At 70.2% G+C, this 56,245-nt stretch carries 50 protein-coding genes (2 of these 50 only partly in view); 17 read left to right on the top strand and 33 right to left on the bottom strand.

Features of this window, described 5'->3' with window-relative positions; translation table 11 throughout:
• A protein-coding gene (locus BM345_RS20885; RefSeq protein WP_093383063.1) for a tannase/feruloyl esterase family alpha/beta hydrolase crosses the window boundary here: on the bottom strand, window positions 1-1,700 show its 5' portion. The gene continues 1,039 nt to the left of window position 1, outside the view; only the first 1,700 of its 2,739 coding nucleotides appear in the window; its start codon is at window positions 1,698-1,700; its stop codon lies off the left edge, out of view.
• A gap of 149 nt (window positions 1,701-1,849) precedes the next feature.
• Between BM345_RS20885 and BM345_RS20880 the strand changes: the two genes are divergently transcribed.
• Window positions 1,850-2,755, top strand: coding sequence for a LysR family transcriptional regulator (locus BM345_RS20880; RefSeq protein ID WP_093383060.1), 906 nt, complete (start codon window positions 1,850-1,852; stop codon window positions 2,753-2,755).
• A complete protein-coding gene (locus tag BM345_RS20875; protein ID WP_093383057.1) occupies window positions 2,752-3,738 on the top strand; it encodes a Bug family tripartite tricarboxylate transporter substrate binding protein in 987 nt (328 codons plus the stop codon). The genes BM345_RS20880 and BM345_RS20875 overlap by 4 nt, the downstream gene beginning before the upstream one ends.
• Before the next feature lie 15 nt (window positions 3,739-3,753).
• Here the strand turns inward: BM345_RS20875 and BM345_RS20870 are convergent, their stop codons facing one another.
• The 9 genes from BM345_RS20870 to BM345_RS20830 form a co-directional block, all read right to left on the bottom strand.
• Entirely contained in the window at window positions 3,754-4,992 is a 1,239-nt protein-coding gene (locus BM345_RS20870; protein WP_093383054.1) for an ABC transporter substrate-binding protein, read from the bottom strand.
• Between the two features lie 86 nt (window positions 4,993-5,078).
• Window positions 5,079-6,107, bottom strand: a complete 1,029-nt coding sequence (locus BM345_RS20865) for a branched-chain amino acid ABC transporter permease (protein ID WP_093383051.1) — start codon at window positions 6,105-6,107, stop codon at window positions 5,079-5,081.
• 4 nt (window positions 6,108-6,111) lie between these two features.
• Window positions 6,112-6,981 (bottom strand): branched-chain amino acid ABC transporter permease, encoded by an 870-nt coding sequence (locus BM345_RS20860; RefSeq protein ID WP_093383048.1) that lies wholly within the window; start codon window positions 6,979-6,981, stop codon window positions 6,112-6,114.
• A gap of 24 nt (window positions 6,982-7,005) precedes the next feature.
• Window positions 7,006-7,734: an ABC transporter ATP-binding protein gene (locus BM345_RS20855; protein ID WP_093383045.1), complete on the bottom strand. Its 729-nt coding sequence runs from the start codon at window positions 7,732-7,734 to the stop codon at window positions 7,006-7,008.
• A complete protein-coding gene (locus BM345_RS20850) occupies window positions 7,731-8,468 on the bottom strand; it encodes an ABC transporter ATP-binding protein (protein WP_254789857.1) in 738 nt (245 codons plus the stop codon). Before BM345_RS20850 ends, BM345_RS20855 begins: the two co-directional genes overlap by 4 nt.
• A 277-nt stretch (window positions 8,469-8,745) precedes the next feature.
• Window positions 8,746-10,005, bottom strand: coding sequence for an MFS transporter (locus BM345_RS20845; protein WP_093383039.1), 1,260 nt, complete (start codon window positions 10,003-10,005; stop codon window positions 8,746-8,748).
• Between the two features lie 41 nt (window positions 10,006-10,046).
• Entirely contained in the window at window positions 10,047-11,675 is a 1,629-nt protein-coding gene (locus BM345_RS20840) for a sulfatase-like hydrolase/transferase (protein WP_093383036.1), read from the bottom strand.
• Between the two features lie 4 nt (window positions 11,676-11,679).
• Window positions 11,680-12,282 (bottom strand): YceI family protein, encoded by a 603-nt coding sequence (locus tag BM345_RS20835; RefSeq protein WP_093383033.1) that lies wholly within the window; start codon window positions 12,280-12,282, stop codon window positions 11,680-11,682.
• The gene (locus tag BM345_RS20830) at window positions 12,279-13,064 is read right to left on the bottom strand and encodes a CDP-alcohol phosphatidyltransferase family protein (RefSeq protein WP_093383030.1); all 786 of its coding nucleotides are present in this window, start codon (window positions 13,062-13,064) and stop codon (window positions 12,279-12,281) included. Before BM345_RS20830 ends, BM345_RS20835 begins: the two co-directional genes overlap by 4 nt.
• 181 nt (window positions 13,065-13,245) lie before the next feature.
• Here BM345_RS20830 and BM345_RS30225 point away from each other — a divergent pair, with 181 nt between their 5' ends.
• The 8 genes from BM345_RS30225 (at window position 13,246) to BM345_RS20795 (ending at window position 19,914) form a co-directional block, all read left to right on the top strand.
• Entirely contained in the window at window positions 13,246-14,091 is an 846-nt protein-coding gene (locus BM345_RS30225) for a DUF6502 family protein (RefSeq protein ID WP_175545098.1), read from the top strand.
• Window positions 14,088-15,281, top strand: coding sequence for a DUF4382 domain-containing protein (locus BM345_RS30220; protein WP_175545097.1), 1,194 nt, complete (start codon window positions 14,088-14,090; stop codon window positions 15,279-15,281). Before BM345_RS30225 ends, BM345_RS30220 begins: the two co-directional genes overlap by 4 nt.
• Before the next feature lie 152 nt (window positions 15,282-15,433).
• Entirely contained in the window at window positions 15,434-16,426 is a 993-nt protein-coding gene (locus BM345_RS20820) for a zinc-dependent alcohol dehydrogenase (RefSeq protein WP_254789855.1), read from the top strand.
• 25 nt (window positions 16,427-16,451) lie between these two features.
• A complete protein-coding gene (locus BM345_RS20815) occupies window positions 16,452-16,850 on the top strand; it encodes a 6-pyruvoyl trahydropterin synthase family protein (protein ID WP_093383027.1) in 399 nt (132 codons plus the stop codon).
• 2 nt (window positions 16,851-16,852) lie between these two features.
• The gene (locus tag BM345_RS20810) at window positions 16,853-17,929 is read left to right on the top strand and encodes a glycosyltransferase family 4 protein (protein ID WP_217654012.1); all 1,077 of its coding nucleotides are present in this window, start codon (window positions 16,853-16,855) and stop codon (window positions 17,927-17,929) included.
• A 7-nt stretch (window positions 17,930-17,936) separates the two neighbouring features.
• The gene (locus BM345_RS20805; protein WP_093383023.1) at window positions 17,937-18,848 is read left to right on the top strand and encodes a class I SAM-dependent methyltransferase; all 912 of its coding nucleotides are present in this window, start codon (window positions 17,937-17,939) and stop codon (window positions 18,846-18,848) included.
• 205 nt (window positions 18,849-19,053) lie between these two features.
• Entirely contained in the window at window positions 19,054-19,497 is a 444-nt protein-coding gene (locus tag BM345_RS20800) for a hypothetical protein (RefSeq protein ID WP_093383020.1), read from the top strand.
• Between the two features lie 3 nt (window positions 19,498-19,500).
• Window positions 19,501-19,914 (top strand): hypothetical protein, encoded by a 414-nt coding sequence (locus tag BM345_RS20795; RefSeq protein ID WP_093383017.1) that lies wholly within the window; start codon window positions 19,501-19,503, stop codon window positions 19,912-19,914.
• Window positions 19,915-19,923: 9 nt separating this feature from the next.
• Here BM345_RS20795 and BM345_RS20790 read toward each other — a convergent pair whose 3' ends face one another.
• The 5 genes from BM345_RS20790 to BM345_RS20770 all read right to left on the bottom strand — a co-directional run bounded on the left by BM345_RS20790 (window position 19,924) and on the right by BM345_RS20770 (window position 28,538).
• Window positions 19,924-20,808: a RibD family protein gene (locus BM345_RS20790; RefSeq protein WP_093383014.1), complete on the bottom strand. Its 885-nt coding sequence runs from the start codon at window positions 20,806-20,808 to the stop codon at window positions 19,924-19,926.
• 39 nt (window positions 20,809-20,847) lie between these two features.
• Window positions 20,848-21,720: a hypothetical protein gene (locus BM345_RS20785; protein WP_093383011.1), complete on the bottom strand. Its 873-nt coding sequence runs from the start codon at window positions 21,718-21,720 to the stop codon at window positions 20,848-20,850.
• Window positions 21,721-21,830: 110 nt separating this feature from the next.
• On the bottom strand, window positions 21,831-22,574 hold the full coding sequence (locus BM345_RS20780) for a Crp/Fnr family transcriptional regulator (protein WP_093383008.1): 744 nt from the start codon (window positions 22,572-22,574) through the stop codon (window positions 21,831-21,833).
• Window positions 22,571-23,668 (bottom strand): AI-2E family transporter YdiK, encoded by a 1,098-nt coding sequence (gene ydiK, locus BM345_RS20775; RefSeq protein ID WP_093383005.1) that lies wholly within the window; start codon window positions 23,666-23,668, stop codon window positions 22,571-22,573. The genes BM345_RS20780 and ydiK overlap by 4 nt, the downstream gene beginning before the upstream one ends.
• A gap of 49 nt (window positions 23,669-23,717) precedes the next feature.
• A complete protein-coding gene (locus BM345_RS20770) occupies window positions 23,718-28,538 on the bottom strand; it encodes an NAD-glutamate dehydrogenase (RefSeq protein ID WP_093383002.1) in 4,821 nt (1,606 codons plus the stop codon).
• Window positions 28,539-28,706: 168 nt separating this feature from the next.
• Between BM345_RS20770 and BM345_RS20765 the strand changes: the two genes are divergently transcribed.
• Window positions 28,707-29,831 carry a 3-deoxy-7-phosphoheptulonate synthase gene (locus tag BM345_RS20765; RefSeq protein WP_093382999.1) on the top strand — a complete coding sequence of 375 codons (1,125 nt, stop codon included), beginning with the start codon at window positions 28,707-28,709 and terminating at the stop codon, window positions 29,829-29,831.
• 11 nt (window positions 29,832-29,842) lie between these two features.
• Here the strand turns inward: BM345_RS20765 and BM345_RS20760 are convergent, their stop codons facing one another.
• The 4 genes from BM345_RS20760 to BM345_RS20745 all read right to left on the bottom strand — a co-directional run bounded on the left by BM345_RS20760 (window position 29,843) and on the right by BM345_RS20745 (window position 34,040).
• Window positions 29,843-31,399 carry a CYTH and CHAD domain-containing protein gene (locus BM345_RS20760; RefSeq protein WP_093382996.1) on the bottom strand — a complete coding sequence of 519 codons (1,557 nt, stop codon included), beginning with the start codon at window positions 31,397-31,399 and terminating at the stop codon, window positions 29,843-29,845.
• Between the two features lie 90 nt (window positions 31,400-31,489).
• Entirely contained in the window at window positions 31,490-32,188 is a 699-nt protein-coding gene (locus BM345_RS20755; protein ID WP_093382993.1) for a hypothetical protein, read from the bottom strand.
• A 125-nt stretch (window positions 32,189-32,313) separates the two neighbouring features.
• Window positions 32,314-33,360, bottom strand: coding sequence for an FUSC family protein (locus tag BM345_RS30795; protein WP_093382990.1), 1,047 nt, complete (start codon window positions 33,358-33,360; stop codon window positions 32,314-32,316).
• The gene (locus tag BM345_RS20745; protein ID WP_175545096.1) at window positions 33,357-34,040 is read right to left on the bottom strand and encodes a TetR/AcrR family transcriptional regulator; all 684 of its coding nucleotides are present in this window, start codon (window positions 34,038-34,040) and stop codon (window positions 33,357-33,359) included. Before BM345_RS20745 ends, BM345_RS30795 begins: the two co-directional genes overlap by 4 nt.
• A gap of 108 nt (window positions 34,041-34,148) precedes the next feature.
• Between BM345_RS20745 and BM345_RS20740 the strand changes: the two genes are divergently transcribed.
• Together BM345_RS20740 and BM345_RS20735 are read left to right on the top strand one after the other, a co-directional pair.
• Entirely contained in the window at window positions 34,149-35,582 is a 1,434-nt protein-coding gene (locus BM345_RS20740) for a carotenoid oxygenase family protein (protein WP_093382984.1), read from the top strand.
• A 12-nt stretch (window positions 35,583-35,594) separates the two neighbouring features.
• Window positions 35,595-36,170, top strand: coding sequence for a hypothetical protein (locus BM345_RS20735; protein ID WP_093382981.1), 576 nt, complete (start codon window positions 35,595-35,597; stop codon window positions 36,168-36,170).
• A gap of 28 nt (window positions 36,171-36,198) precedes the next feature.
• On the opposite strand, the gene BM345_RS20730 is transcribed toward BM345_RS20735, so the two are convergent.
• From BM345_RS20730 to BM345_RS20720, 3 genes are all read right to left on the bottom strand, one after another.
• Entirely contained in the window at window positions 36,199-39,111 is a 2,913-nt protein-coding gene (locus BM345_RS20730) for a C1 family peptidase (protein WP_093383087.1), read from the bottom strand.
• Between the two features lie 127 nt (window positions 39,112-39,238).
• On the bottom strand, window positions 39,239-39,628 hold the full coding sequence (locus BM345_RS20725) for a DUF1801 domain-containing protein (RefSeq protein WP_093382979.1): 390 nt from the start codon (window positions 39,626-39,628) through the stop codon (window positions 39,239-39,241).
• A gap of 54 nt (window positions 39,629-39,682) precedes the next feature.
• A complete protein-coding gene (locus BM345_RS20720; protein WP_093382976.1) occupies window positions 39,683-40,141 on the bottom strand; it encodes a DUF1801 domain-containing protein in 459 nt (152 codons plus the stop codon).
• Window positions 40,142-40,310: 169 nt separating this feature from the next.
• On the opposite strand from BM345_RS20720, the gene BM345_RS20715 reads away from it, so the two are divergent.
• Entirely contained in the window at window positions 40,311-41,249 is a 939-nt protein-coding gene (locus BM345_RS20715) for a ParB N-terminal domain-containing protein (protein WP_254789853.1), read from the top strand.
• Window positions 41,250-41,306: 57 nt separating this feature from the next.
• On the opposite strand, the gene BM345_RS20710 is transcribed toward BM345_RS20715, so the two are convergent.
• From BM345_RS20710 to BM345_RS20685, 6 genes are all read right to left on the bottom strand, one after another.
• Window positions 41,307-41,870 carry a BPSL1445 family SYLF domain-containing lipoprotein gene (locus tag BM345_RS20710; protein WP_093382973.1) on the bottom strand — a complete coding sequence of 188 codons (564 nt, stop codon included), beginning with the start codon at window positions 41,868-41,870 and terminating at the stop codon, window positions 41,307-41,309.
• Window positions 41,871-41,990: 120 nt separating this feature from the next.
• A complete protein-coding gene (locus tag BM345_RS20705; RefSeq protein ID WP_093382971.1) occupies window positions 41,991-43,238 on the bottom strand; it encodes a methyltransferase domain-containing protein in 1,248 nt (415 codons plus the stop codon).
• A 27-nt stretch (window positions 43,239-43,265) separates the two neighbouring features.
• Window positions 43,266-45,716 (bottom strand): efflux RND transporter permease subunit, encoded by a 2,451-nt coding sequence (locus BM345_RS20700; RefSeq protein WP_254789851.1) that lies wholly within the window; start codon window positions 45,714-45,716, stop codon window positions 43,266-43,268.
• Window positions 45,716-46,687: a WD40/YVTN/BNR-like repeat-containing protein gene (locus BM345_RS20695; protein WP_093382965.1), complete on the bottom strand. Its 972-nt coding sequence runs from the start codon at window positions 46,685-46,687 to the stop codon at window positions 45,716-45,718. Before BM345_RS20695 ends, BM345_RS20700 begins: the two co-directional genes overlap by 1 nt.
• 113 nt (window positions 46,688-46,800) lie before the next feature.
• Complete coding sequence (locus tag BM345_RS20690) at window positions 46,801-48,162, bottom strand: DUF1329 domain-containing protein (protein ID WP_093382962.1); 1,362 nt, start codon at window positions 48,160-48,162, stop codon at window positions 46,801-46,803.
• Between the two features lie 29 nt (window positions 48,163-48,191).
• Window positions 48,192-49,862, bottom strand: coding sequence for a DUF1302 domain-containing protein (locus BM345_RS20685; protein ID WP_093382960.1), 1,671 nt, complete (start codon window positions 49,860-49,862; stop codon window positions 48,192-48,194).
• Between the two features lie 293 nt (window positions 49,863-50,155).
• Here BM345_RS20685 and BM345_RS20680 point away from each other — a divergent pair, with 293 nt between their 5' ends.
• The 3 genes from BM345_RS20680 to BM345_RS29780 all read left to right on the top strand — a co-directional run bounded on the left by BM345_RS20680 (window position 50,156) and on the right by BM345_RS29780 (window position 52,570).
• The gene (locus BM345_RS20680; protein WP_254789849.1) at window positions 50,156-51,787 is read left to right on the top strand and encodes a GMC family oxidoreductase; all 1,632 of its coding nucleotides are present in this window, start codon (window positions 50,156-50,158) and stop codon (window positions 51,785-51,787) included.
• 129 nt (window positions 51,788-51,916) lie between these two features.
• Entirely contained in the window at window positions 51,917-52,123 is a 207-nt protein-coding gene (locus BM345_RS20675; protein ID WP_093382957.1) for a hypothetical protein, read from the top strand.
• A gap of 90 nt (window positions 52,124-52,213) precedes the next feature.
• On the top strand, window positions 52,214-52,570 hold the full coding sequence (locus tag BM345_RS29780; RefSeq protein WP_139237572.1) for a copper-binding protein: 357 nt from the start codon (window positions 52,214-52,216) through the stop codon (window positions 52,568-52,570).
• An 11-nt stretch (window positions 52,571-52,581) separates the two neighbouring features.
• Here BM345_RS29780 and BM345_RS20665 read toward each other — a convergent pair whose 3' ends face one another.
• The 5 genes from BM345_RS20665 to BM345_RS20645 all read right to left on the bottom strand — a co-directional run.
• Window positions 52,582-52,911, bottom strand: coding sequence for an FHA domain-containing protein (locus tag BM345_RS20665; RefSeq protein ID WP_093382955.1), 330 nt, complete (start codon window positions 52,909-52,911; stop codon window positions 52,582-52,584).
• A 157-nt stretch (window positions 52,912-53,068) separates the two neighbouring features.
• Window positions 53,069-53,668: a hypothetical protein gene (locus BM345_RS20660; RefSeq protein ID WP_254789847.1), complete on the bottom strand. Its 600-nt coding sequence runs from the start codon at window positions 53,666-53,668 to the stop codon at window positions 53,069-53,071.
• Between the two features lie 102 nt (window positions 53,669-53,770).
• Window positions 53,771-54,628 (bottom strand): YihY family inner membrane protein, encoded by an 858-nt coding sequence (locus BM345_RS20655; RefSeq protein WP_093382950.1) that lies wholly within the window; start codon window positions 54,626-54,628, stop codon window positions 53,771-53,773.
• Window positions 54,629-54,711: 83 nt separating this feature from the next.
• Window positions 54,712-56,130, bottom strand: a complete 1,419-nt coding sequence (locus tag BM345_RS20650; protein ID WP_093382947.1) for an aldehyde dehydrogenase family protein — start codon at window positions 56,128-56,130, stop codon at window positions 54,712-54,714.
• Between the two features lie 19 nt (window positions 56,131-56,149).
• A protein-coding gene (locus tag BM345_RS20645) for an alpha/beta fold hydrolase (protein ID WP_093382944.1) crosses the window boundary here: on the bottom strand, window positions 56,150-56,245 show its end. Its footprint extends 957 nt past the window's final position; the window shows 96 of its 1,053 coding nt (coding positions 958-1,053); its start codon lies beyond the right edge, outside the window — the gene reads right to left on this strand; its stop codon occupies window positions 56,150-56,152.

The raw sequence follows: 56,245 nt of genomic DNA, 5'->3' as shown, positions 1-56,245 counted from the left end.
TGACACAGCGGCCGGGTGCGGCCGTAGGTGCCGGCCACCGCATCCACCGCCACGGCGGTGCCGGGCGCCAGGCCCTTCTCCACCCAGCCTTCGAGCGCGGCCAGCGAATCCCAGTTGGGAATGAACACGCCGGTGCCGTGGCCCATGCCGGGCACGGTGTAGAAGCGCACGCCGGCGTTCACCGCCGCCTGACCCACGCTGGTGATCAGGCGCTGGTAGTAGTCGATGGTGGAGTTCGGGCTGATGACCTCGTCCGCCAGGCCATGCAGCAGGATCAGCTTGCCGCCGTTGCCGAGGAAGGGCGCGAGGTTCGCGTCCAGGGCGTCGGTGATGGCCGAGACGGCCTGCACGCGGGGGGTCCAGCTGCCGGGGTTGGCCGGGTCGAAGCCCAGCGTGTCGAAGGCCGCGTCGCGGGTGACGAAGTACTTCACCCACTGGTCGCCCGTGAGGTACATGTTGGCGTCGGCCGATGTCGCCGGGTTGCCTGGCACGGGCCGCGTGCCCAGGTCGCGCGTGGTGTAGGGGCCGGCCACCAGCGCGCCTTCCAGCAGGTTGTAGCCGCCGGCCACCTGCACGCCGTTGGCCAGCGGGTAGCCCAGCTGCAGCGGCGACTCGATGACGCGGACGGTGGCCAGCTGCGCATCCGACAGGCAGGTGTTGCCGGTGTCGGCCCCGCCGGCGCAGCGCAGGCTGCTCAGGATCTGCGTGTTGAGCAGGCGGCAGCTCTCGACATTGCTGACGATGCCGTCCTTGGCGCCGTCCAGCCCATCGCAGGCCGCGAGCACCGACTGCTGCACCTTCAGTGTCTTGGCCACGTTGAGCCAGCCCGCGCCACCGTTGGCGTAGAGCGCGCGGCCCAGCGCCACGTTCGACAGGCGCGTGCCGCTGTAGTTGAGCGCCGGTTCGTTGGCGATCACGCCGTCGTAGTCGGTGGACCAGCGCTGGATGTAGGCCAGCGCATCGCGCCCGCCGGTGGAGGTGCCGAGGAACCAGGCATGCGCCGGCTTCTCGCCGTAGAAGGCCTGCACCAGCTTCTGCGCCACGTCGCGCGTCTTCTTCATCGCCAGGCCGCCGTAGTTGGCCAGCGACTCGTCGTTGGCGGCGAAGCGGCCATCGGTGATGCTGGAGGACTGGTGCCCCGAGTCGCTGCCGTAGGTGGCATAGCCCAGCGCCAGTGGCGCGGGCTTGTCGGCCGGGCCGAAGCGCAGGGGTTCGGTGCCGTCGATCAGGTTGCCGTTGAAGCCGCCGCCGCCGTAGTGGATGGTCTTGCGGTTCCAGCCAGCCGGCAGGTTGAGCGCGAAGTTGATCGCCGGGGACGACGCATCGACCGGTGCGATGGTGCCGCGCACTTTGCAATAGTCGCCATACAGGTTGCCCGCGTCGCCGGCGGCCACGGCCGCGGCCGAGGTGATGGTGGCGCCGCCGCTGGGCAGGCTGATGTCGCTGGCCGCGAAGCTCTTGCCCGCCAGTTCGCCGCAGCTGAGCCTGGCGGTGGCGAGCGGTGGCGCCGGAGTGCCATCGTCCGGGTCCGCAGGATTGGTGTTGCTGCTGCCCGAGGCAGGCGGATTGGCCGGCGTGTCGCCGCCACCGCCACCGCCGCAGGCGGACAGCAGGGCAAGGAAGCAGGCCAGCCCCAGCGCGGAGGCGCCGCGCGGGAAGGCCAGGGAATGCGATTTGGACTCGGGGGGCGCGTTGCGCATGACTTGTCTTGTCTCCATGGGTTCGTTCGTTCGAAAACGCCGCGGCCGTGGTCGGCCGTCATGGGGGGCGAAGATAGGAGCGCAGGTGACTTAGGGTCAAATAAAATGATCGAGGTGTTCCGATACGAAAAAGATATGGAGACGAGTTGATGGACCTGCGCGCCCTGCGCTATTTCGCCGCCGTGGCCGAGACCGGGCACATGACCCGCGCGGCCGAGCGGCTGGGCATCCAGCAGCCGCCCTTGTCGCAGCAGATCAAGACGCTGGAGCGCACGCTGGACCTGCAGTTGTTCAAGCGCCATGCGCGCGGCGTTACCCTCACCGAGGCCGGCCGCCTGTTCCAGGCCGAGGCGCGGCGCCTGCTCGACGATGCCGATGCCATGCGCACGCGCATGAAGCGCGTGGCCGAGGGCCAGGCGGGTGTGCTCCGCGTGGGTTTCACCAGCTCGGCGGCGGCGCACCGCTTCGTGCCCGATGCGCTGCGCGCCTTCCGCCAGGCCTACCCCGGCGTCGAACTGCAGCTGCGCGAGGCCAATGCCGCCGGCCTGACGGAAGCGCTGGTGGCCGGCCGCCTGCATGCCGCGCTGCTGCGCCGGCCGGTGGCGCAGCCCGAGGACCTGCGCTTCGACACCCTCCTGCACGAGCCCATGGTGGCGGCCCTGCCCGTCGATCGCGCCGAGTCGTTGCCGGCCAGCAGCCGCAAGCGCCTGCCGCTCAAGCGCCTGTGCGAAAGCCCGCTCATCCTGGTGCGCCGCCCCGGTGCGCCTGGCATGTACGCCGAGCTGCTCTCGCTGTGCCATTCCCAGGGCCTGGCGCCGCGCATCGCGGCCGAGGTGGACCGCATGATGACCAACCTCAACCTGGTGGCCGCGGGCGTGGGCGCCTCGGTGGTGCCGGCGTCCATGGCCGGCGTGCATGCCCATGCGGTGGCCTACCTGCCGCTGGCCGGCTGCGACTCGCTGGACGCGCCGCTCACGCTGGCCTGGCGCGAGGGTGAGGACAGCCTGCCCGCCCGCCACTTCCACGCGCTTCTGCACGAGCGCGCGGCGGCATGAGCGCAAGCCTGCATCGCCGACGCCTGCTGGCCGCCGCGCTCGCGCTGCCGGCGCTGGGCAGCGCGGGCGCCGCGGCACCTGCATGGCCCGTGCGGCCCATACGGCTGTTCGTCGTCTACCCGGCCGGTGGCGTCTCGGACCTCATGGCGCGCGCCCTGGCCGATCCGTTGGCCGAGCGGCTGGGCGTGCCTGTGCTGGTGGAGCACCGGCCCGGCGCCGGCGGCAGCGTGGGCATCGACCTGCTGGCGCGTAGCGCGCCCGACGGCCACACCCTCGCCTTCTCGGCCATCAGTCCGCTCACCCTGTCACCGTTGATCGAGCGCCTGGGCCAGGCGGACCGGCTTCGCTCGGTGGACCCGGTGGGCAGCGTCATGCGCACGCCGGTGCTGGTGGTGGCCACGCCGGCCTTCCAGGGCGCGGGCTTTCACGACCTGCTGCTGCAGGCGCGCGCCGCACCGGGCGCCCTGCGCTGGGCCACCTCGGGCGTGGCGACCACCGGCCACCTGGTGCTGGCGCAGGTGCGCGCGCTGGCGGGCGTGGAGATCACTCACGTGCCCTACCAGGGCGGCGGGCCGCAGCTCAACGACGCGCTGGGCGGACAGTTCGAGATCCTGTCCTCCAACGTGGCAGCGCAGCAGCTTCGCTACATCGAGCAGGGGCGGCTGAGGGCGCTGGCCGTGGGTTCGCCCACGCGGCTGTCCGCCTTGCCGAACGTCCCCACGCTGGCGGAGCTGGGCTTCGAGCCGGCCAACCGCGACTCGCTCTTCGGCATCTTCGCGCCGCCGGACACGCCGCGGCGCATCGTGCGGCGCATCAACATCGAGATCAATCGCGCGCTGGCGGGCGCCGGCCTGCGCGAGCGGCTGCTGCAGTCCCACAACCTGCCCGCGCCCGGCAGCATCGATGCCTTCACCAACGAGATCGAGCTGGACCGCCAGCGCAACGTCGCGCTGGTGGAGCGCGATCCGCACGCCTTCGACTGAAGGCGGCGCGCCCGTCTAATCGACCGTGCTCAGCACATCGCCGAAACCCGCCCACTGCGTGCCGGTGAACTTCGACAGCTGCGCCTGCTTGACCAGGAAGTAGTCTGTTGGCGAGGTGTTCAGCGCCATGCCCGGCAGCAGCAGCGGCAGCTTGAGGTTCTTGATGCCGGTGGCCTGCTTCATGACGTTCTCGCGCGTCAGATCGTTGCCGGCCGCCTTGATTACGTGCACCATGAGTTGCGCCGCGATGTAGGCATAGAGGTTGGAGGCGTCCTTGGGGTCGCCGTCCTTGTAGAAGCGGCCCATGAAGGCGCGCCACTCCAGCATGGCGGGGTCCTCCTTCCACTGCGGATCGTTCGGGTCCTTGTAGTACTGGATGGTGAGAAGGCCCACCGACTTGTCCAGCCCCGCCGGCGTGAGCACCGAGCCCACCGAGGCGCCCACGTTGTTCACGATGTGCAGCGGCTTCCAACCCGAGTCGTAGGCCTTGCGGATGGCCTGCGCGGCGAACTTGGGCGTGGTGATGTTGATGAAGGTGTCGGCGCCCGAGCCCTGCAGCGTGACGATCTGCGAGTCCACCGTGGGGTCGGTCACCTCGTAGCTGGCCTCGGCCACGATCAGCTTGGCGCCCTGCGCGCCCAGGCCGTCCTTCACGCCCTTGAGCAGGTCCTTCCCGTAGTCGTCGTTCTGGTAGAGGATCGCGACCTTCGCGTTCGGCTTGTTCTTCAGCAGGTACTTGGCATAGATCACGCCCTCGGCCTGGTAGCTGAGGTTGAAGCCGATGGTCCAGGGGAAGTTCTTCGGGTCGGCCCACTTGGTGGCGCCGGTCGCCAGGAACAGGTGAGGCACCTTCCTGGCGTTGACGTACTTGTGGATGGCCGAGTTGCTCGGCGTGCCCAGGGTCTGGAACAGGGCCAGCACCTCGTCCTGCTCCACCAGCTTGCGCACCTGCTCCACCGCCTTGGGCGGGCTGTAGCCGTCGTCCAGGCTGATCAGGTTGATCTTGCGTCCGTTGATGCCGCCCTGCTCGTTGAGCATCTTGAAGTAGGCCTGCTGCAGTTTGCCGATGGTGGCGTATGCCGAGGCCGGGCCGCTGTAGGGCATGGTCTGTCCCAGCTTGATCTCGGTGTCGCTGGCACCGGGGCCGTACTTCTTCTGCTGCGCCTGCACCGGCAGCACGCCGAGCGCGAGCAGCGAGGCGCCGGCCACCAGGGTGGTGCGGCGGCCGGGGGATGCGGGAGAGGTGGGTCGCATGGTGGTCACTCCTTCTTTGCACGTTGCCAGTCAGGTCAACAAAGTGGACCGGCTTCTTCGGGCCCGGTCCGGCCGAAAACAGTGGTTCAGGTGCCGTGCGACTTCGGCCGCACCTGCGCCGGCGCGACGCCGCGCGCGCCGGCATGCGCCGCGGCACGCCGCGCCCGCCAGCGCGCCGCCAGCTGGCGCAGGCCGCCCGCCACGCCGAAGGGCAAGGCATACATGAACACGATGAGGAACACGCCGTAGATCGCCCAGGGCGCGGCCTTGGACACCTGGTCGGCGATGTTGGGCACGAACTGGATGAACAGCGCCCCCCACAGCGCGCCCTGGATGGACGCCAGCCCGCCCACCACCAGCCCCACCACCAGCGTGATGGAGAGAAACACGCTGAAGGAATCCGGCGCCACGAACTGGATCACCACCGCGCCCAGCGCGCCGGCGATGCCGGTGTACATGGCCGAGACGCCGAAGGTCATGGACTTCACCATGGCCGTGTTCACGCCCATGGCCTGCGCGGCGGTGGGCTGCTCGCGGATGGCCACCATGGCGCGGCCAATGCGCCCGCGCAGCAGGTTCCAGGCGAGCAGGAACAAGAACAGCACCCAGCCCAGCACCACGAAGTACAGCCACTGGTCCTGCGTGAGCCCGCTCCACTCGGGCGCCTCGGGCTTGAGGATGACGATGCCCTGCGCACCCCCGGTCCAGTGCTCCAGGTGCTTGTACTTGAGGATCTGCGGCATGGCCACGCCCAGCGCGAAGGTGGCTAGCGCCAGGTACAGCCCGTCCAGCCGCAGCGCCGGCAGCCCGAACAGGAAGCCCGCCACCAGGCACACCGCGCCGGCCACCGGCACCGTAGCCCAGTAGGGCACGCCGGCCTTGTCCATGAGGATGGCCGCCGTGTACGCGCCGATGGCATAGAAGGCGCCATGCCCCAGCGAGATCTGCCCGTTGTAGCCGGTGAGCATGTTCAGCCCCAGCAGCGCGATCGCATAGACCATGGCCAGCGTGAGCTGGAACACGCGGTAGTTCGACAGCAGGAAGGGCAGCACGCAGGCCGCCGCGATGAGCAGTGCGAGGCCGATGCGGTGCAGGCGGATGTCGCGCTCGTTCATGGCGCTATACCCGCGACACGTGCACCGTGCCGAACAGGCCCGAGGGCCGGATCACCAGCACCCCCACGATCAGCACCAGCGCCACCGTGAGCTTCAGGTCGGTGCCCAGCACCGCACCCACCACGTTCTCCAGCACGCCGACGATGAAGCCGCCCAGCACCGCCCCGCCGGGGCTGTCGACGCCGCCCAGCAGTGCCGCCGCGAAGGAGTACAGCAGGATGCCCGTCATCATGTTGGGCTCCAGGAACACGATGGGCGCCACCATGATGCCGGCCACCGCCCCGATGGCCGAGGCCAGCCCCCAGCCCAGCGCCAGCATCCAGCCCACCCGCACGCCCACCAGGCGGCTGGACTCGGGGTTGTGCGCGGCCGCGCGCATCGCCAGGCCCAGCGGCGTGAAGCGGAAGAAGACGAACACCAGCGCCAGCACCACCAGCGTGACGCCGATGGCGCCCAACTCGTGCGAGGTCACGTAGGTGTTGCCGAACAGCGGCGCCGCCGGGAAGGGGCTGGGGAAAGGCTTGATCGTGTAGCTGAAGATCCAGCCCGCCACGCTGTTGAGGATCACCAGCAGCCCGATGAACACGATCACCACCGACAGCACCGAGGCCTGCTCCACCGGCCGCACGATGATCCGCTCGATCAGCGCGCCCAGCGCGAAGGCGATCGCCACGGTGGCGAAGAAGGCCAGCCAGTAGGGCAGCCCCGCCTGCATCAGGCTCCAGGCGATGTAGGTGGAGAACATGGCCAGTTCGCCCTGGGCGAAGTTCACCAGGTGCGTGGCCTGGTAGATCATCACCAGCGCCAGCGCCATGCTGGCGTAGATGCCGCCGGTGGCCAGGCCGGAGAGCACCTGGTGCAAGAGGACGTTCATCGATTCCCTCCTCGCGCCTTTGTTCTAGTAACCCAGGTAGGAACGCCGCACCGCCTCGTCGGCGCGCACCACGTCCGCCGGCCCGGACATCACCACGCGCCCCGTCTCCATCAGGTAGGCATGGTCGGCCAGCTGCAGGGCCAGCGCCGCGTTCTGCTCTACCAGGAGCATGCTCACGCGATCGCTGCGGTTGATCTCGCGCAGGATCTCGAACAGCTCGGCCACGATGCGCGGGGCCAGGCCGAAGGAAGGCTCGTCCAGCAGCATCAGCCGCGGGCGCAGCATCAGCGCGCGCGACACGGCCAGCATCTGCTGCTCGCCGCCCGAGAGCGTGCCGGCCTGCTGGCGTCGGCGCTCGCGCAGTCGCGGGAAGTAGCCGAACACGCGCTCGAAGTCGGCCTCCACCTGCGCCCGGTCGCGCCGCGTGCAGGCGCCCAGCTTGAGGTTCTCGTCCACCGTGAGCTGCGCGAAGGTGCCGCGCCCGTCAGGCACGTGGGCCACGCCCAGGCGCACGATCGATTCGGTCGCGCGCCGCGTGATCGACTGGCCGGCCAATTCGATCTCGCCCTCGGTGCGCACCATGGCGCACACTGCGCGCAGGGTCGTGGTCTTGCCCGCGCCATTGGCGCCCAGGATGGTGGTGATGCCGCCCTCGCGCACGCCGAAGTCCATGCCGTGCAGCACCTGCACCGCGCCGTAGGCGGCCTTGAGTCCCCGGGCCTGCAGGATGGGGCGGCCTTCTTCTGCACTCATGCCGCCACCCCGCCCAGGTAGGCGCGGATCACTTCCTCGTTGGCCTGCACCTGCGCCGGCGTGCCGTCGGCGATCACGCGTCCGAAGTCCAGCGCCACCACCTGGTCGGACACCCGCATCACCAGGTTCATGTGGTGCTCCACCAGCAGCAGGGTGAGCGAGAGCCGGTCGCGCACTTCGCGCAGCAGGGCCATCAGCGCGCCCACTTCCTCGTGGTTGAGGCCGCCCGCGGGCTCGTCCAGCAGCAGCAGCTTGGGCCGGCTCATGAGCGCGCGGGCCAGCTCCACGCGCTTCTGCGTGCCGAAGGGCAGGTCCATCACCCGCTGCCGGGCCACCGGACCCAGGTCGAGCAGCTCGACCAGCTCGTCGGCCCGTTCGCGCAGCTGCGATTCCTCGCGGCCCACGCCGGGCAGCCGCAGCATGTTGGCGACGAAGCCGCTGCCTGTGCGGCAGTGCCCGCCCACCAGGATGTTCTGCGCCACGCTCATGGTGCGAAAGAGCGCCAGGTTCTGGAAGGTGCGTCCGATGCCCAGCGACGCGATGCCGTGCGCCGGCGTCTCCAGCAGCGAGCGCCCCTCGAACAGGATGCGCCCCTCGCTGAAGCTGTACAGCCGCGAGAGGCAGTTGAAGAGCGTGGTCTTGCCAGCGCCGTTGGGCCCGATCAGCCCGACGATGTGCCCGCGCTGCACCCCGAAGGACACCCGGTCCAGCGCCGTGATGCCGCCGAAACGCACGGTGACGCCTTCGACGCGCAGCAGTGCTTCCCCGGCCGCAGTGGCAGCTGTCGAGACGATGACCTTCTCCTTCGCAACGGGACAAAGAAGCTTGCACGGCTCGTCGCCCTCGGCCGCGCACAGGTGGGCGCGGACGCGGACGGCACTGATGGCGAAGAAAGATAGCGGGCCGCGGCGCGCGCAGCCAGATCGGCAATACCCTGCCCCGCGTTGTCACCGACGTGACGCGCGCCATGCGGCAGCGCACCAAAAGTCCCGGCGCCTGGCGCAGGGAGACTCAGGTCGCCGCTTGCCGCACCGCGCTGCGCCCGCCCATTCGCCTGATCCGCATCAGCAACCCGAAGGCGATGCCCATGGTGAGCAGGTTCCAGCCGATGCCGTTGAGAAAGGCAGCGTGGTAGCTGCCGGTGAGGTCGAACACCTTGCCCGAGATCCAGCCGCCCAGCGCCATGCCCAGCAGCGTGGCCATGAGCACCGTGCCGATGCGCGAGCCGGCCTCCGCGGCCGGGAAGTGCTCGCGCACGATCACCGCGTACGAAGGCACGATGCCGCCCTGGAACAGCCCGAACAGGGCCGAAACCACGAACAGCGGGACCATGCCGTCGAAAGGCAGGAAGAGCGTGAGCGCGATGCACTGCAGCACCGCGCCCAGCAGCAGCGTGCGCAGCCCGCCGATGCGGTCGCAGACAAGCCCCGAGATCAGCCGGCTGGCCACGCCGAAGGCCAGCATCACCGACAGCATCTGCGCGCCGCGCGCCGCGCCGAAGCCCAGGTCGGTGCAGTAGGCCACGATGTGCACCTGCGGCATGGACATGGCCACGCAGCAGGCCACGCCCGCGATGCACAGCAGCGCCAGCGCCGCATTCGGCGACAGGCCGAAGGGCCGCGCGGACGGCTGCACGCCGCCCGCCGATGGCGAAGCCGACAGGTCCAGCGCCGGCGGCTTGGCGCGCAGCAGCAGCGCGAGGCCGCCCATGCTCAGCGTGGTGAAGATGCCCAGGCCGATGAAGGTCTGGCGCCAGCCCACCACCTCGACGAAGTGCGCGACGATGGGCGGCCACACCGCGCCCGCGATGTAGTTGCCGCTGGCGCACAGGGCCACCGCGATGCCGCGCCGGCGCACGAACCACAGCGTGGTGTCGGCCATCAGCGGGCCGAAGGCGGCCGAACTGCCCAGGAAGCCCACCAGCAGGCCCTGCGCGATCGTGAAGCCCCAGATGCCGCCGGACAGCCCGCTGGCGATGTAGCCGCCGCCCAGGCACACGGCGCCCAGCAGCAGCGGCCACATCACGCCGTAGCGGTCGGCCAGGCGCCCCATCCAGATACCGCCCACGCCGAAGCCGATGAGCAGCGCCGTGTAGGGCATGGAAGCCTGCGCGCGGTCGATGCCGAAGTCGGCCTGCACGGCGGGCAGCACCACCGCCACCACGTACATGCCGCCGCTGCCCACGGTGAGCAGCAGCATGGTGACGAGAAGACGCAGGTAGGCGTAGCGCGAATCCGGAAGGTGGCGCGCGGTATCGGACGTGGCGGGCATGGAGGCGGATTGTGCCGGGCAGGCCAGTTTCCTGCCGCGCGCTACTCGGCGGCCGGCGCGAGCGGCGCGTCGAAGGCGTCCAGCAGCACGGCGGTGAGTTCGTACATCGCACGGGGCACCTGCGGCTGCGGCGGCACCAGGCCCGGCACGAAGCCGCGCGCCACCAGGCGATCGAGCAGCGCGCGGTCGCGGCTGATGATGTGCACGGGCACTTCCCAGGAGGCATCGCTGCCGCTCACCACTGCCCAGGGCTGGTGGTCGCCGAGCAGCACCGTGACCAGGTCCTGCGGCGCTTCCTTTGCGAGGTAGCTGCCCAGCCACTGGAAGGTGTAGCGCAGCGAGGCCAGGTAGGCCGGCGTGCCGCTGTAGTTGCGCGATGTGCCTGGCACGCGCCGGGCCGCCTCGAGCTGCTGCGGCGTGTAGGCGGCGGGGTCGGCTGCATGTGCCAGGTCGGGCAGCAGTGGCGGCAGCGGCACGAAGGGCATGTGGCTGGCCAGCGTGGCCATCACCGTGAAGCGGGGCTGGCGCTGCTGCGGCGAGCCGGCCAGTTCCTGCGCCTGCAGCTGGGCCAGCGCCGCCTGGTCGGGGATGCGCCAATGACCCCAGGCCAGGCCCTGGTAGCCGATGCTGCCCGCATCGGCATAGCGGTCGAAGTCCCAGAAGCCGCCCTCCGGCCAGGGCTTCTGCAGGCCCGGCATCCAGTTCACCGTGCGCCAGCCCTGCTGCTTGAAATGCTGCACAAGGCTGGGCCGGTCGCTGGCCAGCAATCGCTCGTAGTCGCCCGGATCGTGCGTGTCCACGCCAGCCAGCAAGGCTGCATGCGCCAGCCAGGATGAGCCGCCGAAGGTGGGTGACACCACGCGCGCCGTCACCACATCGCGGCCGCTGGCCTGGATCTGCCGCAGCAGCTGCTCGCGATCCGGCGCCAGCGCGCGGGCCTGGTCCGGATCGTCCAGCGTACATGCGCCGTAGGACTCGGCAAAAAGCAGCAATACATCGGCCCGATGCAGGCCCGCCAGCGAATGCCGCGCGAACTCGGGACTGGCCGTGAGCGCGGCACCACCCGGCAGGCGCGCGGCCACCAGCAGCTCCACCTGCCGCGCCAGCGCCGGCGTGGTCGGCTGCGCGAAGAGAAAGCGGGTGTCGCGCCCGACCAGGTCATGCACTGCAAACACGCACAGCAGCAGCCCGCTCGCCAGCAGCACGCCGGCGCGCAGGCCGCCGCTGGATGCCAGTGCCCGCCCCAGGCGGCCCCAGCTCGCGCGCACCACGGCATAGAGCAACACCAGCACCAGCACGATTCCCAGCAGCGCCAGGCCAACGCGCCACGCGCCGATGCCGCTGATGCGCAGCACCGACATCGCATGCGGCGCATCCCAGTAGAGGTTGAGCGGCCGCCCCAGCAGCGCGGCCGCGGTCGAGTCGAGGTAGTGCGCCGCGATGGCGAAGACACTCGCGCCGGCCAGCCAGCGCAGGCCGCGCGCCCCGGGCGCCTGGCCGCGCCAGCCGATCCACAGCGCAAGCGCCGACAGCACCAGCACCAGCTCCAGCGAGACGCCGGCCACCAGTTCGGGCCATGGCGCGGGCCAGCCGTTGCGCAGGGTCAGCAGCGCGTTCAGCACGAGCAGCGCCAGCGCCGCCTGCCCCGCGATGCCGGCGCGCCCCTTCATGGCCTCATTGCCGCTTGGCCTCGAACTCGATGATCAGCGGCACCTCGTCGCCGACCCAGCCGTTGCCCACGCCGTAGTTCATGCCGTAGCTGCTGCGCTTGAAGGCGCCGCGCGCAGACACGCCCATCACATAGGTCTTGTCGATGGGCGAGACGCCGCTCTTGTTCCAGGTAGCGGTGAGCGTGAGCGGCTGGCTGCGCCCGAGCAGCTCCAATTGCCCCGCGATCTCGAAGCTGCGCTCGCCCGTCTTGCGCGCGCTGGTGGCGGTGAAGGTCATGCGCGGGAATTCGTTGGCGTTGAGGAAGTCGGCGCTCGCCAGGTGCTGGTCGCGCTTGGCGTGGTTGGTGAAGACGCTGCGCGTGTCCACCTCGATGCGCACGTCCGACAGCGTGGCCGTGTCCTCGTCGAAGCTGTAGCTGCCGCGCGCCGCGCGGAACATGCCCAGCACCTTTCCATAGCCCAGGTGGTCGACCAGGAAGCCCATGCTGATGTGTTCCGGATCGAGCTGGTAGCGGGCCGGCGCGGCCTGCGCCTGCGGGACGGTGGCGAAGGCGGTGGCCAGCGCCAGCAGGGCCGGCACGATCAGTTGGCGGCGGATTCGATTCATGTGGAAGGCTCCATGTGCGGCCGCCGGCTCCGGCGGCGGTACAACCACCCCAGGTCGGCGGCGAACGATGCGCTGAGCATCAGGAGGCCCGCGGCCGCGATGGCCTGGCTGGTGCCGCGCGAGATGATCGGGCCGAGGCAGACGATGAGCAGCGTGATCTGCACCACGCATACCGACTTGCGCCGCCACGACGGAAACAGGGGCTGCGCGATCCAGGGCCAGACGCGGCCAGCCAGCACGAAGGCGTAGCGCATGGCGCCGGCCGCCAGCACCCAGGCGCCGGCCTTGTCGAACTGCAGGATCAGGAAGCACAGCACCGCCACCAGCAGCGCGTCGCATTCCATGTCGAAGCGCGCGCCGAACTCGCTGGCCAGTCCCTGCGTGCGCGCCAGCGGGCCGTCGGCCGCGTCCAGCACGGCGGTGGTGGTGGCAAAGACCACGATGACCCAGGCCAGCGGCGCCGGATCGGCCGGCAGCGGCCGCCCGACCACGCCGGCCAGCAGCGCGATCATGGCCAGGCGCATGAGCGTCAGGCCATTGGCGGCGCCGAAGCGCTCATGGGGCGCGTGCTCCGCCAGGCCCTGCAGCACCAGCAGCACGCCCAGTGCGAAAACCGCCAGCGACTGCAGCGCGTAGGCGGCGCTCCAGCCCATCCAGGCCGCCACGGCCATCGCCACGACCAGCAGCAGCAGCACCACCATCAAGGCAACCCCAAGGGCCGAGCGCCGCAAGCGCGGCGGCAAGCGGCCAAAAGGCAAGACGGGCGGTGCGGCAAGGGACATCGGCGTGCTCCTGGCTTTGGATGGTGGCCGCCGCGCGTCCGTTCCGCGGGCCCGGCCAGGCGCCAGTGTGCCCGCAAAGCGGCGACCCCGCGCAAGCCCCCGCCATGAGGCGGCGCAGCCTGGAAACGAATGCTTGCACCCAGTTTGAGCTTTGGCAGTATTTGGGATAGATTTCCCAAAAATGGACACACGATCCAATCTCAACCTGAGGCTGGAAGCCGCCCTGGGCAAGGTGCTGCGGGCGCTTTTCCGGGTGCTCTTGCGGCACTCGATGGCCTACACCGCCTTCGAGGAACTGGCCCGCCGCGCCTACGTCGAGGTGGCGATGAAAGACTTCGCCATCGAGGGCAAGAAGCCCAGCATCTCGCGCGCCTCCATCCTCTCGGGCCTCACGCGCAAGGAGGTGCGGCGCCTGCTGGCGCTGCCTGCCGTCAGCGAGGAGAACCCCGACGACGGCGAGCGCTACAACCGCGCCGCCCGCGTGATCACCGGCTGGGTGCGCGACTCGGAATTCCTGGGCGCCGACGGGGAGCCCAGGCCCCTGCCCATTGCTGGCCAGCGGGGTTTCGCCGCGCTGGTGCGGCGCCACAGCGGCGACATGCCGGTGCGCGCCGTGCTCGACGAACTGCTGCGCGTGGGCGCGGTGCACTGGCAAGGCGAGCAGCACGTGGCACTGCGCACGCGCGCCTACATCCCCAACGCCGGCGTGCCCGAGAAGATGGACATCCTGGGCCAGGACGTGGCCGATCTGGTCGCCACCATCGACCACAACATCGAGCACGGCGAGGAAGACCCGCGCTTCCAGCGCAAGGTGATGTACGCCGCTATTCCCGAGACCGAACTGGCCGCCTTCCGGCGGGTGAGCGGCGCGCAGGGCCAGGCGCTGCTCGAGCGCCTGGACCGCTGGCTGCAGGCCCGCGACAACGATGCGCACGCCGACGCCACCACGCCGCGCAGGCGCGTGGGGATGGGCATCTACTACTTCGAGGAGCCGGCGGCTCCGCCACCGCAAGGAGAAGAACAATGAATTTCCGCAGATCCATCGCCGCGGGTGTCGCGGCTTGCACCTTGCTCCTGCTCGCAGCCTGCGGAGGCGGCGGTGGTGCGGGCGGCGGCATCGGGGGCTCCGGGGCGCCGTTGGGCAAGGGCACGATGCGCGCATCGATGACCGACGCGCCCTCCTGCGGCTACGACGCTGTCCACGTCACCATCGACAAGCTGCGTGTCCACCAGAGCGGCAACGCCGCCGAGTCCGACAGCGGCTGGGTCGACATCCCGCTGTCGGGGCCGCGGCGCGTGGACTTGCTCACCCTCACCAACGGGGTGCTCTTTCCCCTGGGCGAGGTTCCGCTGACCGCGGGCAACTACCAGCAGATGCGCCTGGTGCTGGCCGGCAACACGCAGGCCAATCCCCTGGCCAACTCGGTCACGCCCACGGGCGGCGCCGAGACGCCGATGGACACGCCCAGCGCGCAGCAAAGCGGCCTGAAGCTGAACATGAACGTCGACGTGCCCGCCGGCCAGGTGGTGGACGTGGTACTCGACTTCGACGCCTGCAAGTCGGTGGTGCGGCGCGGCAATTCGGGGCGCTACAACCTCAAGCCGGTCGTCACGGTGATCCCGGTGGTCAACGCCGGCGGCCAGCGCGTCGAAGGCTGGGTGGACCTCTCGCTGGCAAGTGGCAGCACCTTCGTCTCGCTGCAGTCGCAGGGCCTGCCGGTCAAGACCGGCATCCCGGACAGCCAGGGCCGCTTCGTGCTCTTCCCGGTGCCGGCCGGCAACTACGATCTGGTCGTGAGTGCCCCTGGCCGCGTCAGCGCGGCGCTGACCGGCGTGCCTGTCGGCAACACGGCCGTCACGACGGTGGGCAGCAGCAACCTGCGCGTGAATCCACCCGCCACGCTCATGCGCCCGGTGGGTGGCATGGTCAGCCCAGCCACGGCCACCGTGCGGGCGGTGCAGACACTCGCCGGCGGGCCCTCGATCGAGGTCGCCTCGCCTCCGGTGGACGCCCAGACCGGCGCGTTCGCCATGGACCTGCCCATCGCCGCGCCGGTGCGTGCGCCCTACGTGGCCAATGCGCCCTCCTTCGGCTTCACGGCCGATGCGGCCGTGGCCGGTCTCTACACCGTGCAGGCCAACGCCAACGGCGGCGTGCAGAACGCGGCTGTCAACACCGCTGCCCCCGTGCCGCCGCTGAGTTTCAGCCTGCCCTGATTCAGCCCAGGCGGGCTGGGTGCCTGCGCCGGAATCATCGAGCCCCCGGCGCAGGCCCGTTCGGCGCGTGCCGCCTCCTCTCCGGCGGCACGCGCTCTTTTTTTTGATGCCCCTCGGCTGCGCCCTGCACGCGCATGCGGGACACTCGGGCAATGCCCGAGCTTTCCGACACGGACTGGATGCAGGCGCAGGCCTGCTGGATCGAAGCCCCCGGCCATGCGGCCCTGCGCGCCGCGCAGCTGGCCGCACCCGGCCCCGGCGAAGTGCTGGTGCGCGCGCTGCACAGCGGCATCAGCCGCGGCACCGAGATGCTGGTGTTCGGCGGCCGCGTGCCGCAGAGCGAATACCAGCGCATGCGCGCCCCGTTCCAGGAAGGCGACTTCCCGGGTCCGGTGAAGTACGGCTATGCCAGCGTCGGCGTGGTCGAGCAAGGGCCCGATGACTTGCGGGGCCGCGCCGTCTTCTGCCTGCATCCGCACCAGAGCCGCTACGTGGTGCCCGCATCCGCCGTGCATGCCTTGCCCGATGGGCTGCCGCCCGCGCGTGCCGTGCTCGCCGCCAACATGGAGACTGCCGTCAACGCCCTGTGGGATGCCTCGCCACGCGTGGGCGACCGCATCGCGGTGGTCGGCGGCGGCGTGGTGGGCCTGCTGGTGGCGTGGCTCGCGGCGCGGCTGCCGGACTGCCATGTGCAGCTCGTCGACACCCATGCACCCCGCGCGCAACTGGCGAGGCACCTGGGCCTGGACTTCGCGCGGCCTGACGATGCCGCGCCCGAGGCGGACCTCGTCGTGCACGCCAGCGGAAATTCGCAAGGGCTGGCCACCGCGCTGGGGCTGGCGGCCTTCGAGGCCACGGTGCTGGAGCTGAGCTGGTACGGCCAGCAGCCGGTGAGCCTGCCGCTGGGCGAGGCCTTCCATGCACGCCGCCTCACGCTTCGCAGTTCGCAGGTAGGCCATGTGGCCACCGCGCAGCGTGCGCGCTGGACCCACGCGCGGCGCATGGCACTGGCGCTCTCGCTGCTGCGGGACGAGCGGCTGGATGCACTCGTCACCGGCCACGCCCCCTTCGCGCAGCTGCCCCAGGTGCTGGAACGCCTCGCGGCCGGCTCGCCGGATACGCTGTGCCAGCGCATCGACTACTGATGGATCTTCAAGGAGCGATTCCCACATGTTCAGCGTCAACGTCCGCGACCACTTCATGATCGCCCACAGCTTCAAGGGCGAGACCTTCGGCCCTGCGCAGCGCATGCATGGCGCCACCTACGTGGTCGACCTGGAGCTGCGCCGGCCCGAGCTGGATGCCGACAACGTCGTCGTCGACATCGCACTGGCCACCGAGGTGCTGCGCGCCGTGCTGGCCGAGATCAACTTCCGCAACCTGGACGAGGAGCCCGTCTTCGCCGGCCGCAACACCACCACCGAGTTCCTGGCCAAGGTGATCTTCGACCGGCTGGCCGCGCGCATCGCCAAGGGCGAGCTGGGACCGAACGCCGATGGCCTCGAACACATGCGCGTGTGCCTGCACGAATCGCACGTCGCCTGGGCTGCCTACGAAGGAAAGCTCTGAGCGTGGCCGGCAGCGCGCGCCACTGCAGCTTCCTCTACCCGGGCGAGCTGGCCACGCGTACCGGCGGCTACACCTACGACCGGCGCATCATCAATGGGCTGCAGGCACTGGGCTGGCGGGTGGACCTGCATTCGCTGGGCGATGGCTTTCCCGCGCCGGACGCTGCGGCCCTGGCACGGGCCCGGGACGTGGTCGCGTCGCTGCCCGATGGCGCGCTGGCGGTGGCCGACGGCCTGGGCTTCGCCGTGCTGGGCGACCTGGCCCACGCGCATGCGAAGCGCCTGCGCTGGGTGGCGCTGGTGCACCATCCGCTCGCGCTGGAAAGCGGCCTGGACGACAGCCGCCGCAAGGCCCTGCACACGAGCGAACGGCATGCGTTGAAGGCTGCACGGCACGTCATCGTCACCAGCCCTTTCACCGCGCGCAACCTGGTGGCCGACTTCGGCGTGCCGGCATCGCAGATCAGCGTGGTGGAGCCGGGCACAGACCCGGCGCCGGTGTCCGCCGGTTCGCCGTCCGGAGAAGGTTTGAATCTCCTGTGCGTGGCCACCATCACGCTGCGCAAGGGACACGCTCTGCTGGTCGAGGCACTTGCTGCGCTGAAGGAGCGGCGCTGGACGCTGCACTGCGCCGGCAGCCTCGCCATGGACCCGGCCTGCAGCGAAGCCCTGCGGCAGGCCATCGCGCGAGAAGGCCTGGCCGATCGCATCGTGCTGCACGGCGAGCAGGACGAGGCCGGGCTGCAACGACTCTACGCCGCTGCCGATGCCTTCGTGCTGCCCTCCTACCACGAGGGCTACGGCATGGCGCTGGCCGAGGCCATCGCGCGGGGCCTGCCGGTCATCAGCACGCGCGCCGGCGCCATTGCCGACACCGTGCCCGAGGCGGCTGGCCTGCTGGTGCCGCCGGGCGATGCCGCGGCCCTGCGTGCGGGCCTGCAGCGCCTGATGGATGATGGGGCCTGGCGCGGACAGCTTCGCGCGGGGGCACTCGCCGCCCGCGACGCGCTGCCCGACTGGGAGACCGCCACCGCGCGCTTCGCCGGCGCGCTGCTGGCGGTGGTGAACGAAGAAGGATGACGAGACGATGAGCTTCAGCCCTGAATGGCTGGCGCTGCGCGAACCCTTCGACCGCGCGGCACGAGAGGCCTCTTCACTGGACCTGCAGGATCTGCAGGACCAGGTGGCCACGGCCGCCGGCGCCGGCGCCGGCGAAGGTGCCGCGCCCTACCGCGTGCTGGACCTGGGCTGCGGCACTGGTGCCAACCTGCGCGCACTGGCGCCACGCCTGCGCGGCCGGCAGCGCTGGCACCTGGTCGACCACGACGCGCGCCTGCTGGCCGCGCTGCCGCGCGTGATGGGCGACTGGGCCCAGACCCATCGCCTGAAGACGCCGCCGCCCGAGTCTGCCGACAGCCTGCGCATCGAGGGCCCCGACTGGGGCGTGGAGCTGAGCTGGCAGAAGGCCGACCTGGTGCAGGAACTGGATACCCTGCCCTTCGAGGGCTCGCAACTGGTGACCAGCTCGGCGCTGCTGGACCTGGTCTCGGCCTCCTGGCTCGCCGCACTGCTCACCAAGGTTCACGAAGCGAACGCGGCGCTGCTGTGCACGCTGACGGTCGACGGCCGCATCGAGTGGCAGCCGGCCATGCCCAGCGACGCGCAGATGGCGAAGCTCTTCGGCGCGCACCAACATCGCGACAAGGGCTTCGGCGGCCCCGCCCTGGGCGCGGATGCCGTGCCGCGCGCGGTGGAGCGCCTGGTGGCGCTGGGCTACCGCTGCGTGCAGGCCGGCAGCGACTGGCAGGTGGCCGCGGCCGCCGGCGGCGCGCGCATGCTCGAGCGCATGGTGGACGGTCACGCCGACGCCGCCCTGGAACAGGACCCGGGCGCCCGCGACCTGGTCCTCACCTGGCGCCTGCAGCGGCTGGTGCAGATGCCGCGCAGCAGCCTGCAGGTGGGGCACATGGATCTGCTGGCGATGCCTGCGGGCAGATAGGAAAGCCCTCCTTCTACGCCAGCGCGCACATCCGCAGTTCGTCCGGGAAAAGTCCGCACGACGGCGAGAGCGCGTCCCTCCAGGTTTCGGTCGTTGTTTCCTAGACTCGACCTCGTCCCGCCGCACAGCGGCGGCACGCATGGATCGGAAGCAGGGAGGCCAACATGGGCGAAGCATTGGCAGTCGGTCAGAGAAGGGCCTTTCGATGAAAGCCTGCGCTGGTCTTGCCGTGCGGACGGTCGGGGTGCTTTGCGTGCTCGCTGCGGCTTCGGCCTTGCCCCTTGTCTGGGCCGTGCTCGCTCATCCGATCAACAAGGCAACGGTCTACACCGGACCGATCACCCTGTGGACGGGAGTGGCCGTGGCGCTTTGGGCCCTTTTCAGCTTGGCGTGCGTCTCAGGCGCCCTCTGGATTCACTTTCGCCATCCGAATGAGCGCCGACGGACATGGTGGAGCGTGATCGCGGGGGAATCCGCATTTGCACTGCTGCTGGGCGCCTGTGGAACGACCGTCAACTTCGGGCTCGATGCCGCCTGGCGCCCGAGCTGGGACACGCCGGCCTACTTCTTGATCACGGCCGCTGCCCTGCTAGTGTCCATCCGGAAAATTCAGGTCTTGCGATCCGCCAGCAACTTCAGGAAAGGATGACCGATGGAGGGTTGCACCAGCAAGTTGCTTCAATCAGTCCGAACCCTGAGCGGGCTGATCGCGTTGACGGCCGTTCCTTGGGGCTGGTCCATCGCCAGCAATCCGATCACGAAAGCAGCCGTTTACACCGGCCCCATCACACTCTGGATGGCGGTTTCCATCGCACTGTGGGCAGTGCTGAGCCTTGCGTGCTTCGCATGCGTTCTCGGGGTCCATTTCCGGCATCCCAATGAACGCAGCCAGGCTTGGAGTGCTGCGCTGGCCGGCCAGTGCGCTTTCATGCTGCTGATCGCGGGCTGCGGCACGGTCATCGAACACAGCCTGGAGGGCAGCTTGTCGCTGCATTGGAGCGACCTGTTCGTCGTTCTACTGCCTGCATGCCTGCTGGCAATCTCCCTGCCAAAGCTGAAGGCATGAGTCGCGCTGTCAATCGCAGCCCGCCCGCAGATCCAGGTCCCACAGCACATCCGCGCCGAAGCGGAACACCCGCGCACTCGGCCGCGGGCAGTCGCGCATCAGTGCGGCGGCCGGCAGCGCCAGGCCCGGGCGGCCATCGCCGATGATGACGGGCGCGATGCTCAGGTGCAGCCGGTCCAGGGCGTCCTGCTGCATGAAGCGCGACACGGTCACGCCGCCGCCTTCCACGAAGAGCACGCGCAGGCCGCGTTCGGCGAGCGCATCGAGCAGCGGGCGCACGCGCATGGCGCCGCCGTCATCGCCCAGCAGCCCCGGCACGCCCAGCACCTGTTCCCGGCCCACGCGATCAGCCGCCTGCGCAGCCTGGCGCGCATCGCACACCAGCAGCGTCGGCGCCTGCCCGTCCTCGAACACGCGCAGCTGCGGCGACAGGCCCAGCGCGGGATCGAGCAGCACCCGCACCGGGTGCGCGCCTTCCACCCGTCGCGTGGTGAGCTGCGGGTTGTCGATGGCCGCGGTGGCCGCGCCGATGATCACCGCATCGCACAGCGCGCGAAGCCGGTGCAGGTGCGTCAGCACTTCCTCGCCGTTGACGTAGTTGGCGTCGCCGCCACGGGTGGCGATGCAACCGTTCAGGCTCTGCCCCAGCTGGCCCACCGCCCAGGCCGGGCTGCCTGCGGGCCGGTCGAGCAGGGGCTTGAGCAGCGCAAAAAGCTCGGTGGCCTGCGCGTCCCAGCCCGCGCCCAGTGCCCATCCGCCCTCGCCCTGCCAGCGCAGGCCGCCGGCGCCGTGCAGGTCGGAGAAGGCGGCGCCTGCGCGGCGCTCTTTCACCAGCGCCAGGCACAGGGACCAGAGGGCATCCACGCCGAGTGCGGGGCTTGTGTTGAGACTCATGGTGCGGGGGTCAGCCTTCCGTCGTCGGGGTTAAGGAGTTCACCACTTGGGCGCGTAGTAGGCGTCGTCCGCCGGCTTGGCGGCGCCGCCGTTGGTGCGAAGCGGCGCCCAGTGCGCAATGGCCAGCGCCGCCACCACCCACAGCGCTGCGACGGCCGCCACCGCCAGCGCTTCCGCCCAGGCGCTGCGCTCGCCGCGGTGCAGCCGGTGGCGCCAGATGCGCAGCAACGTGCAGGCGCTGAAGGCGGCGGCCAGCAGCAGCACGGCACCCGGGCGCACATGCGTCAGCAGCGCGGTGCCCTGTGCCAGCGAGAGCCAGCCCAGCACCGCCACCAGCAGGCCGCTGGTGCCCAGGGAAATCCTCGGCACCGGCCACACCCACAGCGCCGCGCCACCCACCGCCGCAGCGAGGCCCAGGCAGAGTTCGAAGAGCAGCGCCGATCCCGACATCATGGCCGTCACTGCCAGACCGAGGCTGGCCACCACCAGCATGGCCGCGGCGTCGGCGCGCGTGTGCACCTCGTGCACCACCGCGCCGATCACGGCCATGCCCACCAGCCAGCTGCCCACGCGTGCCATCCAGGGCTGCTGGCCCAGGGCGACGAGCAGAACGGCCCACAGCAGTCCGGCCGCCAGCCAGGTGGCGCGCCGGTCGGCGCGCACGGCTTCGAGCACGATGCCCAGGATGACGGCCGCGAGCAGCGCCCACGGCAGCTTCTCGCCGAAGCCGTTGGGCGGCATGCGCCAGCCCAGCACCCAGCTCACCGTGACCAGCACCGCCACCGGCACGCCCAGTGCGGCCCAGCGTGCACCGGTGCCCGGCCCCAGCAGCGCACGCAGCGCGCCGGTGACCACGAAGGCCAGCACCAGCGGCAGGGCCAGGCTCTGGAAGAGCGGATGGTGGAAGTCCATCGATCCCCTTATGCCGGTGCGCCGCGCGTCCGTCAATCAGGCAGCGCCGACGGCCGCAGCGCCCTGATAGCCTGGTGGCACGCGGCCCGGGGAGCCGCTGCCGCACCCGCTCACTCGGTGGCGTCCGAGATGCGCCGCAGCGCGGCCCGGTCAATGACCACCAGGCCCTCCGGCTCGACGCGGATGGCCTGCTCGCGCTCCATGGCCTTGAGCTCCTGGTTGACGCGCTGGCGCGAGGCGCCTACCAGCTGGGCCAGTTCTTCCTGCGCCAGCTGCAGGCCGATGCGCACGTGGTTGGAGTCGGTGAGGCTGGGCACGCCGTAGGCGCGCACCTGGTAGATGAGCTGGCGTGCCAGGCGGGCGCGCAGCGGCAGCGCGTTGAGGTCCTCCACCAGGCCGAACAGGGCCCGGATGCGCCGCGCCTGCAGGCGCAGCAGCGCCTGGTACAGCTCGGCGTGCGCCGCCAGGATCTTGTCGAAGTCGGCCCGCGCCAGGCACAGCACGGTGGTCTCGCCATGCGCGTACACGTCGTGCGTGTTGCGCTGGCCGTCGAACAGTCCCACGTCGCCGAACCAGGCGCCGGGCTCCAGGTAAGTCAGCGCCACCAGCTTGCCCGCCACCGTGATCGAGCTCATTCGCACCGCGCCCTTGGCGCAGGCCATCCAATGCTCGCAGGGGTCGCCGCGCGCGGCGATGAGCTGGCCGTCCTTGTAGCGCCGCACGAAAGTCAGGCGCAGGATGTCGTGCCGCAGCGAGGGCGACAGCGAGGAGAACCAGCGGTCGCTGTTGATGGGCTTGCGCTCCTCCGGCCCCAGGACCGGATCGTCGCCGTCGTCTTCGTGTTCGATGCTCATGGCTTGCCCGTCAGGGTTCCGGTGCCGGATGCGGCGGATGGGGCGCGGTCCACGTCGTTGAGCCAGGCCTCGATCAACGTGTACGACACGGCCAGCATGACCGGGCCCACGAAGATGCCCACCAGGCCGAAGCCGAACAGGCCGCCGATGACGCCGGCAAAGATCAGCAGCAGCGGCAGGTCGGCGCCGCGCTTGATGAGCCAGGGGCGCAGGAAGTTGTCCATGGTGCCCACCACCAGGGTCCAGACGGCCAGGAAGATACCCCAGCCCGTCATGCCGTACCAGAACACCCAGATGGTGGCCGGCAGCAGCACCAGCGTGGGCCCCACCTGGATGATGCAGAGGATGAACATCACCGCGGTGAGCAGGGCCGCCAGCGGCACCCCGGCGATGGCCAGGCCGATGCCCCCCACCACCGACTGGATGATGGCGGTGACGCCCACGCCCAGGGCCACGCCGCGGATGGCCTTGCCGGCCAGCACCACCGCTTCCTCGCCGCGCTCGCCACCGATGCGCCGGCCGAAGCGCCGTACCTGGGCGGCCGCGCCCTCGCCGCCCGCATACATCACGCCGGCGATGGCCACCGTGAGCATGAACTGCACCAGCAGGCTGCCCACCACCCCGGCCTGCGACACCACCCAGCCGGTGACCCGGCCCACGTAGGGCGTGGCCTTGGCTTCCAGCCCCACCACGCCGGCGGCGATCAGGTCGTTCCAGAAGCTGTTGATCTTCGCGCCCACCAGCGGCAGGTTGCGCACCCAGTCCGGCAGGCGCGGCGGGCCCTGGGCGATCACGCCCTTGACCCAGGTCGAGACCGTGTCGGCATGGTCGGCAATGGTGACGATGGCCATGGTCAGCGGCAGCACGAACAGCAGCAGCAGGATCAGCATCATCACGATCACCGCCATCCAGCGCCGCCCCCACAGCCTGGACTCGAACCACAGCAGCGCGGGCCAACTGGCCACCACCACCATCGCCGCCCAGATCGTGGCGCCCAGGAAGGGCCGCAGCACCCACAGCGAGGAGGCGATCAGCAGCACGATGCTGAGGACGCCGAAGGTAATCTGGGCCAGGTCCCGGCGGGGTTCGTTCATGAGCTCGACTTTCTGCGACTGCGGCTGGAAGGGGGTGCGGACCCCGCAACTATGCCAGCGCCCGAAGCTCCCTCAGCGCCACCGACAGCATGGCGGCATCCGGCGCCGGCACCGCACGCAGCTCGGTCATGAGCTGCGCGGCCCGCTCCAGGGTGCGGCCGTTGCTGGCCTGCCAGGCGTCCACCAGGGTGTCGGGCGACTCGCTGGCCTCGTCGCGGCCGCCGGTCAGCACCGAGGCGGTGATGGAGCGCTCCAGCCCCGAGAGGTCGTCCAGCATGGCGCCCTTGGCCAGCATCTGCCAGTGCGCGTCGCCCGGCAGCGAGGCGATGCGGTCGCGCAGCCAGGGCATGCCCAGGCGGTTGGCCAGGTCGAAGTAGATGGCCGCCACCAGCTCCACCGGCCAGCGCGCGCTGCCGGCCAGCTCGGCGATGTCCAGCGTGGCGTTGAGCGAATCGAAGGTCACCACCCGCTCGGCCAGCTCGCGCGGCACGCCGCCTTGCACGTACTGCGCCACGGCCGCCTCGTCGCGGCCGCGCTCGTCGGCGTCCAGCAGCTGCGGCAGGCGCGCTGAGAGCGCGTCCACGTTGGGCTTGAAGTGGTCGATGACCGACTGCATGTCCTCGGCCAGCCGGCGCGAGCGCAGGAACCACTTGGTGGCCCGCTCCAGCTGCCGGCTGGTGTCGATCAGCAGCTTGCTCTGCACCACGTCGTCGACCCGGTTGTCCAGCGCATCGACCGCCGTCCACAGGGGCACCATGCCGAAGATCTCGCGGCTCATCAGGTAGGCGCGCACCACCTCGAAGGCGCGCGCGCCCGTGGTCTCCACCAGCCGGTGCACGAGGGTGCTGCCCACGCGGTTGATGGTGCTGTTGGTGACGTGCGTGGCGATGATCTCGCGCTTGAGCGGATGCCTGGTCATCCAGCCCGCGAAGCGTTCGCGCATCAGCGTGGGGAAGTAGCGCTGCAGCGCCGTGGCCACCCAGGGGTCGTCGGGCAGCGGCGAGGCCAGCAGCTCGTCGTACAGCCAGATCTTGCTGTAGGCCAGCAGCACCGCGGCCTCTGGCGTCGTCAGGCCCTGCCCTGCCGCTCGGCGCTCGGCGATCTCCTCGTCGGTAGGCAGGAACTCGATGGCGCGGTTGAGCCGGCCGGCCTTCTCCAGGAACTGCATGAAGCGCGTCTGCGCATCGAGCAGTTGCGGCGCCACCCGGTTGGTGACCGAGAGCACCTGCGTCTGGAAGATGTTGTCGCGCAGCACCAGCTGCGCCACCTCGTCGGTCATCTCCGGCAGGATGGCGTTGCGCTGCTTCTCGGTGAGCTCGCCCTCGGCCTGCGGCAGGCCCAGCAGGATCTTGATGTTCACCTCGTGGTCGGAGGTGTCCACGCCGGCCGAGTTGTCGATGGCGTCGGTGTTGATGCGCCCGCCCGCGCGCGCGAACTCGATGCGCCCCAGCTGCGTGCAGCCCAGGTTGCCGCCCTCGGCGAAGACCTTGCAGCGCAGCTCCTTGCCGTTGACGCGCAGCGCGTCGTTGGCCCGGTCGCCCACCTGCGCGTGGGTCTCCTGCGTGGCCTTCACGTAGGTGCCGATGCCGCCGTTGTAGACCAGCTGCACCGGCGCCTTCAGGATGGCGTTGACCAGCTCGGTGGGCGTGAGGTGCTCCACCTTGGCATCGATGCCCAGCGACGCCTTCACCTCGGGCGTGAGCGGGATGGACTTGGCCGTGCGCGGATGGATGCCGCCGCCCTTGGAGATCAGGCTGGCGTCGTAGTCGGCCCAGGACGAGCGCGGCAGCTTGAACATGCGCTCGCGCTCCACGAAGGTCTTCTCCGGGTCGGGCGTGGGGTCCAGGAAGATGTGGCGGTGGTCGAAGGCGGCCACCAGGCAGATGTGCCGCGACAGCAGCATGCCGTTGCCGAACACGTCGCCCGACATGTCGCCCACGCCGGCCACGGTGAAGTCCTGCGTCTGCGTGTCGATGCCCATCTCGCGGAAGTGGCGCTTGACCGATTCCCAGGCGCCGCGCGCAGTGATGCCCATGGCCTTGTGGTCGTAGCCCACCGAGCCGCCGGAGGCGAAGGCGTCGCCCAGCCAGTGGCCGTACTCGGCGCTGATGGCGTTGGCGTAGTCGCTGAAGGTGGCGGTGCCCTTGTCTGCGGCCACCACCAGGTAGGGGTCGTCCTCGTCGAGGCGGCGCACGTCGGGCGGCGGCACGATGGTGGTGCCGGCCAGGTTGTCGGTGATGTCCAGCAGGCCGCGCAGGTAGTCCTGGTAGCAAGCCACGCCTTCCTTCATGTAGGCGTCGCGGTCGGCCGGCGAGGGCGCGCGCTTGAGCACGAAGCCGCCCTTGGAGCCCACCGGCACGATCACCGTGTTCTTCACCATCTGCGCCTTCACCAGGCCCAGCACCTCGGTGCGGAAATCCTCCGGCCGGTCCGACCAGCGCAGGCCGCCGCGCGCCACGCGCCCGCCGCGCAGGTGCACGCCCTCGAAGCGGGTGGAGTACACGAAGATCTCGAACATGGGCTTGGGCGCGGGCAGGTCCGGCACCTTGCTGGAATCGAACTTGAAGGAGAGGAAGCTGCGCCGCGCGCCCCTGGCGTCGCGCCGCCAGAAGTTGGTGCGGGTGCTGGCCTGCATGAGCCCCAGGTACTGCCGCAGCACCCGGTCTTCCGAGAGGCTGGCCACCTGCTCCAGCGCCTGCTCGATCTCGGCCACCTTCGCTTCGCCCTTGTCGCTGCCCTTGGGGTCGAAGCGCAGGCGGAACAGCTCCACCAGCTTGCGCGCGATGGCCGCGTTGGCCACCAACGTGCTCTCGATGAAGGCCTGCGACAGCGCGAAGCCGATCTGCCGCATGTACTTGGCATAGGCGCGCAGCAGCACGATGTCGTGCGCGGGCAGGCGGGCGGCCAGCACCAGGCGGTTGAAGTCGTCGTTCTCCACCGCGCCGGTGTAGACGGCGTTGAAGGCTTCCTCGAACACCGGGCGCAGCGCGTCCACGTCCAGCTCGGCCTCGGGGATGGCGCTGGCCAGGCCGAAGTCGTGCACCCACACCGCGCTGCCGTCGCGCGCGGTGATGCGGTGCGGATGCTCGTCCAGCACCCGCATGCCCAGGTGCTCCATCATCGGCAGGCTGGCCGAGAGCACCAGCGGCGCGCCGCGCACCACCAGCTTGAAGCGCAGCATGCCGGGCGGCGCCTCCAGCGGCTTGTAGAGGTTCATGCCCAGGGGTTGCGCGTCGCTGAGCTTCTCAATCAGCTCGATGTCGTGCACCGCCACGCGGGCCGCGAACTCGTCGCGGTAGCCGGCCGGGAAGGCGCTGCCCCACTGGCGCAAGAGGGCATTGCCGCGCGCCTCGCCGGCCGATTCGATCAGGGCCGACTTCAGGTCGTCCTCCCAGCGGCGGGCGGAGGCCACCAGGCGCTGCTCCAGCTCGCGCACGTCGAAGGGCGGGATCTCGCCGGGCTTGGTGCGCACCGTGATCTGGATGCGCGCCAGCATCGACTCGGACAAATGCACGTTGAACTCGGAGCCCTGGCCGTTGAAGGCCCGCTCAAGGATGGCCTGCCATTTCTGGCGCAGGTCGGTGGTGTAGTTCTCGCGCGGCGCGTAGATCATGCACACCACGAAACGCTCGAAGGGATCGCGCCGCACGAAGAGGCGGAAGCGCTGCCGCTCCTCCAGGTGCAGCACGCCCATGGCGGTGCCCAGCAGCTCGTCGCCGCCGGTCTGGAACAGTTCGTCGCGCGGGTAGGTCTCCAGGATGTTCACCAGCGCCTTGCCCGAGTGGCTGCCCGCCGGCAGGCCGGCGCGCGCCAGCACGTCGGCCATCTTCTTGCGCAGGAGCGGAATGTCCGCCGGGCTGGCGCTGTAGGCGGTGTGGGTGAACAGGCCCAGGAAGCGGTCCTCGCCCACCACCTGGCCCTGCTCGTCGAAGCGCTTGATGCCGATGTAGTCGAGGTAGCCCGGCCGGTGCACGGTGGAGCGCGAGTTCGACTTGGTGATGATCAGCAGGTCCGGCAGCCGCGCCTGCGCCCGCACCTGCGGCGGCAAGGCCGCGAAGCTGGTGGCCGGGTCCTTGCCGGATTCGCGCAGGATGCCCAGGCCCGAGCCCGGCACGGCCTTGAGCGTGTCCTCGCCGCCCTGGCTCACCAGGTCGTGGCTGCGGTGGCCCAGGAAGGTGAAGTGGCCGTCGGCCAGCCAGCGCAGGAAGGCCAGGTCTTCCGACACCTCCTCGGGCGGGATCGGCAGCTTCTGCTTTTCCAGCCGCTCGACGATGGCCAGCACCTTGTCGTTCATCGCCTTCCAGTCGACCACGGCCGAGCGCACGTCGCCCAGCACGCGGGCCACGTCGGCGGCCAGCGCCTCCAGCTGCGCGGCGTCCGCCACGCGGTCCACCTCGACGTGGATGAAGGATTCGCGCTTCGCGTCCTCCGTGCCGATGTCGACTAGCTGCCCCTGCGCGTCCCGCTTCACGCCCACCAGCGGATGGATGATCAGGTGCAGCGTGAGGCCGTGCCGGTTGACTTCCATGGTGACGGTGTCGACCAGGAAGGGCATGTCGTCGTTGACGATCTCGATGATGGTGTGGGTGGACTGCCAGCCGTGCTCGGCGATGCTGGGGTTGAACACCCGCACCCGGGTCTCGCCGGGTGCGCGCTTGCGCGCGAAGTTCCAGTGCGAGAGCGCCGCGCCGTACAGGTCGGCCGGCTGGCGCTCGGCCAGGTCCTCCGGGTCCACCTGGCCGAAGTAGGCCTGCACGAAGGCCACCAGTTGCCGCGCCGAGCCGGGGTCGGACACCTTGGCCTGGATGAGTTGGACGACCTCGTCGAGGCGCTCGTCGCGGCGCTTCGTCCCCGTGACCTGCTTCTGCATGCTTGGCTCCTTCCCTGGTTCTGCCAGGTTTTGATGGAAATCTGTCCCCGCACCTTGCCGGTGCGCCCAGGGCCGCCACTTTGAGTGCGGCGGCAGCGAAAGGCAAGCGCCGTCGGCAGGACGCGCTCTTGCGACAATGGCAGGTTGCTTCAGCTTCGAGACAGCCCCATGACCACCCTGGACGATCCCTTCCACGACGCCGAAGTCGGCTCCCGCGACAGCACCCTGGACACCACCCGCATCGACGACGTGCGAATCGGCGCGGTGCGGCCGCTCATGACTCCCGCCCTGCTGCAGGAGCGGGTGCCGGTGGGCAGCGACACCCTGGCGCTGGTGGAAAAGAGCCGGCGCGCCATCGCCGACGTGCTGCACGGCCGCGACGACCGGCTGGTGGTGGTGGTGGGCCCCTGCTCCATCCACGACCACGACCAGGCGCTGGAGTACGCGCACCGCCTGAAGGCCCAGGCCGATTCCCTCTCGGACGACCTGCTGATCGTGATGCGGGCCTACTTCGAGAAGCCCCGCACCACCGTGGGCTGGAAGGGCTACATCAACGACCCGCACCTGGACGGCAGCTTCGCCATCAACGAGGGCCTGGAGCGTGCCCGCCGCCTGCTGCTGGAACTCACGCAACTGGGCCTGCCCACCGGCACCGAGTTCCTCGACTTGCTGAGCCCCCAGTTCATCGCCGACCTGATCGCCTGGGGCGCCATCGGCGCGCGCACCACCGAGAGCCAGAGCCACCGCCAGCTGGCCTCGGGCCTGAGCTGCCCGGTGGGCTTCAAGAACGGCACCGACGGCAGCATCAAGGTGGCGGCCGACGCCATCCTGGCGGCCCGCGCACCGCATGCGTTCATGGGCATGACCAAGATGGGCATGGCCGCCATCTTCGAGACCCGCGGCAATGCCGACTGCCACCTGATCCTGCGTGGCGGCAAGGCGCCCAACTATTCGGCCCAGGACGTGGCAGCCAGCTGCGCCGCGCTGGTGGCCAACGGCCTGCGCGAGCAGGTGATGATCGACGTCTCGCATGGCAACAGCAGCAAGCAGCACCAGCGCCAGGTGGTGGTGGCCGAGGACGTGGCGATGCAGATCGCCGGCGGCGAGCGCCGCATCACCGGCGTGATGATCGAGAGCCACCTGGAGGAAGGCCGCCAGGACCTGGTGGCCGGCGTGCCGCCCCGGCCCGGCGTGTCGATCACCGATGCCTGCATCAGCTTCCCGCAGACGGTGCCGGTGCTGCAGAACCTGGCCAGGGCGGTGGCCATGCGCCGCAAGGCCGCGCGCCGCTAGGCGCTAGCGCCTTACTTCCAGAACTTGCCGGCCTTGGCCAGCAGCTGCAGCGCCTCGCCGCAGCTCCTGGCCTGCCGCGGCGTCTGCGCGCTGAGCCAGCCCACGGCGAACCAGGCGCGCGGGTCCTTCTCGGTGGCTTCGCGGAAGGCCTCGGTGGCGACCACGTCGTCGTTGTAGTCGCCCAGCGCGTCCTGCGCCGGCAGCAGCTGCTCGATGTAGCGCTGCGCCTTGTCCTTGCCGTAGAGCGGCGCGACGAATTCCGCCAGGTAGCGCAGGCGCTTGAGCCGCTTGCGGGCCCGGTGCTGCTCGTCGGTGGCCAGGCCCTCGAAGTTCTTGCCGGCCTTGCGCAATTGCCGGTGCAGCTTGTCCAGCCGCTCGCCCACCGCCTTGCGCACCGCGGCGGCCTCCTCCCGGGTCACGGCCGTGGCCACCTCGGGCGGCGCGGAGAAGCCGATCAGCGTGACCAGCAGCTGCTGGAAGGCGGCATCGCGCACCAGCTCGCCGGCGGTGGGAAGCTGCGCGGTGTGCTCGGCCGGCGGCAGCTCGGCCAGCGGCGCGCCCAGGGCTTGCAGCTGGGGCTGCATGCGCGCCTCCAGCACGTCGCGGTCGCGCTGCGCGCCCAGGCCGCGGAAGGCGCTCACCAGCACAGGCTCCCAGGCGGCGGTGTCGAAGCGGCCGGGCGCGACCGCGTCCAGCTCGCGCAGTGCGCTGCGCAGGCGCCGGATGCCCACGCGCAGCTGGTGGATGAGTTCGGGCGCCTCGTTGCCGGACGCGATCTCGCTGGCGTTGGGCAGGATCTGCGCCAGGCAGGCGGCGACCACGGCGCGCTGCAGCTGCGCGGCGCCCACCATCAGGCCGCCCTTCCTGTCCTCTTCGGCCCGGCCGAAGCGCGGCGGCGTGGCCTTGACGGCCTGCACCGCTTCCTCGTCCTTGCCGGACTGCTGAGCGGCGCGGACGCGCTCGCCGCGCTCGGCCTTGGTCACGGTGCTGAACCATAGGCCGTGCCGGTGCGACCAGCGCCGCGCCATCTCCACCAGATCGGCCACATCGCCCTGCACCAGCTCGAGTTCCAGCTCGCACACGGGCGACACGCGCTCGGGCCGGCCGCCGGCGGCCGGCGCGATGACGCGGCCGGTGTCCAGCGCCAGCTCGACGGTGCTGCGGCCCAGGCGCGCATGCCGCGTGACGCGCCAGATGTCGGTCGCGAAGGTCTCCACCAGCGGCACCTCGCCGCCGCGCAGCAGCTTGTCGAGCACCTCGCCCACCGGCGTGCCCTGGTGGCGCTTCGCATCGACCAGCACCGGCACGCCGGCGCGCGAGAGGCCCAGGTCGACGTTGTGCTCCAGCCGATGCACCGCGCTGTCGCCCAGCGCCTTGGCGGTCTGGACCCAGCGCCGGCCTTCCTTGCGCAGGCGCAGCGCCGCGCCGTTCTTCGCCAGCAGGCCGTCGGCGGTGTCGAAGTAGCGCGCCTGCAGATGGGTGCGGCTGGTCTTGGCGCGCGCCAGCTCCTTCTGCAGGCCGGCCAGGCGCGCCTTGGGGATCTGGAACTTGAACTCGATCTCGGTCAAAGCGGTCTTTCGTCGTGCGGGAGGCCCTGACCGAGTCTAGCCAGCGGCGTGCGCGCCGGGCAAACCGGGCGCGCACGCAGGGACATCGCCCTAGTTGGCGGCGAAGCAGTAGAGCCGCCCCGAGCCGCCGGTGCGCACCAGCGCCTCCTGGCTGCAGCCGGCGCTCTGGTGCGAGAAGTTCCAGGAGCGGGCCCAGGCATCGTTGTTGGGGCCGGTGAGGTCGTGGTGGCCGACCACGGCCGAGCCGTCGGCGCCGCTCTTGGTCCAGGCCGCACAGCTGGTGTCGGTCTGCGGCGCGAAGGCGGTGCCGTCGGCGCGCGATCCGGTCAGGATGTCGTGTTCGTTCGGGTTGTCGCCGCGGCCGCGCACCGCATTGCCGCGCTCGTCCAGCGCGGTGGTCTTGTTGATGTTGTTGCGCGCGTGCAGTTGCTCGACGTCGCTGGCAATGAGCGCGCCCTTGGCGTTGTACCAGGGGCCCGTGCCGATGCGGTCGCGGGCGTTGACGGCCGCCGTGCCCGGGTTGTTGTTGGCCGGCAGCGTGGGTGGAACGCTGAGGTAGGCGCGCCAGGTCTTGCCGCCCGCGCCGGCCGCACCGGCCAGGCGCTGGCAAAGCGCATCGGCGCCGGCCAGGCCGCCGAGGTCGGCGCCCTTTCCGCTGCCGGTGCTGCTGACGAAGAAGCTCATGGAGTTGGCGCTGCCGCCGGCGCCGGGCGCGGCACACGCGGCCAGCAGCGCGGCGGCCGCCGATGCGGCCAGCAGGGTCAGGACGCTCTTGTTCTTCCTTCGCATCTGTCGATTCCTTTCAATTTCCTTTCAAAAGCGAAAGGCGGCTGAATTACGCGCGCACTCCCGCCTTTCCCGACAGGGGAAATTCCCTGGGTAAAAGGCAGGCAAAGCGTAGGGGCTTCGGGCCGCTACGGCGTCGGCCCGCGCAGCCTGCGGCGCGCCAGCCAGGTGGCTGCTGCGGACCACGCGGCCATGACGGCAAAAGTCAGCGCCACACCGGCCACGATGCCGACGAGCCGCGCCAGGGCGACCTGCGGGTGCACGTCCCAGCCGCGGTCCTGCACGAAGACCATCAGGAAGGCCACGGTGAACTGGAGGGCGGCATAGCGCCAGGCCGGAACTGCCTGCTGCACCCAGCCGCCGGCGGCGACGCCCAGGGCGAGGGCCAGCTGGCAGGCCAGCGGACGGCCCTGCAGCAGGGGCAGCAGCGCCAGCGAAAGCAGCACCGCCAGCGCGCAGCCCGCCAGGCGCAGCACCATGCGCTGGCGCACTTTGGGGTGGGCCTCCTGCGCGTCGGCGCCCAGCGGCACGATCAGGACCGCCAGCGCGGTGATCATGGCCTGCGCGAAGCCGTGCAGCTGGTGCACGGCGAGCACCACCGCGAACAGGGTGACCGCGATGGCGCCCTGCAAGGCATGGACCGCGGCCACGCGCCGCGACGCGGCCGAAGCCGGTGCGGCCGGCGGCGCCACCGGCTGACGCATCGCCAGGGCCCACAGGCCTTCGACCAGCAGGCAGGCCACGATGCCCACGGCCACGTTGGCGCAGCGCGCCAGCGCAAAGTGCTGCAGTTCCCCGCGGGCCGTCCAGGCCTCGCACAGCACCATCGCGAAGGTGACGGCGCCCAGCACCCAGGCGTAGCTGTAGGGGCGCGTGCTCGAGAAATACAGGCCGGCCCAGGTGGCCGCCCCCATGAGCACGACGAAGAGCGCGCCGTGCAGCCCCAGCGACGCGCCCAGCAGCACGCCCAGTAGGGCGCCGCACAGCGTGCCCAGCATGCGCAGCACGGCGCGCAGCAGCGAGCCGCGCCAGGCGCCGTCGGGCACGACGAAGGCGCTGATGGCCGCCCACCAGGCATCCGCCAGGCCCAGCGCATGGGCCGCGGCCACCGCCAGCGACACGGAGGCCACAGACCGCAGTGCCACCGCCAGGGCGCTGGGTGCTGCGGCCTTCACGGGGTGACGAGGCCGGGCCCGCGCGGCGCGCCGAACACGTCGCGCAGCAGCAGTTGCCAGTCGGGACCGCCGGGGCGCTGCGACAGCAGGGTGTCCAGCCGATGGTCGATCAGCAGCATGGAAAAGCCGTGCACCAGCGACCAGGCCGCCACCATGCGCGCACTCTGCGTCGCGTCAGGCGCGTGTGCAGGATCGCGCCCCATGCGGGAGGCGGTGGCGCCGGCCAGCGCCGCACGCGCCTCGTCGACCGCCTCGCTCAGCGCGGGCCTGTGCATGTCCAGCCGTTCGCTGCGGAACATCAGCAGGAACATGGCGGTGCGCTCGCGCGCGAAGCGCACGTAGGCATGGCCGATGGCGTCGAAGCGATCGGCCGGCGAACCCTGGCTCTCCCGCGCGGCGCCACGAAGCGCGTCGGCGAACTCGCGAAAGCCCAGTGCCGCCAGTTCGCTCAGGAGGCCGGTGAGGTCGCCGAAGTGGTTCTTGGGCGCCGCATGCGACACCCCCGCCGCCCGCGCCGCCGCGCGCAGGGTGAGCGCGGCCAGGCCCTGGCTTTCCAGGATGTCCTGCGCCGCCGCCAGCAGTGCCGCATGCAGCGCACCGTGGTGGTAGGGCTGCGCCGCCTCCGGCGCCTTTCGGGCGGGCCGGGCGCGTTCGGACTTGGCGGAAGGGTTGCTGCTCATGGCGCTCGAATGCAATGAAATGTTGTCAGCGTAAATTTTACTTGACTTGCCCATCCGCCAAGCATCCAATCCGCTTTTATTGACGGTGTCAACATAACGGAGCTTCCGATGAACCTCTCCACCAACCCGGCCCAGCGCCCGGGCCCCTACGCCCCGATCAGCTTCGAGGCCGACTCCCCCTTCCTGCCGGTGCAGGGCGAGCTGCCCGAGGGCCTGCAGGGCACGCTGGTGCGCAACGGCCCGAACCCGCAGTTCCCGCAGCAGGGCGCGCACCTATTCTCGGGCGACGGCATGCTGCACGCCATCAGCCTGCAGGCGGGCCGGGCCAGCTACCGCAATCGCTGGGTGCGCACCGCCGGCTGGCGGGCCGAGCGCGCCGCTGGCCACAGCCTTTACAACGCCATGGGCCTCCCGATCGACCCGGCCGACCCGGCGCTGCCCGCACTGGACGAGGGCGTCGCCAACACCCACGTGCTGCCGCATGCGGGCCGCCTGTTCGCGCTGGAGGAGGCGCACCTGCCCATTGAGATCGACGCCGCCACGCTCGCCACGCGCGGCGCCTGCGACTTCGGCGGCCGGCTGCGCGGCCCCTTCACCGCGCACCCCAAGACCGACCCGGCCACCGGCGAGCTGCATTTCTTCGGCTACTCGGCCGCCGGCCACTTCACGCCCGACATCAGCTTCGGCACGCTGGACGCGCAGGGGCAGGTCACGCGCTGCGAACGCTTCGTGGCGCCCTACTCCAGCATGGTCCACGACTTCGCCATCACCGAGCATCACCTGCTGTTCCCCGTGCTGCCGCTGACAGGCAGCATGGCGCGTGCGCAGAGCGGCCTGCCGCCCTGGGCCTGGGAGCCGGAGCTGGGCGCGCGCGTGGGCATCCTGCCGCGCAACGCGCCGGCCGGCGACATCCGCTGGTTCGAAGGCGAGGCCTGCTACGTGTTCCATTTCATGAACGCCTGGGAAGAGATCGACGCGCGCGGCCACCGCCTGCTCAAGGCCGACGTGATGCGCTTCGACGAGGCGCCGCTCTTCCCCTTTGCCGATGGCCGCCCGACCGACCGCCAGCGCGCCGTGGCCCGGCTGGTGCGATGGACCTTCGACCTCGACGGCAAGAGCGATGCCTTCGCGCAGGAGCCGCTGGACGACCTGGCGGGCGAGTTCCCGCGCATCGACGATCGCTTCACCGGCCGCGCGCACCACCACGGCTGGTACGCCTGCCAGCGCGAGGCGGTGGGCGGCGCGGGCTACGAGGGCCTGGTGCACCACGACACGCAGCGCGGCCGCCGCGCCACCTGGCACCTGCCGCCGGGCGACCGCCTGTCCGAACCCGTGTTCGTGCCCCGCACGCCCGATGCGCCGGAGGGCGAAGGCTGGCTGCTGTCCATGGCACAGCGCACGCAGGAAGGCCGCAGCGACCTGCTCGTGCTGGACGCGCAGGACCTGGCATCCGGCCCGCTGGCCACCGTGCAGCTCTCGCACCGCGTGCCCGCGGGCTTCCACGGCAGCTGGTTGCCCGGGCGCTTTCTTCACCTCGATTGACGGAGACGCGTCATGCAGATGGTTCTTGCCTTCGCCCCCTTCATCGCCTTCGCGCTGCTCTCGCGCAACGTGCCGGTTACGGTGGCCCTGTCCATCGCCGCGCTGGTCGCGCTGGCGCAGCTGGCCAACGACGTGCTGCGCCACCGCCGCAGCGTCAAGATCCTGGAGGTGGGCACCACCCTGCTCTTCGGCGGGCTGGCCCTGGTGGCCTGGCAGCGCGGGGGCGAATGGGGCATCGCCGAGGTGCGCTTCTGGGTGGATGGCGGCCTGTTCCTCATCGTGGCCTTCTCCATGCTGATCCGCCAGCCCTTCACGCTGCAGTACGCCCGCGAGCGGGTCAGCGCCGAGATCGCGGCGCGGCCCGGGTTCCTGCGCTTCAACCAGATCCTGAGCGGCGTGTGGGCGCTTGCCTTTTTGGTGCTGACCGCGGCCGACCACGTGATGGCGCACATGCCGCAGGTGCCGCTGTGGATCGGCATCGCCGTGTCCGTGGGCGCGCTGGCCTTCGCCTTCTGGTTCACCGGCTGGTACCCGGCGCGCCGCCAGCGCATGGCCGCCGAGGCCGCGGCGCAGCGGGCCGCCGGCTGAGCGCCGGCGCCGCCGCAGACCGGCGCATTCAGAAGCCGCGCAGGTCGTCCGGCTGCATCTTCAGCGGCGTGCCGGCGATGCGCTCCAGGGTGCGGGTGACGATGGGCACGTCGTTGTCGAAGCCGCCGTGGCTGGCCGGCACCACCGTCGCTGGCAGGGCCACCACCATCTTGTCCTGGTCGTACACGCCCAGCCGGTTGCCCGCGTGCAGGCCCGCGTTCTCGGCGGCATCGCGCCAGGCCCGCAGCGTCTCGTTGGTGCTGGAGGTGCCGTCCCAGCCGCTGTAGTCCTCCTTGAAGGCGTTCTCCAGGCCGAGGATGGGCGTGCGCAGGTCGATCTCCAGCGCGTTGGACACCAGGTACAGCAGCGACTTGCGATAGATGGCCGCCACCTGGTCGTTGCGCTCCACCCGGTCGGAGAGCAGGTCGATGTACAGCTGCTTCATCAAACGCTCGTTGGGTGCGTAGTACTGGTTGGCGAACTGCACCGTGCACGCCGGCGCGTACAGGTGGACCGAGTGGATCATGGCGTCGGACTGGCGCGCGCCCGCGCTGCCGAGCAGGTGGCCCAGGATGATGGAGCCGGCCGAGTGGCCCATCAGGTGCACCTCCAGGTCGTCGCCCCAGGTGGCGCGCAGCTTCTGCAGCGCGGTCACCAGCAGGTCGCCGCCGCGGCCGTTTCCGAAGGCCTGGCCGGCGTTCTCCTTCATCTCGCTCCAGATCGGCCGCGCGGCCTCGCGGCCGACGGTCTTCTCGATCAGCAGGTCGGTGCGGTCGGTGATCCACTCGCCCGCGCCCGCCGCCGCCGGCGGCCGCAGTCGCCAGGCATCGCTGATGCGGTCGCCGATGATCTCCATCAACCCGGTCTTCCAGATCAGGAAGAGCGGATAGCAGTCGTTGGCCAGGAAGTAGCGGCCCAATGCGCGGGCGCGCTTGATGGCGTCGGCCTCGCTGTTGAGGCCGCCATGCGCGTAGATCACCAGGCGCTTGGGCCCCTGCGCCGGCTGCGTGCGGAACCACTGGTCGGGCAGGCCCGCCACCTGGTACAGCAGGGTGCGGTTGATCTCGTCCTCGGTGAGGTAGCGCTTGACGCGCCCGTCGTTGCCCAGCACCACGCTGTGCTGGTAGGCCTGCTCCTCGCTCCACCAGAGGCTGGTGTTGGCGCCGGCTGATGCTGCAGCCGCCGCAGCGCCGGTGGTGTCGCGCGCGCTGATGCGCCCGGCCAGCACGCCCGACACGCCCAGCGCCACCACCCAGGCGTCCATGCCGTTGGCCAGCCAGTCGGCGTAGGTCATCACGGCGAAGCCGCCCGCGCCCCAGCTCTTGCCCCACGAGTTCTGCAGAACGAAGCCGTGCTGGTTGAAGCCCACCAGCGCGAAGGCGTGGCCGTCGGTCTTCGAGGGCCGCCCGTCGAAAGCGATCACCGGCAGGTCCGCATGGCCCTTGACCGGCGCGCGGGTGATGGGCACCTGGTCCCAGCCCGCGTGGGTGAAGGCCGACACGTAGACCGCGCCCACCTGCTGGATCGCGGCCTGGACGTCGGTGATGGACTTGAGTTCGACGCGGAAGTACACGCCCAGCGGCGTCTGCACCGCCCGCTGCGCGTAGCCGTAGCGCGGCCGCACGCTCGGGTCGCCGTAGGGCCAGTCGGGCTCCAGGCAGACGCCGTGGTTGAACCAGCCCTTGATGGCGCCGCGGCAGCTGGAGCCTTCGTAGTCCTCGCCCTCGTACTCGTCGTAGCGCCGCGCGAAGGTGTAGAACATGCGCGGGCTGACCGAATCCATCTTCTGCGGCATGCCCGTCTTGCGCCAGCGCAGGTAATTGACCACGCAGGCCAGGCCGAAACCGGTGCAGGCGCCCTCCTGTCCCTGGTCCAGGATCAGCCCGGCATTGGTGTAGGTGGGCAGCAGCTTCCGGACGGCGGCGTTGTCCGGGAACTCGTCGATCAACCCCACCGGCTGTGGAAGGTAGGGTCGGTCGCGCAGGTCGCTGGCGTCCTTGCGCGCATTGAGCGTGCGGCCGGCGCGCGGCGCGGCAACGGCTACCGGCGCGGCGCGTGCGGCACGGCGCCCGCCTGCGCCCCGCGTCGCCGCTGCCGCCACCAGCGGCACCGCGGGCATCGTGGCCGGCGCCCACACGCTGGTGGCCCGCTTGAACACGTCCTTGAATCGGTCCAGGCCGTGCGAGCCGCCATTGACCAGCTTGCGTGCGGCCGCCAGGTCGTTGTTGGCCAGGGCGGCACGCGTGGCATCGGCCCGATCGGCCAGGAACACCGCCAGCAGCAGCGCCGCGATCTCCGGCGCGTTGGCGAGGTCGGCATGCGCGGTGTCGGACGACAGGTCGATGCCCAGCACCACGCCGTACTTCTCGTAGTTGTGGCGGCCGGTGAGCTGCACGAAGCCGCGGCCCTTGAAGCGCGCGCCGTCGTTGGGCTCGTCGTTACCCAGAGCCTTGCGGCCGTCATAGAGGCCGAAGGGCGGGCCGCCGGGTGCCGTGTTGAACTGCGACTGGAATTCGGCGATGGGCAGGAAGCCCTCGCTCTCGGCACGGATGGTGCCCAACGCCGCGCAGATCATGGGCTGGTCGGTCAGGCCCAGCGCGCCCAGGGCCGCCGCGACATAGGGCAGGTAGCGGTCGATGTTGGCCGGCTTGGTGGCCGGGAAGAGCTGGCGCACCGAGCTCAAGTCCAGCGGCACCTGCATGGCCGGGTGCGGCAGCAGGCCCAGCAGCTCCATGCAGCGCGGGCCCACCAGCCCGTCGGCGATCACGCCCACGCCGCTCTGCCATCGGCGTATCGCGGCCTCGAAGGCGGCGTCGAGCACGTCCGAGTTGCCCACGCCCGCGAACTGCGCCGCGTCCGGCCCCAGTTGCTGCACCAGGACATTCCCAAGCTGCCGCACCAGCGGGCCCTTGGCGTTTCGGGTCAGAAGCAGTTGCTGCATGTTCGACATCCTCCCTTCAGGCATGGCGAAGTTGCCACTCGCTGCTCGAGCGGGCATCACCAAGGCGGGGGATGGTGCGCTGCAGTGCGCCGGCCGACAAGCGCCGGACTGTTTCTTCTTTTGTCCGTCAGGCCGATGTGTTGAAGGCCGCCGCCGCGCGGATGAGCGCCTGAAGCGCCTTCTCGTCGATCTTCTCGCCCTCGCGCACGTCGATGGCGCGCCGGGTGTTGCCCTCGAGGCTGGCGTTGAAGAGCCCGGCCGGATCGGGCAGCGACGCGCCCTTGGCGAAGGTCAGCTTCACCGCGCTCTTGTAGGTCTCGCCGGTGCACAGGATGCCGCCGCACGACCACACCGGCACGTTCCACTTCCATTCCTCGACCACGCCGGGGTCGGCCTTGAGGATGATCTTGCGCAGGCGGGCGAGCGTCTCGCCGCGCCAGTCGCCCAGTTCCTGGATGCGCTCGTCGATGCGACTGGCGGCCTGCGCCGGATCCAGCGATGTCTTGGCCTTGGCCATGCGTGTCTTCCTTTCTTTTCCTGATCATGCCGGCGTCGCCATCGGCGCGACGTCTCACATCTTTTCGCCGGGCAAGCGGCTCGCCTGCTGCACCCAGTCGCTGAACCGAGCCTCGTCGAGTGCGTCGCCCTCGTGGATGTCGAGGTAGCGCACGTCCTTGTGCTTCGAGCTGCCTGGCGGGACCGGCTCCAGCGAGGTGCCGCGGAAGAACGCGAGCTTCACGTACTTGTTGAAGCAATGGAAGCTGAGGAACCAGCCCTCGCCCGCCCCGTAGAAGGGCGAGTTCCACTTCACCGCCTTGCGCACGCCGGGTACGGCCTGCGCGATGAGCCCGTCCAGCCGTTGGCCTAGCGCTCGCTTCCAGCCCGGCATCGCCGCGATGTAAGCCTGCACCTGCCCGTCGCCCTCCCCCTTGGCGATCTGCGGGTTGCCGCCCGAAAGGAGCACGGGCTCGCCCTCGCCAGGGGATGGAGGCGAGGACTTTCTCCTGGACTTGCTGCTGCTGGCGACCATGCGGGTTGACTCCGGTTGGACCGAGGCCGGATTCTAGGAAGCCGCAGGCCCGCGCCGCGTGGGACATCGCGCACACCGCTGGCGTGGGACGGCCAGTCGGGCGCTTCACACGGTCCAACTAAAATCGCCGGTTCCCTCCAATTTCCGCTTACCTGCTCGCGCACTGCCCATGGACGTCGTCGTCAATCAAGAACTCAAGGCCTACATCGATCCCCTGACGAGCGAAGAATTCGAAGCCCTGGAGCGCAGCCTCCTGGCCGAGGGTTGCCGTGATGCCCTGGTGCTGTGGGGGGACGTGCTGGTGGATGGCCACAACCGCTACGAGATCTGCCGCAAGCACGGCCTGCCATTCGAGACAGTGCAGAACACGCGCTTCCAGTCGATGGAGGACGTGCACCTGTGGATGATCGACCAGCACCTGGGCCGGCGCAGCATCTCCGACTTCCAGCGCGGCGTGCTGGCGCTGCGCAAGCGGGAGATCGTGGCATCGCGGCGCGCGCGCCGCGCGCCGCCGCCCGTGCAGGAAGCCGAGGCCGAATCGGTTCCCGCCTCCGCCGAAGCCGCAGAGGCCGCTGCCAGCGCTGAAGCCGCCGTCTCGGCCGATGACGCACTGAACACCCGCGAGGCCCTGGCCCGCGCCGCGCGCCTGCGCAGCACGCAGGTCGCGATGATCGAGAAGATCCAGCAAAGCGCCACGCCCGAGGTGGTGGCGGCGGTGAAGGCCGGCACGCTGTCGCTCAACGCCGCGGCCGCTGTGGCGACGCTGCCCGAAGAAGAGCAGGTGGCTGCCGCGGCCGGCGGCAAGGACGAACTGAAGCAGGCCGCCAAGCGCGCGCGCGACGCGCGACGCAAGCCGGCCGCAGAAAAGACCGAGGCCGGGGGCGAGGACGCTGCGGCCAGCGCTGCTCCTGCGGCGGCTTCCGGCGATGACGCGGCCGAACTCATCGAGCTGCGCAAGCGCGTGGCCGAGCTGCGCGCGGAGAACAAGAAGCTCAGCGCCGAGAACGCGGTGCTGAAGAAGCAGGTGCTCAACCTGCTCGACAAGGGCGGCCTGGGCAATGCCCCGCAGGACGCGCCCGCCGACGCGGATGCGGACGCGCCCTTCTGAGGCCGCACCCGCGCGCTGCGGCGCTCCTTCGCCGAAGGAGGCCGCACGCCCCAACGATCAGAGATCGAGCTTGTTGACCTTGGTGCCGTCCAGGCTCAGGTTGGCCATCAGGCCCGCGTTGCTCAGCGCATAGCCCACCACGGGCTGCTGCATCGTCTGCGTGTCGACGGCGGCCGATGCGCCCACCTTGAGCATGGTCACGGAAGCATCGGCACCCGCGGTCCAGCCCTTGCTGTTGCGGAACTTGTCGAGCGCCTCCTGCGTCATGAAGAGGACATAGACGGCCTTGGAATCGGCGCCGGCCAGCAGGCCCACCGAGGCGGCGGTGGTGCTGTAGTAGCCATCGGTCTTGCCGCCCACGCGCAGGGCGCCCTGGCCGTAGGAGCCGCCGATGCCCAGGCCTGCCGACACCACCGAGGGGAACACCAGCACCCCCTTGGCCTTGGCCACCATTTCACGCGAGCCCGCCGCCTGGGTGTAGAGCTTGGACAGCGCGCTGTCGACCTGCCCGTCGATGCTGGCGCGGCGCTTGGCCGGATCGCCGGAGTCGCCGGTGGTGGTGGTGCATGCAGAGGCGAGGACGGTCAGAAGACCGGCTGCCAGGAATAGACGCTTGTTCATTGAATTGCTCCTGCAGTTGCTTGGCCGGCCATTGTGGTTCGCTCGCTCGAATCGTCAAGCGCCACTCATCGACGCCCGTTCAGGCGGGGTTCAGGCGTCGGCTCGGCGGGTACGCGGCGCTCAGGTCGCGCGCTTGCGCAGGAAGACGAAGAGCCCGTCGATGGGCTTGCGCTGGTCATAGCGCACTGGCGTGCGCAGGGCATGCACCCAGTCGAAGCCGTGCTCGGCCGCCAGCCGCCTGGCGTAGCGCTCCGAATGCGCGAAGCGCAGCGTGGGCTGCAGTTCGAACTCCGCCGCGGCGTCTGCGCCGAGCTCTTCCAGCGAGAAGCAGAACAGGGCGCCCTCGTCGGCCACGCGCTGAACGCCGGCGAAAACGCCCGCCAGATCGCCGACGTAGATGAACACATCGGCCGCCATCACCAGATCGTAGCGCCCGTCGGTCTGGCGCAGGAAGCCGTCGATGTCCTGCTGCGCCAGTTGCGCGTAGTGGCCGCCCTGCTTCGCCTTGGCGAGCATGTGGGCCGACAGGTCCACGCCGGTGATGCGCTCGCTGCAGGTCTTGAGCAATGCGCCGCACAGGCCGGTGCCGCAGCCCAGGTCCAGCACCGAGCGGAACCAGCGGCCCGGCGCAAGCCGAACCGTCTCGCTCGCCAGCACCTCGTGGGCGCGGTAGCCCAGCACCTCGACCACGTGCTTGTCGAAGCCCTCGGCGTAGGAATCGAACAGGCCTTCGACGTACTGGCCCGGTGCCGCGCCGGCCTGCGCATCGCCCGACACCGATGCCAGGTAGTAGGTGTTCAGCGCATCCCCGCCGCCGTGCGCGATGGCCTGCCGGAAGGCGTGCGCCGCTTCGCGAAGGCGTGAACGCTCCCGCAGGATGTTGCCCGCGTTGGTCCACGCGGGCGCGAAGGTGGCGTCGGCGGTGAGCGCGCGCTGGTACGAGTCCAAGGCTTCGTCGTCATGCTCCAGCGATTGCAGCACTTGGCCGTGCCGGAACCAGGGCAGCGCGGCGCTCTGCAGCTGGCCGGCCTTCGCGAAGCTTTCGAGCGCCTCGGGACGCCGGTCCGCCAGCACCAGCGATTCGGCGCGATGGAACCACGCATCGGCATTGCCGGGCTCCAGCGCGATCACCTGGTCGGCGGCCTCGATCGCCTCGTCCGGCCAGCCCAGCTTGACCCGCACGGCCGCCAGGTTCACCAGCGTGGAGATGCGATGCGGCAGCAGCGCCAGCGAGCCGGCGAAGGCCTGCTCCGCTTCTTCCAGGCGCGCCCTGGACAGCAGGTCCAGCCCTTGGAGGAACAGTTCCCTGGCGCGCTCGAAACCTTGTTCCTGCTTCTGGGGTGTCGGTGCATCGGGCGGCTGGGTCATCGGCGAGAAAGCGGTCGGGTGAAGGATTCAGTGCGTGGCAGCGGTGAGGCTGCGTTCCGCATTATCGACCTGCACCTTCGCCGCCGACTTCGCGCCCCTGGTTCGCGGCGCACCCACGTTGCGCAGCAGGAAGTGCGACAGCGCCGGAATCAGCACCAACGCGCCCACCATGTTCCAGATGAACATGAAGGTCAGCAGGATGCCCATGTCGGCCTGGAACTTGATGGGCGACCAGGCCCAGGTGATGACGCCGGCCGCCAGCGTCACGCCCACCAGCGCCACCACCTTGCCGGTGAAGCGCAGCGCATGCCGGTAGGCCTGCGCCAGCGTGTCGCCCGCGCGCTGGCGCGCCAGCTGGATGCTCAGCAGGTACAGCGCGTAGTCCACGCCGATGCCCACGCCCAGCGCGATCACCGGCAGCGTGGCCACCTTCACGCCCATGCCCAGCAGCACCATCAGCGCCTCGCACAGGATGGAGGTGATGGCCAGGGGCACCACCGCCACCACCACCGCGCGCCAGCTGCGGAAGGTGATGAAGCACAGCACGATCACGCCCAGGTACACGTAGCCCAGCATCATCAAATTGGCCTGCTTGACGACGATGTTGGTGGCGGCCTCGATGCCGGCGCTGCCGGCGGCCAGCAGGAACTGGCGCTCGGGTGTGCTGTGCGCCTTCGCGAAATCCGCCGCCACCTTCACCACGCGGTCCAGCGTCTCGGCCTTGTGGTCGGCCAGGTAGGCGATCACCGGCATCAGCGAGCATTCGTTGTTGAACAGCTCGGGGTTGCTCACGCTGGCGGTGCGCGCGGCGTAGTTCAGCACGTCCTGGTTGGGCGAGATCGTGAGCCACTTGGGACTGCCTTCGAAGGAGCCGGCCGTGATCCGGCGCACCGCGTCGGGCAGTGCCACCGTGGCCTGCACGCCCGGCACCTGCTGCAGCGCCCAGGCCAGGCGGTCGGTCTCCACCAGCGTGGCGTATTCCAGGCAGCCCTCGGGCGCGGTCTTGACCATCACCGCGAACTGGTCGCTGGAGAGCGCGTAGCTGTCGTTGATGTAGGCGTTGTCGAGGTTGTAGCGGGCCTCGGGCTTGAGCTCGGACACGCCCGCGTCCAGGTCGCCGATCTTCAGCCGCGTGCTCAGTGCCAGGCCACCGGCGGACAGCAGCAGGGCCACCGCGATGGCGCCGATCGCCCAGCGGCGCTCTGCGAAGCGCTCCAGCGTGCGCCACAGCGCGCCCGGCTCGCCCTGCTCTGCCCGCATGCTGCGTGCCGCGGCCATCGGGCTCACACCGGAATAGGACAGCAGCACCGGCAGCAGCACGAGGTTGGTGAACACCAGCAGCGCCACGCCCAGGCTGGCGGTGATGGCCAGCTCGCGGATCACCGGGATGTCGATCAGCATCAGCACCGCGAAGCCCACCGCGTCGGCCGCCAGCGCCGTGAGGCCGGCCAGGAACAGCCGCCTGAAGGTGAAGCGCGCGGCCACCAGCCGGTGCATGCCGCGGCCGATGTCCTGCATGATGCCGTTCATCTTCTGCGCGCCATGGCTCACGCCGATGGCGAACACCAGGAAGGGCACGAGGATCGAATACGGGTCCAGCTCGTGGCCCAGCCAGGTGACCAGGCCCAGCTGCCAAAGCACAGCCACCAGCGAGCAACCCACCACCAGCACGGTGCTGCGCACGCAGCGCGTCCAGGCCAGGATGATGGCGGCCGCGATCACGGCGGCGACCGCGAAGTACAGCAGCATCTGCTGCAGGCCCGCGAGCAGCTCGCCCACCACCTTGGCGAAGCCGACGATGCGGATCTCCAGCAGGGGCTGGCCGTCGGGGCCGATGGCGTACTTCGCGCGCAGCTCTTCCAGCCGGCGCGACAGCTCCCAGTAGTCCAGCGGCTGGCCGGTGCGCACGTCCTTGTCCAGCAGCGGCACGAAGATCATGCTGGAGCGATAGTCCTTGCCCACCAGGCTGCCCACGATCTGCGCGCGCGCGATGTTCAGGCGCAGCTGCTCGGTGCTGCGCGCCGAGCCGTCGTAGCGGTCGGGCATCACCGGGCCGCCGGTGAGGCCCTCCTCGGTCACCTCGTTCCAGCGCACCACCGGCATCCACAGCGACTTGACGTTGGCGCGGTCCACGCCGGGCATGAGGAAGAGCTCGTCGTTGATCTTGCGCAGCGCCTGGATGTAGGCCGGATCGAAGATGTCGCCGCGCGGGTTCTGCACGACGACGCGCACCGCGTTGCCCAGGCCGCGCAGCTCGCCGCGGTTGTCCAGGAAGTTGCGGATGTAGGGCTGGTGGTGCGGAATGGTCTTGTCGAAGGCCGCGTTCAGGCTTACGCGCGTGGCCTGCCAGCCCAGCACCACGGTGGCCAGCGCACAGGCCAGCAGCACCCACAGGCGGTGGTTGAAGATGAGGCGCTCCAGCCAGCTGCCGGAGTGGCGGTCGAAAGCCTGTTCGTTCACGTCTTGCTTGCTCGTCATCATGGGAGGGTCTCCATGCGCACGCCGCCGATGCCGGCCAGCGCCACGCCCGATGCGCCGGCGCTCGCCAGCGCGAACACCGGCGCCGCGCCCTGGCGCTGCACGCGGCTGAAGCTCGCGCCCTGGTCGCGGCTCACGAGGAGATGGCCAGCCTGGCTGGCCAGCAGCACCGCGCCGTCCTCGCGCACCGTGCCGGCCGCGATGCCGGCGCCGATGCCCGTGGGCACCTGCGTCCAGCTTGCACCGCCGTCGGTGCTGCGCCAGGCGTTGCCGCGCAGGCCGTAGACGATGGCCATGGCCGGCGTGCCCGCGACGCCGAACAGCGTGCCCTGGTAGGGCAAGGGCACGGCGGCGAAGCGCCTGCCTTCGGCGTCGAGCTTGAGCACCAGCCCCTGCTCGCCCACGACGAAGAGCGCGCCGCCCGCCGGCCGCATCGCGTACAGGTGCAGCGACTTGGGGTTGTCCACCTGCTCGAAGGGCGTCCAGTGCGCGCCGCCGTCCTCGGTGCGCAGCAGCAGGCCGAAGGCGCCGATGGCGTACCCCTTCTTCTCGGTCTCGAAGTACACGTCGAGGAAGGCCCGGTCGGGTTCGCGCGCGGCGTCCTGCTGGCGGGCCCAGGTGGCGCCGCCGTCGGCGGTGTGCAGCACCACGCCCTCGTGGCCCACGGCCCAGCCCTGGCGCGCGTTGGCGAAGCTCAGGGCGGTGAGGTCCGAGCTGACCGGCACCGTGGCCTGTGTCCAGCTCCTGCCGCCGTCGTCGGAATAGAGGATGTGGCCGCGCTGCCCGGCGGCCACGATGCGCGTGCCCGCCAGGGCCAGCGCGTTGTAGGGTGCGCGCTGCGCCAGCGGCGTCTTCTGCGCGGCAAGCTCGGGCGCGGCCTTGAAGGCGGCCTGCGCGGCGGCCGGCTGGTCCGCCTGCGCGGCCAGGGCCGCCCAGGCGACGGCAGCCCACAGGAGGGCTCGGTGCAGCATGTTTCTTGTCTCCTTGGAGAAAGGCGCAGCGCCCCGCTCGATGCCGGCTCCGGTGGTCGGAGCGGCCCGAGGGGGCGGCGTGCCTGTCTGTCTGCGGGTGCGGCGGGTGTGCCTCAGCGCACGCCCTGACCCGCCAGGCTTTCCGGCGTCCACACGGCGTCGGCCTGCAGCTCGTTCATGATCTTCACGCCGCCGGCGCCGGGCCAGATGTTGATGTAGTAGCTGCCCGCGATCAGGTCGTAGTGGCCGGCGGTGCTGATGGGCGTGCCGGCGTCGTAGGCCTGGTTCAGGTAGGCGAAGCCGGCGCGCCACAGCTGGCCGCGGCCGTCGTACTGGTCGCTCGCCATCACGGTCCAGCTGTCCTCGTCCACGTAGAAGGTGCGGCGCGAGTAGATGTGGCGCGCGCCTTCCTTCAGCGTGGCGTCCACCACCCACACGCGGTGCAGTTCCCAGCGCACCACCGAGGGGTTGATGAACTTCGCCTGGAACACGTCCTCGGGCTTGTCGTTGTACGAGAAGCGGTAGGTGTTGTAGGGAACGAGCAGTTCCTTCTTGCCCACCAGCTTGAAGTCGTACCGGTCCATCTTGCCGTTGAACAGGTTCACGTCGTCATAGGTCGACATGCCGTTGGTGCCCGGGTTGGGCGTGTCGTAGGAGATGTCGGGCGCCAGCCGCACGCGGCGCTGCCCGGGCATGTACTGCCAGGCGCGACGGCCCTTGTCGGCGTAGTTGATCGGGTCCATGGCCAACAGCGCCTCGCCGGCGCGGCGCGCCGGGCCGGAGTAGTTGGCACGGGCGCGGTTGAGCACGCCGGTGGTGTCGCCCTCGCGCGACTCGTCGTAGTAGGGGTACTCCATGGTCCACGAGCCCTGCGTGGCCAGCACCATCTTGCCGTTGCTGTCGACGTTGTAGGCCGAGTACCTGGGCACCTGGTAGGCCAGGCCCTGGTAGCGCGCCTGGTAGTTCAGCATCACCTCGTTGCCGTTCTTGGGGATCGGGAAGGGGATGCCGGCACGCGCGCCGGTCATGCCCAGGCCGTCCTCGGTGAGCCTGGCGCGGGTGGCGTTCTTCACCGTGTTGTCCAGCACCGACTTGGGATAGGCCACGGTGCGGTGCGTGGGATACACGTCGATGCGGAAGTCCGCGTGCAGCTTCATCAGGCCCTTGGCGCCTTCGCTGAGCTTGTCGGCGTACTGGGCCATGTTCTTCGCATCGACCGAGTACAGGGGCTTCTCGCTGGCGAAGGGGTCGGGCCGCACGGCGCCGCGGCTCTTGTCGTAGCCGGCCGGCGGGGTGCTCAGGCCGCCGGTGTAGGCGGGGATCGTGCCCTCCTTGTTGCCGGCCTTCTCCGCCCCCACGGGGGTCAGTTCGTTGCCCAGGCGCCTGGCCTCCTCGGGCGTGGCGGTGGCGTGCGCGCCGGCCAGGGGCAGCAGCAGCGCGCCCGCACAGATCATGGTGGATGCTTGAAACTTCATAAGGTGTCTCCGCTATATGCCGGCGGTGTTCAGAGCGTGGTCTTGAAGGTGAAGAAGACGGCGCCGCGGTCCTTCAGCAGCGCGGTGCTGCCGTTGGGCGTGACGACGGCACCGGTGGGACCGGTGACGTAATCGCCGAAGTAGCCGACGTACTTCAGCTCGAAGCGGTACTTGCTGTACAGGTCCATCGCCAGGCCCAGGGCCCAGCTGCCGGCATCCTCGTTGCCGCCGAAGGTCACGGCCGAGTTGCCCGACAGGCCGCGCGAGTAGCTCATGGGCATGGACAGGTCCGCGCCGGCGAACACCTGGTACCAGGTCGGCGTGAAGTTGATCGCCAGGCCGAAGTAGTCGCGGCTGACCTTGTCGATGGCGGTGTAGTTGTCGCGGCCCTTGAAGTACTGCGCGCCTTGCGTGACGGAGTTCCAGCGGTTCCAGGTCAGCTCGGTGGCCCAGGACGCGGCTTCGAACAGCGGCGTGGAGCCGATGGTGCCCAGCGCGTTGAGCACGCCGTGCGTGGTGTTGCCGCGCGCGCCCAGCAGCTCGCCCTGCTTGGGCAGCTGCGCGAGCGAGGTGATGGCCACCGCATCGCTCACCAGCGGCATGTTGCGGCGGTAGTTCAGGTCCATGCCGAAGCTGATGCCGGCGATCTGCTTGGCCAGGCTGAAGCCGTACAGGTCGACGTCGCTGCCATAGGTCATGAAGTACTGGCGCGGCGCGGTGCCCTTGACCACCACCTGCGGCAGGCGATCGGAGAAGTTGCGCAGGTAGAAGCCCATGGTGCCGTCCAGCCACTGCGGGCTCCAGCGCGAGGCCACGCCGTAGTCGCCGCTGTCCTTGGGACGGATGTCCGGTCCGCGCAGGGCGCGCACGCCCGGCGCAACGAAGAGCGATTCGCCGCCGAACTGCAGTGCGTCGTTGAAGCCCAGGTAGGTGCCGCCTTCGGGCGCGCGGGTGGCCTGCCAGTCGAAGAAGTACTGCGCCGCGAAGGAGAGTTCCGGCGTGGCCTGCAGCGTGCTGGAGATCTGCGTCAGCGGACGGTACAGCTCCTTGGCATCGATGCCGGGGCTGGCGAAGGCCTTGGCCTGGTCCAGCGGTGCCTGCGCGTAGGTCACGCCGTGGATGGCGCCGCCGCCCAGCAGGGCCTCACCCCAGTTGACGGTGTGCTGGCCGGCGCGCACGCCCAGCGCGGTGGAGCCGATCTCCACGTTGCCGAAGATGAAGGCGTCCAGGATTTCACCTGAGGGGCCGTGGTAGTAGCGGTCGGCATAGTCGCTGATGCCGTAGGCCGGCCGGCCGTTGACCAGGTGGTTGGAGGTGGCCAGGCTGGTGTTGTCGAAGCTGCCGCCGTAGGCCTGGTCGTACCAGCCCGCGGCGCTCAGGCGTCCGCCGAATTTCTTCTTGTAGACGACGTCGAACTCGCTCAGCAGGTCCAGCCGGTTGTTGACGAGGCTGTGGTTGCCGAAGTTGCGGTCGCCGTCGTCGGCGCCGATGTTCTTCAGGATGGCCGGGTCCTGCGACTGCACGCGCTGGCCGAGGTTGTAGCGGATGGTGTTGTCCCACCGCATCTCGATGTCGTCGTTGCCGGTGTTGATCTCGAACGCAGCCGCGCCGCTGGCGAGCGTGGCGCAGAGCACGGCGACGGCCGTGCCCAGCGCGTGCCGCCGCATCGCGTGTTGTTGTTGTGCCTGGAAGCCTGACATGACCCGGGTGTCTCCTCGTTTCGTTGGTGGGGTTTTGCTCTCTCGGCCCATACGGTAGGAGCGGGCGTGGCGGGGGCCACCACCTGAGGCGGGTGGCAGGGTTAGCCCCTGCGCACAGACCCTGAGAGGAAGACGAGACGCGCTCCCCGAATCGGGTGGCGACGCCGGGCATGCCGCGCGGCTTTACTTCAAGGCGCAGGCATGGGGCGCGTGTCGCCCAGGTGCCTTCCGACGAACACGACGAAGGGGACGCATGCACGGCGCATCCCCGCACAACGACTTCTGGAGACAGCGTGACGCTCAACTACGACTACATCATCGTGGGCGCAGGCTCGGCGGGCTGCGCCCTGGCCGGGCGACTGGCCGACGGCGGCACCCACAGCGTGGCCCTTCTCGAGGCCGGCCCGCACGACCGCAGCCCCATGGTCACCACGCCGGTGGCCCTGGCCTACACCGCGGCACAGCGCGGCGTGCGCAACTACGCCTTCCGCACCGAGCGGCAAGCCACCATGAACCAGCGTCGCGGCTTCCAGCCGCGCGGGCGGGGACTGGGCGGCAGCTCTTCCATCAACGGCATGGTCTACATCCGCGGCACCCCGGGCGACTACGACGCCTGGGCCGCGCTGGGATGCGAAGGCTGGGCCTGGCAGGACGTGCTGCCCTACTTCAGGCGCTCGGAGCGCAACGAGCGCCTGGGCGCACACCCCCTGCACGGCGCCGACGGCCCGCTCAACGTGGCGGACCTGCGCACGCCCAACCCCTTCTCGAAATCCTTCATCGAGGCGGCGAAGGCGGCGGGCCATCCGGCCAACGACGACTTCAACGGCGCGGTGCAGGAAGGCGTGGGCCTGTTCCAGGTGACGCAGAAAAATGGCGAGCGCTGGAATGCGGCACGCGCCTACCTGCACGGCGAGCGCGATGCGGACATGGGCCTGGGCGGCGGCCGCGCCAACCTGGAGGTGCTGCCCGGCTGCCAGGTGCAGCGCGTGGTGTTCGAAGGCCGCCGCGCGGTGGGCGTGGCCCTCGTGCGCGACGGGCAGGAAGAGCTGCTGCGCGCGCGGCGCGAGGTGATCCTGAGCGCAGGCGCCTTCGGCTCGCCGCAGCTGCTGATGCTCTCGGGCATCGGCCCGGCCGCTCACTTGCAGGACATGGGCATCGCGCCCATCCACGACAGCCCCGGCGTGGGCGGCAACCTGCAGGAGCATGTGGACGTGGTGCTGGCCGAGCGCCTCACGACAGCCGAGCTGTTCGGCATGTCGGTGCGCGGCGGCCTGCGCATGACGCTGGAGATGGGCCGCTACCTGCGCAGCCGCAAGGGCATGTGGTCCAGCAACCTGGCCGAGGCCGGCGCCTTCCTCAAGAGCCGGCCCGAGCTGGCCGAGCCCGACCTGCAGCTGCATTTCATTCCCGCGCTGGTGGACCGCCGGGAGCGCTTCGGCCACGGCTACTCCTGCCACGTGTGCGTGCTGCGGCCCAAAAGCCGCGGCCAGCTGCGGCTGGGCTCGGCCGACCCGGCGCGCGCGCCCGCGATCGACCTCAACATGCTCTCGGACCCGCAGGACATGGAGACGCTGGTGGCCGGCACCCGCATCGTCAAGCGCATCCTGGAGCAGAAGCCGCTGGCCCGCTTCGGCGCGCGGCCCATGCACCACGGCCAGCTGCGCGCCGACGGCAGCGACGACGAGGCGATCCGCGAGCTCATCCGTGCCAAGGCCGACACGGCCTACCACCCGGTGGGCACCTGCCGCATGGGCGGCGATGCGGATTCGGTGGTGGACCCGCAGCTGAAGGTGCGCGGTGTCGAGGGGCTGCGCGTGGTGGATGCTTCCGTCATGCCCCTGCTGGTGGGCGGCAACACCAACGCGCCGACGATCATGATCGCGGAGAAGGCGGCGGACCTGATCCTGGGCCGGCCGGCGGCCTGATCCTTCCGGGTCGAAGGCCGGCGTGTCGGTGGGGTCCCGACGCGCTGCTGCGAGACGGCTGACCAATAAAGCGCCAGGCTGCCTACTCCTTCACGCGGCTGCACCGCGTTTGAAAGGCACACTGGCGCCATGCTGCGCGTCGCCATCCTGCTCCTGACCGTTCTCTTTTCCATCGGACTTGCATACACCTGGGGCGCATGGGTGCTGGCCCTCCCGTTTGCAGCGACGCTTGCCATGGCGCTCTTCTCGACCAGGACGCTGGAAGAAGCCGCCGCGCACGCGCAGCCTGGCGCCCGCAGCAGCAGCAACACCACCATCGCGGCGACCCTGCGCTAGGCAGCGCAGGCAGCGCAGGTGGTGCGTGCGGGCTGAGGGCCCGCGGGCCCAAAATCGGCGGGGTCGCCATCCGCCGAGGGCTCGCCACACATGTTCAAGCGCACGACCATTGCTTCGGTCGCCATTGCAGCCGCCGCTGCGGCCCTGGCGTACAGCGCTTCCGCCGACGAAAAGAAGCCCGCGGACGAGGCCGTCGTCTACACGCGCGCCGAGGTCCGCTCCTTCTTCAAGGAATCCGACGGCAGGTACTACGTGCGGCTGAAGCTGCTGCCCCGGGCCAAGATTCCGTTCTCGACACAGAACTTCCTCGTCACCGACCGCGCGCTGCTTGCCGGCATTGCTGAGGGCGCGTCGGTGAGGTTCACCGCGAAGTACCTGGCGGGCGAGAACACGCTCACCTCCATCCAGCTGGCCGAGCCCTGCCAGCGCTTCCAGCCCTGCGACTGAAAGCCCGGCGCTCAGTCCGCCAGGGCCAACTCCTTGGGCAGCTCGAAGTGGGTGTGGCGCGTGAGGAAGCGGATGGTGCAGTCGCCGAGCTGCACCACGTCACCGTGATGCAGCGCCCAGTGCTTCACCAGGTGGCCGTTGACGACGGTGCCGTTGCGGCTGCCCAGGTCGATCAGCCAGGTGGTGGTGCCCTCGACGCGCAGCTCCACATGGTTGCGGCTCACCCTGGGATGGTCGATGCGCACGTCATTGCTGGCGTCGCGCCCGATCAGCGTTCGCTCGCCGGACAGGTCGATCTGCTTGGGCGAGCGGTTCTTGCGCATCAGGAGCAAACGGGCCATTTGTTCAGGGCAGAATGAGGAAGTAAGACTTAATGTTACTACAAAATGTAACCTTAAAGCTTAACTTCGTATCGATGCCGGTACGAAATCGAGACGGACTCCTCGTGCCGCACGACTGCCCGGTGGCCGCGGTCGGCGCGGGCATCAACGATCAAGACTACCGGGCCAGCGCCGCCAGCTTTTGCCTGGCACTCTGGAGGAGCCCGCCCCGCTCGACGGCCGGCTGGGCCTTGGTGTCCCCCAGCGCAATGATCTCGATGGCAGGGCCCGCGGCCAGCCTGGCGCCCAGGTCGTCGCGTGCCGTGAGTGCCTCGTGCTTCCTGCTGGAGATGACGTGCACCTTCAGGTGCCGGCCGATGGTGGCGGAGAGCTTGCGGCAGGCCGTCGACATCTGCGCCTCGTCGGGCACCTGCTGGCCGTGCACCACCAGCAGTTCGATCGTGGCCTCCTCGTCCTCCCCGAGCAGGAAGGCGCGCAGCACCGAGTCCTTGAACTTCGAACGCAGCATCGCGCGGATGGGCTCTGCGGCCGCGAAGGACTTGAGCGCGATGGCCCGCAACTCGGCGTAGAAGATGAAGGCGGTGTTCGCGCCGACCGTTCCTGCCTGGTCGTCGCCCGTGGGCTTGTGCCGCGCGAGGATGCCGCTCTTGAGCAGGTGTTCCTGCGTGCGCTCCACGTCCTGCGCTTCCAGCCGGGTGCGTTTGGCAAGTTCGCTTGCCGAAAAAGTCTTCGCGGGCTCCGCAAGAACGACCTTCAACAGTTTCTGGACTTCGGGGGCAAGGAGGAAATCTGCGGCACTCATTCTGGCTGGCTGGGACGGATCGCTGCGCATTATGGCGGGGGTGCGCGGCGCACCCGGCTACTTGAGGCGCAGGCTGGCGGCAGCGCCACCGCTGCGCCCGCCGCGCGATGCCGGCGCGCGCCGCCGGCCGAGCGCCAGGTTGGCGGTCATCAGGGCCGCGAGCAGCGTGACCAGCCAGGAAAAGTACACCCACAGCAGGAACATCGGCAGCACCGCGAAGGCGCCGTACAGCGTCCTGTAGGTCGGCACCTTGACCAGGTACATCGCGAAGCCGCGCTTGCCCAGCTCGAAGGCCACGCTGGCCAGCACGCCGCCGGCGATGGCATCGCCCAGGCGCACCGGCGCATTGGGAACGAAGTAGAACAGGCTGGACATCGCGGCCACGCCCAGCAGCAGCGGCGCGAGGTCGAACACGAATGCCAGCGAGCGCGGCAGCGCGCCGATCAGCCCCAGCGAAGCGGCCAGGAGGTACGAACTGGCCCACAGGCTCAGCCCCAGCACCGCCGGCGCGATGGCCAGCACCAGCAGGTACAGGCCGACCCGCTTGAAGAAAGGCCGCTTCTTCTTCACCTGCCACATCTGGTTCAGCGCGTTCTCCACCGTGAGCAGCATCGCGACGGCGGTGACCAGCAGGAAGCCGAAGCCGATCCAGCTCATGCCCTTGGCGTTGCCGGCGAACTGGTTCAGGTACTTGAGCACCGTCTGCGCGATGTCCGACGGCAGCAGCTTGCTCAGCAGGAATTCCTGCAAGGACTCCCTGAGCTTGCGGAAGACCGGGAAGCGCGTGAACAACGCGAAGCTGGCGGCCAGCAGCGGCACGATCGACAACAGGGTCGTGAATGCCAGGCTTCCGGCAACCTGGGGCAGGCGCTCGGTCCTGGCGCGCTGCAGCGTCATGCGGGTCAGAGTGAACATGGGGAGGCGGGAGATCGGAATGCGGAGCGGCGGCCGCGACCCGAGCGGGTCGCGGCGCCGCATTGTGACCGCACGCCGCGCGCCTATGCCCCGGCGACCGCCTTGGCCTCGAGGAAGGATTCGAGCCCGGCCACGCCGAACTCCCTGCCGATGCCGGACTGCTTCACGCCGCCGAAGGGCGCGAGCAGTTCGGGCTGCACGCGGTTGATCAGCACCGTGCCGGCCTCCAGCTGCGCCGCCACGCGCTGCGCGCGCTCCGGCTGCGAGGAGAACACGTAGGCCTGCAGGCCATAGACCGAGTCGTTGGCGATTGCTATCGCCTGTGCCTCGTCCTCGTAGGCGATCACCGAGAGCACCGGCCCGAAGATCTCCTGGCGCGCGATGTCCATGTCGTTGCGCACATCCGCGAAGACGGTGGGCTGCACGAAGAACCCGCGCTCCAGGCCCTGGGGCCGGCTCTCGCCGCCAGCGACCAGCGTCGCGCCTTCGTCCAGGCCTCGGCGGATGAAGCCGCGCACGCGCTCGAACTGCGCGCGGCTGGCCAGCGGCCCGACGGCCGTGTCCGGATCGCGCGGATCGCCCACGCGCAGGGCCGTCACGCCCGCCTTCACCCGCTCCACGATCTCGCCTGCGCGCGAACGCGGCACCAGCAGGCGAGTGCCGGCCACGCAGGCCTGCCCGTTGTTCATGAACGCGGCCGCAATGGCCTGCGAGACGGCCGCATCGAGGTCCGCATCGTCCAGCACGATGGAAGCGGACTTGCCGCTAAGCGACAGGCTGACGCGCTTCATGGTCTCCACGGCCGCGCGCACGATCGTCTTGCCGGTGGCCGTCGAGCCGGTGAAGGAAATCTTGGCGATGTCCGGGCTGGTGCTGATCTCGTCGCCCACGTCGGCGCCCCGCCCCAGCAGGATGTTGAAGACGCCCGGCGGCAGGCCCGCCTCGTGCAGCGCCTGCGCCAGCACCTGCGTCTGCAGAGGGCTCATCTCGCTGGGCTTGACGACCGTGGCGCAGCCGGCCGAGAGGGCCGAGGCCAGCTTGCAGCAGACGGTGCCCACGGCGCTGTTCCAGGGCGCGACCAGCGCTGCGACGCCCACCGGCTGCATCGTCACGGTGGCCGTCCCCACCGGATGGCTCAGCGGGTAGGCCTCCAGCACCTGCGCCGCGTTGGCGAAGCATTCCGAGGCATAGCGGCTGACCCACTGGGCACGCGCCCAGGGGCCGCCGTATTCCTCGATGGTCACGTCGCGCAGTTCTTCGGTGCGCGCCAGCACCGCCGCCTGCAGGCGGCGCAGCATGTCGATGCGCTGCGCCTTGGTCGTGGCCGCCATCATCGGCTGCGTACGCCGGGCGGCGGCGATGGCCAGCTTCGCGTCCTCGCGGTTGCCCAGCGTGACGCGGCCGATGCGCTGCTCCGTCGTTGGCGCGATCATGTCCACGACCTCGTCGCCGTGCACCGCGACGAAGGCGCCATCGATGTAGGCCTGGTGGATGTTCCACATGGAAGGGCTCCCGCGCTGTTCAGTGCTGCGCCAGGTCGAGGATGGCGGCGGCGAAGGCTTGCGGCGCTTCCTGCGGCAGGTTGTGGCCGATGCCGCCCTGCAGGTTGCGGTGCTC

It is taken from the genome of Variovorax sp. OV329, from assembly GCF_900114785.1.
In the GTDB taxonomy this organism is placed as follows: domain Bacteria; phylum Pseudomonadota; class Gammaproteobacteria; order Burkholderiales; family Burkholderiaceae_C; genus Variovorax.
Note: the sequence above shows the minus strand (reverse complement) of the source record. Positions and strands in the feature narration are given on the sequence as shown.

What these genes read in the sequence shown, in the direction of transcription:
- BM345_RS20880 (WP_093383060.1), top strand. Translation starts at nt 1,850, where the DNA reads ATGGACCTGCGCGCCCTGCGCTATTTCGCCGCCGTGGCCGAGACCGGG.
- BM345_RS20875 (WP_093383057.1), top strand. Translation starts at nt 2,752, where the DNA reads ATGAGCGCAAGCCTGCATCGCCGACGCCTGCTGGCCGCCGCGCTCGCG.
- BM345_RS20870 (WP_093383054.1), bottom strand. Translation starts at nt 4,992, where the DNA reads ATGCGACCCACCTCTCCCGCATCCCCCGGCCGCCGCACCACCCTGGTG.
- BM345_RS20865 (WP_093383051.1), bottom strand. Translation starts at nt 6,107, where the DNA reads ATGAACGAGCGCGACATCCGCCTGCACCGCATCGGCCTCGCACTGCTC.
- BM345_RS20860 (WP_093383048.1), bottom strand. Translation starts at nt 6,981, where the DNA reads ATGAACGTCCTCTTGCACCAGGTGCTCTCCGGCCTGGCCACCGGCGGC.
- BM345_RS20855 (WP_093383045.1), bottom strand. Translation starts at nt 7,734, where the DNA reads ATGAGTGCAGAAGAAGGCCGCCCCATCCTGCAGGCCCGGGGACTCAAG.
- BM345_RS20845 (WP_093383039.1), bottom strand. Translation starts at nt 10,005, where the DNA reads ATGCCCGCCACGTCCGATACCGCGCGCCACCTTCCGGATTCGCGCTAC.
- BM345_RS20840 (WP_093383036.1), bottom strand. Translation starts at nt 11,675, where the DNA reads ATGAAGGGGCGCGCCGGCATCGCGGGGCAGGCGGCGCTGGCGCTGCTC.
- BM345_RS20835 (WP_093383033.1), bottom strand. Translation starts at nt 12,282, where the DNA reads ATGAATCGAATCCGCCGCCAACTGATCGTGCCGGCCCTGCTGGCGCTG.
- BM345_RS20830 (WP_093383030.1), bottom strand. Translation starts at nt 13,064, where the DNA reads ATGTCCCTTGCCGCACCGCCCGTCTTGCCTTTTGGCCGCTTGCCGCCG.
- BM345_RS30225 (WP_175545098.1), top strand. Translation starts at nt 13,246, where the DNA reads ATGGACACACGATCCAATCTCAACCTGAGGCTGGAAGCCGCCCTGGGC.
- BM345_RS30220 (WP_175545097.1), top strand. Translation starts at nt 14,088, where the DNA reads ATGAATTTCCGCAGATCCATCGCCGCGGGTGTCGCGGCTTGCACCTTG.
- BM345_RS20820 (WP_254789855.1), top strand. Translation starts at nt 15,434, where the DNA reads ATGCCCGAGCTTTCCGACACGGACTGGATGCAGGCGCAGGCCTGCTGG.
- BM345_RS20815 (WP_093383027.1), top strand. Translation starts at nt 16,452, where the DNA reads ATGTTCAGCGTCAACGTCCGCGACCACTTCATGATCGCCCACAGCTTC.
- BM345_RS20805 (WP_093383023.1), top strand. Translation starts at nt 17,937, where the DNA reads ATGAGCTTCAGCCCTGAATGGCTGGCGCTGCGCGAACCCTTCGACCGC.
- BM345_RS20800 (WP_093383020.1), top strand. Translation starts at nt 19,054, where the DNA reads ATGAAAGCCTGCGCTGGTCTTGCCGTGCGGACGGTCGGGGTGCTTTGC.
- BM345_RS20795 (WP_093383017.1), top strand. Translation starts at nt 19,501, where the DNA reads ATGGAGGGTTGCACCAGCAAGTTGCTTCAATCAGTCCGAACCCTGAGC.
- BM345_RS20790 (WP_093383014.1), bottom strand. Translation starts at nt 20,808, where the DNA reads ATGAGTCTCAACACAAGCCCCGCACTCGGCGTGGATGCCCTCTGGTCC.
- BM345_RS20785 (WP_093383011.1), bottom strand. Translation starts at nt 21,720, where the DNA reads ATGGACTTCCACCATCCGCTCTTCCAGAGCCTGGCCCTGCCGCTGGTG.
- BM345_RS20780 (WP_093383008.1), bottom strand. Translation starts at nt 22,574, where the DNA reads ATGAGCATCGAACACGAAGACGACGGCGACGATCCGGTCCTGGGGCCG.
- ydiK (WP_093383005.1), bottom strand. Translation starts at nt 23,668, where the DNA reads ATGAACGAACCCCGCCGGGACCTGGCCCAGATTACCTTCGGCGTCCTC.
- BM345_RS20770 (WP_093383002.1), bottom strand. Translation starts at nt 28,538, where the DNA reads ATGCAGAAGCAGGTCACGGGGACGAAGCGCCGCGACGAGCGCCTCGAC.
- BM345_RS20765 (WP_093382999.1), top strand. Translation starts at nt 28,707, where the DNA reads ATGACCACCCTGGACGATCCCTTCCACGACGCCGAAGTCGGCTCCCGC.
- BM345_RS20755 (WP_093382993.1), bottom strand. Translation starts at nt 32,188, where the DNA reads ATGCGAAGGAAGAACAAGAGCGTCCTGACCCTGCTGGCCGCATCGGCG.
- BM345_RS20745 (WP_175545096.1), bottom strand. Translation starts at nt 34,040, where the DNA reads ATGAGCAGCAACCCTTCCGCCAAGTCCGAACGCGCCCGGCCCGCCCGA.
- BM345_RS20740 (WP_093382984.1), top strand. Translation starts at nt 34,149, where the DNA reads ATGAACCTCTCCACCAACCCGGCCCAGCGCCCGGGCCCCTACGCCCCG.
- BM345_RS20735 (WP_093382981.1), top strand. Translation starts at nt 35,595, where the DNA reads ATGCAGATGGTTCTTGCCTTCGCCCCCTTCATCGCCTTCGCGCTGCTC.
- BM345_RS20730 (WP_093383087.1), bottom strand. Translation starts at nt 39,111, where the DNA reads ATGCAGCAACTGCTTCTGACCCGAAACGCCAAGGGCCCGCTGGTGCGG.
- BM345_RS20725 (WP_093382979.1), bottom strand. Translation starts at nt 39,628, where the DNA reads ATGGCCAAGGCCAAGACATCGCTGGATCCGGCGCAGGCCGCCAGTCGC.
- BM345_RS20720 (WP_093382976.1), bottom strand. Translation starts at nt 40,141, where the DNA reads ATGGTCGCCAGCAGCAGCAAGTCCAGGAGAAAGTCCTCGCCTCCATCC.
- BM345_RS20715 (WP_254789853.1), top strand. Translation starts at nt 40,311, where the DNA reads ATGGACGTCGTCGTCAATCAAGAACTCAAGGCCTACATCGATCCCCTG.
- BM345_RS20710 (WP_093382973.1), bottom strand. Translation starts at nt 41,870, where the DNA reads ATGAACAAGCGTCTATTCCTGGCAGCCGGTCTTCTGACCGTCCTCGCC.
- BM345_RS20705 (WP_093382971.1), bottom strand. Translation starts at nt 43,238, where the DNA reads ATGACCCAGCCGCCCGATGCACCGACACCCCAGAAGCAGGAACAAGGT.
- BM345_RS20700 (WP_254789851.1), bottom strand. Translation starts at nt 45,716, where the DNA reads ATGACGAGCAAGCAAGACGTGAACGAACAGGCTTTCGACCGCCACTCC.
- BM345_RS20695 (WP_093382965.1), bottom strand. Translation starts at nt 46,687, where the DNA reads ATGCTGCACCGAGCCCTCCTGTGGGCTGCCGTCGCCTGGGCGGCCCTG.
- BM345_RS20690 (WP_093382962.1), bottom strand. Translation starts at nt 48,162, where the DNA reads ATGAAGTTTCAAGCATCCACCATGATCTGTGCGGGCGCGCTGCTGCTG.
- BM345_RS20685 (WP_093382960.1), bottom strand. Translation starts at nt 49,862, where the DNA reads ATGTCAGGCTTCCAGGCACAACAACAACACGCGATGCGGCGGCACGCG.
- BM345_RS20675 (WP_093382957.1), top strand. Translation starts at nt 51,917, where the DNA reads ATGCTGCGCGTCGCCATCCTGCTCCTGACCGTTCTCTTTTCCATCGGA.
- BM345_RS29780 (WP_139237572.1), top strand. Translation starts at nt 52,214, where the DNA reads ATGTTCAAGCGCACGACCATTGCTTCGGTCGCCATTGCAGCCGCCGCT.
- BM345_RS20665 (WP_093382955.1), bottom strand. Translation starts at nt 52,911, where the DNA reads ATGGCCCGTTTGCTCCTGATGCGCAAGAACCGCTCGCCCAAGCAGATC.
- BM345_RS20655 (WP_093382950.1), bottom strand. Translation starts at nt 54,628, where the DNA reads ATGTTCACTCTGACCCGCATGACGCTGCAGCGCGCCAGGACCGAGCGC.
- BM345_RS20650 (WP_093382947.1), bottom strand. Translation starts at nt 56,130, where the DNA reads ATGTGGAACATCCACCAGGCCTACATCGATGGCGCCTTCGTCGCGGTG.